The sequence below is a fragment of the Janthinobacterium sp. Bl 1 genome (assembly GCF_058215535.1).
Genome location: NZ_CM177086.1, coordinates 173,014 through 230,684 on the forward strand (window position 1 = coordinate 173,014; position 57,671 = coordinate 230,684).

Annotated in this window: 43 protein-coding genes, 4 tRNA genes and 6 rRNA genes (2 of these 53 only partly in view); 23 read left to right on the forward strand and 30 right to left on the reverse strand. The window is 58.8% G+C overall.

Annotated elements, in window-relative coordinates:
* The 5 genes from AC4BCN_RS00700 to AC4BCN_RS00720 form a co-directional block, all read left to right on the forward strand.
* On the forward strand, positions 1–165 hold the 3' end of the coding sequence (locus AC4BCN_RS00700) for a hypothetical protein (RefSeq protein ID WP_490492341.1). The gene continues 213 nt to the left of window position 1, outside the view; only the last 165 of its 378 coding nucleotides appear in the window; its start codon lies beyond the left edge, outside the window; its stop codon occupies positions 163–165.
* 94 nt (positions 166–259) lie between these two features.
* Complete coding sequence (locus AC4BCN_RS00705; RefSeq protein WP_046683175.1) at positions 260–2,608, forward strand: Tex family protein; 2,349 nt, start codon at positions 260–262, stop codon at positions 2,606–2,608.
* A gap of 4 nt (positions 2,609–2,612) precedes the next feature.
* Entirely contained in the window at positions 2,613–3,083 is a 471-nt protein-coding gene (locus AC4BCN_RS00710) for a GNAT family N-acetyltransferase (protein ID WP_490492342.1), read from the forward strand.
* A gap of 105 nt (positions 3,084–3,188) precedes the next feature.
* Entirely contained in the window at positions 3,189–3,500 is a 312-nt protein-coding gene (gene grxD / locus AC4BCN_RS00715) for a Grx4 family monothiol glutaredoxin (RefSeq protein ID WP_034753766.1), read from the forward strand.
* Positions 3,493–4,107, forward strand: coding sequence for a UbiX family flavin prenyltransferase (locus AC4BCN_RS00720; RefSeq protein WP_331778955.1), 615 nt, complete (start codon positions 3,493–3,495; stop codon positions 4,105–4,107). Before grxD ends, AC4BCN_RS00720 begins: the two co-directional genes overlap by 8 nt.
* Positions 4,108–4,262: 155 nt before the next feature.
* Here AC4BCN_RS00720 and AC4BCN_RS00725 read toward each other — a convergent pair whose 3' ends face one another.
* Both AC4BCN_RS00725 and AC4BCN_RS00730 read right to left on the reverse strand, forming a co-directional pair.
* A complete protein-coding gene (locus AC4BCN_RS00725; protein WP_139092041.1) occupies positions 4,263–4,589 on the reverse strand; it encodes a hypothetical protein in 327 nt (108 codons plus the stop codon).
* Positions 4,590–4,678: 89 nt separating this feature from the next.
* Positions 4,679–5,086, reverse strand: coding sequence for a hypothetical protein (locus AC4BCN_RS00730; protein WP_034753756.1), 408 nt, complete (start codon positions 5,084–5,086; stop codon positions 4,679–4,681).
* Between the two features lie 721 nt (positions 5,087–5,807).
* On the opposite strand from AC4BCN_RS00730, the gene AC4BCN_RS00735 reads away from it, so the two are divergent.
* The 6 genes from AC4BCN_RS00735 to AC4BCN_RS00760 all read left to right on the forward strand — a co-directional run bounded on the left by AC4BCN_RS00735 (position 5,808) and on the right by AC4BCN_RS00760 (position 12,496).
* Positions 5,808–6,212 carry a MerR family transcriptional regulator gene (locus AC4BCN_RS00735; RefSeq protein ID WP_034753754.1) on the forward strand — a complete coding sequence of 135 codons (405 nt, stop codon included), beginning with the start codon at positions 5,808–5,810 and terminating at the stop codon, positions 6,210–6,212.
* Between the two features lie 137 nt (positions 6,213–6,349).
* The gene (locus AC4BCN_RS00740) at positions 6,350–7,534 is read left to right on the forward strand and encodes an isovaleryl-CoA dehydrogenase (RefSeq protein ID WP_034753750.1); all 1,185 of its coding nucleotides are present in this window, start codon (positions 6,350–6,352) and stop codon (positions 7,532–7,534) included.
* A gap of 53 nt (positions 7,535–7,587) precedes the next feature.
* Positions 7,588–9,387, forward strand: coding sequence for a bifunctional isocitrate dehydrogenase kinase/phosphatase (gene aceK / locus AC4BCN_RS00745; protein ID WP_490492343.1), 1,800 nt, complete (start codon positions 7,588–7,590; stop codon positions 9,385–9,387).
* Positions 9,384–10,580 (forward strand): acetyl-CoA C-acyltransferase, encoded by a 1,197-nt coding sequence (locus AC4BCN_RS00750; RefSeq protein ID WP_331778953.1) that lies wholly within the window; start codon positions 9,384–9,386, stop codon positions 10,578–10,580. The genes aceK and AC4BCN_RS00750 overlap by 4 nt, the downstream gene beginning before the upstream one ends.
* A gap of 80 nt (positions 10,581–10,660) precedes the next feature.
* A complete protein-coding gene (locus AC4BCN_RS00755; protein ID WP_490492344.1) occupies positions 10,661–11,329 on the forward strand; it encodes an SDR family oxidoreductase in 669 nt (222 codons plus the stop codon).
* A 39-nt stretch (positions 11,330–11,368) separates the two neighbouring features.
* On the forward strand, positions 11,369–12,496 hold the full coding sequence (locus tag AC4BCN_RS00760; protein ID WP_490492345.1) for an acyl-CoA dehydrogenase family protein: 1,128 nt from the start codon (positions 11,369–11,371) through the stop codon (positions 12,494–12,496).
* A 373-nt stretch (positions 12,497–12,869) separates the two neighbouring features.
* Here AC4BCN_RS00760 and AC4BCN_RS00765 read toward each other — a convergent pair whose 3' ends face one another.
* The 4 genes from AC4BCN_RS00765 to AC4BCN_RS00780 form a co-directional block, all read right to left on the reverse strand.
* Positions 12,870–13,763, reverse strand: a complete 894-nt coding sequence (locus AC4BCN_RS00765) for a YihY/virulence factor BrkB family protein (protein WP_034753736.1) — start codon at positions 13,761–13,763, stop codon at positions 12,870–12,872.
* A gap of 87 nt (positions 13,764–13,850) precedes the next feature.
* A complete protein-coding gene (locus AC4BCN_RS00770; protein ID WP_490492346.1) occupies positions 13,851–14,927 on the reverse strand; it encodes a S66 peptidase family protein in 1,077 nt (358 codons plus the stop codon).
* 88 nt (positions 14,928–15,015) lie between these two features.
* Entirely contained in the window at positions 15,016–17,769 is a 2,754-nt protein-coding gene (locus AC4BCN_RS00775) for a TonB-dependent receptor (RefSeq protein WP_490492347.1), read from the reverse strand.
* Between the two features lie 217 nt (positions 17,770–17,986).
* Complete coding sequence (locus tag AC4BCN_RS00780; protein ID WP_490493644.1) at positions 17,987–19,789, reverse strand: ABC transporter substrate-binding protein; 1,803 nt, start codon at positions 19,787–19,789, stop codon at positions 17,987–17,989.
* A gap of 217 nt (positions 19,790–20,006) precedes the next feature.
* Here AC4BCN_RS00780 and AC4BCN_RS00785 point away from each other — a divergent pair, with 217 nt between their 5' ends.
* Positions 20,007–21,245: a nucleoside recognition domain-containing protein gene (locus tag AC4BCN_RS00785; protein ID WP_034753725.1), complete on the forward strand. Its 1,239-nt coding sequence runs from the start codon at positions 20,007–20,009 to the stop codon at positions 21,243–21,245.
* An 8-nt stretch (positions 21,246–21,253) separates the two neighbouring features.
* On the forward strand, positions 21,254–22,756 hold the full coding sequence (gene dacB, locus AC4BCN_RS00790) for a D-alanyl-D-alanine carboxypeptidase/D-alanyl-D-alanine endopeptidase (protein WP_490492348.1): 1,503 nt from the start codon (positions 21,254–21,256) through the stop codon (positions 22,754–22,756).
* Positions 22,757–22,996: 240 nt separating this feature from the next.
* On the opposite strand, the gene rrf (AC4BCN_RS00795) is transcribed toward dacB, so the two are convergent.
* The 16 genes from rrf (AC4BCN_RS00795) to AC4BCN_RS00870 form a co-directional block, all read right to left on the reverse strand.
* Positions 22,997–23,109: ribosomal RNA gene (rrf, locus tag AC4BCN_RS00795) — 5S ribosomal RNA — on the reverse strand.
* Positions 23,110–23,247: 138 nt separating this feature from the next.
* A 23S ribosomal RNA gene (locus tag AC4BCN_RS00800) occupies positions 23,248–26,123 on the reverse strand.
* Between the two features lie 262 nt (positions 26,124–26,385).
* Positions 26,386–26,461: transfer RNA gene (locus AC4BCN_RS00805), tRNA-Ala, on the reverse strand.
* 10 nt (positions 26,462–26,471) lie between these two features.
* Positions 26,472–26,548: transfer RNA gene (locus tag AC4BCN_RS00810), tRNA-Ile, on the reverse strand.
* Positions 26,549–26,648: 100 nt separating this feature from the next.
* A 16S ribosomal RNA gene (locus tag AC4BCN_RS00815) occupies positions 26,649–28,179 on the reverse strand.
* Together the 16S, 23S and 5S rRNA genes with 2 tRNA genes alongside form the textbook arrangement of a ribosomal RNA operon.
* 433 nt (positions 28,180–28,612) lie before the next feature.
* Positions 28,613–29,311 (reverse strand): GntR family transcriptional regulator, encoded by a 699-nt coding sequence (locus AC4BCN_RS00820; RefSeq protein WP_338680176.1) that lies wholly within the window; start codon positions 29,309–29,311, stop codon positions 28,613–28,615.
* A gap of 26 nt (positions 29,312–29,337) precedes the next feature.
* Complete coding sequence (locus AC4BCN_RS00825) at positions 29,338–30,066, reverse strand: amino acid ABC transporter ATP-binding protein (protein WP_034756885.1); 729 nt, start codon at positions 30,064–30,066, stop codon at positions 29,338–29,340.
* Positions 30,053–30,703 carry an amino acid ABC transporter permease gene (locus AC4BCN_RS00830; protein WP_034756882.1) on the reverse strand — a complete coding sequence of 217 codons (651 nt, stop codon included), beginning with the start codon at positions 30,701–30,703 and terminating at the stop codon, positions 30,053–30,055. Before AC4BCN_RS00830 ends, AC4BCN_RS00825 begins: the two co-directional genes overlap by 14 nt.
* Complete coding sequence (locus AC4BCN_RS00835) at positions 30,700–31,368, reverse strand: amino acid ABC transporter permease (protein ID WP_034756880.1); 669 nt, start codon at positions 31,366–31,368, stop codon at positions 30,700–30,702. The genes AC4BCN_RS00830 and AC4BCN_RS00835 overlap by 4 nt, the downstream gene beginning before the upstream one ends.
* Positions 31,369–31,383: 15 nt before the next feature.
* Positions 31,384–32,172 carry a transporter substrate-binding domain-containing protein gene (locus tag AC4BCN_RS00840; RefSeq protein WP_034756878.1) on the reverse strand — a complete coding sequence of 263 codons (789 nt, stop codon included), beginning with the start codon at positions 32,170–32,172 and terminating at the stop codon, positions 31,384–31,386.
* 30 nt (positions 32,173–32,202) lie between these two features.
* The gene (locus AC4BCN_RS00845) at positions 32,203–32,421 is read right to left on the reverse strand and encodes a hypothetical protein (protein WP_490492349.1); all 219 of its coding nucleotides are present in this window, start codon (positions 32,419–32,421) and stop codon (positions 32,203–32,205) included.
* Positions 32,422–32,534, reverse strand: a 5S ribosomal RNA gene (gene rrf / locus AC4BCN_RS00850). It abuts the gene before it with no gap.
* Between the two features lie 138 nt (positions 32,535–32,672).
* Positions 32,673–35,548, reverse strand: a 23S ribosomal RNA gene (locus AC4BCN_RS00855).
* Positions 35,549–35,797: 249 nt separating this feature from the next.
* Positions 35,798–35,873: transfer RNA gene (locus tag AC4BCN_RS00860), tRNA-Ala, on the reverse strand.
* 12 nt (positions 35,874–35,885) lie between these two features.
* Positions 35,886–35,962, reverse strand: a tRNA-Ile gene (locus AC4BCN_RS00865).
* 100 nt (positions 35,963–36,062) lie between these two features.
* Positions 36,063–37,593: ribosomal RNA gene (locus AC4BCN_RS00870) — 16S ribosomal RNA — on the reverse strand.
* 483 nt (positions 37,594–38,076) lie between these two features.
* Here AC4BCN_RS00870 and AC4BCN_RS00875 point away from each other — a divergent pair.
* Complete coding sequence (locus AC4BCN_RS00875; RefSeq protein ID WP_490492350.1) at positions 38,077–39,456, forward strand: sodium-dependent transporter; 1,380 nt, start codon at positions 38,077–38,079, stop codon at positions 39,454–39,456.
* Here the strand turns inward: AC4BCN_RS00875 and AC4BCN_RS00880 are convergent, their stop codons facing one another.
* The 7 genes from AC4BCN_RS00880 to AC4BCN_RS00910 form a co-directional block, all read right to left on the reverse strand.
* Positions 39,457–40,071, reverse strand: a complete 615-nt coding sequence (locus tag AC4BCN_RS00880) for a M15 family metallopeptidase (protein WP_490492351.1) — start codon at positions 40,069–40,071, stop codon at positions 39,457–39,459.
* On the reverse strand, positions 40,071–40,973 hold the full coding sequence (locus AC4BCN_RS00885; RefSeq protein WP_490492352.1) for a LysR family transcriptional regulator: 903 nt from the start codon (positions 40,971–40,973) through the stop codon (positions 40,071–40,073). The genes AC4BCN_RS00880 and AC4BCN_RS00885 overlap by 1 nt, the downstream gene beginning before the upstream one ends.
* Before the next feature lie 83 nt (positions 40,974–41,056).
* Entirely contained in the window at positions 41,057–41,857 is an 801-nt protein-coding gene (locus tag AC4BCN_RS00890; RefSeq protein ID WP_139092156.1) for an N-acetylmuramoyl-L-alanine amidase, read from the reverse strand.
* Positions 41,854–42,804, reverse strand: coding sequence for an N-acetylglucosamine kinase (locus tag AC4BCN_RS00895; RefSeq protein WP_490492353.1), 951 nt, complete (start codon positions 42,802–42,804; stop codon positions 41,854–41,856). Before AC4BCN_RS00895 ends, AC4BCN_RS00890 begins: the two co-directional genes overlap by 4 nt.
* A gap of 123 nt (positions 42,805–42,927) precedes the next feature.
* Positions 42,928–44,589 (reverse strand): glycoside hydrolase family 10-like protein, encoded by a 1,662-nt coding sequence (locus AC4BCN_RS00900; protein WP_490492354.1) that lies wholly within the window; start codon positions 44,587–44,589, stop codon positions 42,928–42,930.
* A 91-nt stretch (positions 44,590–44,680) separates the two neighbouring features.
* Positions 44,681–45,991 carry an MFS transporter gene (locus AC4BCN_RS00905; protein ID WP_128140631.1) on the reverse strand — a complete coding sequence of 437 codons (1,311 nt, stop codon included), beginning with the start codon at positions 45,989–45,991 and terminating at the stop codon, positions 44,681–44,683.
* Positions 45,992–46,036: 45 nt separating this feature from the next.
* Positions 46,037–46,918 carry an N-acetylmuramic acid 6-phosphate etherase gene (locus AC4BCN_RS00910; RefSeq protein ID WP_072456195.1) on the reverse strand — a complete coding sequence of 294 codons (882 nt, stop codon included), beginning with the start codon at positions 46,916–46,918 and terminating at the stop codon, positions 46,037–46,039.
* Between the two features lie 121 nt (positions 46,919–47,039).
* Here AC4BCN_RS00910 and AC4BCN_RS00915 point away from each other — a divergent pair, with 121 nt between their 5' ends.
* A complete protein-coding gene (locus AC4BCN_RS00915; RefSeq protein WP_490492355.1) occupies positions 47,040–48,164 on the forward strand; it encodes a helix-turn-helix transcriptional regulator in 1,125 nt (374 codons plus the stop codon).
* A 128-nt stretch (positions 48,165–48,292) separates the two neighbouring features.
* A complete protein-coding gene (locus AC4BCN_RS00920) occupies positions 48,293–49,438 on the forward strand; it encodes a nuclear transport factor 2 family protein (protein WP_490492356.1) in 1,146 nt (381 codons plus the stop codon).
* Between the two features lie 2 nt (positions 49,439–49,440).
* On the opposite strand, the gene AC4BCN_RS00925 is transcribed toward AC4BCN_RS00920, so the two are convergent.
* Positions 49,441–50,181, reverse strand: a complete 741-nt coding sequence (locus AC4BCN_RS00925; RefSeq protein ID WP_034752424.1) for a GntR family transcriptional regulator — start codon at positions 50,179–50,181, stop codon at positions 49,441–49,443.
* A gap of 226 nt (positions 50,182–50,407) precedes the next feature.
* Here AC4BCN_RS00925 and AC4BCN_RS00930 point away from each other — a divergent pair, with 226 nt between their 5' ends.
* From AC4BCN_RS00930 to bioF, 7 genes are all read left to right on the forward strand, one after another.
* A complete protein-coding gene (locus tag AC4BCN_RS00930; protein ID WP_490492357.1) occupies positions 50,408–51,736 on the forward strand; it encodes a serine hydrolase domain-containing protein in 1,329 nt (442 codons plus the stop codon).
* 81 nt (positions 51,737–51,817) lie between these two features.
* Positions 51,818–53,104: a D-amino acid dehydrogenase gene (locus AC4BCN_RS00935; RefSeq protein ID WP_490492358.1), complete on the forward strand. Its 1,287-nt coding sequence runs from the start codon at positions 51,818–51,820 to the stop codon at positions 53,102–53,104.
* A 69-nt stretch (positions 53,105–53,173) separates the two neighbouring features.
* On the forward strand, positions 53,174–53,638 hold the full coding sequence (locus AC4BCN_RS00940) for a YchJ family protein (protein ID WP_490493564.1): 465 nt from the start codon (positions 53,174–53,176) through the stop codon (positions 53,636–53,638).
* Between the two features lie 40 nt (positions 53,639–53,678).
* On the forward strand, positions 53,679–55,301 hold the full coding sequence (locus tag AC4BCN_RS00945; RefSeq protein WP_128140637.1) for a carboxyl transferase domain-containing protein: 1,623 nt from the start codon (positions 53,679–53,681) through the stop codon (positions 55,299–55,301).
* Between the two features lie 22 nt (positions 55,302–55,323).
* On the forward strand, positions 55,324–56,112 hold the full coding sequence (locus tag AC4BCN_RS00950) for an enoyl-CoA hydratase/isomerase family protein (RefSeq protein ID WP_034752440.1): 789 nt from the start codon (positions 55,324–55,326) through the stop codon (positions 56,110–56,112).
* Between the two features lie 44 nt (positions 56,113–56,156).
* Entirely contained in the window at positions 56,157–57,485 is a 1,329-nt protein-coding gene (bioA, locus tag AC4BCN_RS00955; protein WP_139092147.1) for an adenosylmethionine--8-amino-7-oxononanoate transaminase, read from the forward strand.
* 1 nt (position 57,486) lies between these two features.
* On the forward strand, positions 57,487–57,671 hold the 5' portion of the coding sequence (gene bioF, locus AC4BCN_RS00960; RefSeq protein WP_490492359.1) for an 8-amino-7-oxononanoate synthase. Its footprint extends 1,012 nt past the window's final position; the window shows 185 of its 1,197 coding nt (coding positions 1–185); its start codon is at positions 57,487–57,489; its stop codon lies beyond the right edge, outside the window.

Genomic DNA, 57,671 nt, shown 5'->3' on the forward strand with positions numbered 1-57,671 from the left:
ACCCTGTCCGGCGCGGAAGCGGTCATGCAGCGCCCGTCGAACCAGCTGGGCCTGTACAACCGCGCCGCCCTTGAACACCGCATGGGCAATGCCTTTGGCAAATCCGTCACGCCGCAGAGGCCGCCAGCTCCCGCGCCCGCCAGCCCGCTGCTGCCGGCGCGCTAGGCGGCTTGTCAACGCACAGTCCATTTGCGCTGTCAAGATTGCGCAATCGCGCCGATTGCGTATCATTCCAGGCTTGATCGCTCTGGAAACAACCATGCTGCCCACTATCGAACAACGCCTTGCCCTTGAACTTGCCGCCAAACCGGTGCAAGTTGCCGCCGCCATCGAACTGCTCGACGAAGGTGCCACCGTGCCCTTCATCGCCCGTTACCGCAAGGAAGCGACCGGCGGCCTCGACGATATCCAGCTGCGCCTGCTCGAAGAGCGCTTGCGCTATCTGCGCGAACTGGAAGAGCGGCGCGCCGCCATCGTGGCGTCGATCACGGAACAGAACAAAATGACGCCCGAGCTGCTCGACGCCGTCATGCACGCGGAAGACAAGACGCGCCTGGAAGATTTGTATTTGCCGTACAAACAGAAGCGCCGCACGAAGGCGCAGATCGCCATCGAAGCGGGCCTGATGCCGCTGGCCGACGGCTTGCTGGAGAACCCGGAACTGACGCCGGAAACGGAAGCGGGCAAGTTCCTGCGCGACGCGTTTACTAGTGCCGACGGCAACAACCCGGGCGTGCTTGATACCAAGGCGGCCCTCGACGGCGCGCGCCAGATCCTGATGGAACGTTTCGCCGAAGATGCGACCCTGCTGCAAACCTTGCGCGAATACGTGCAGGAACACGGCATCGTGGAATCGAAAGTGGTGGAAGGCAAGCAAGACGAAGGCGAAAAATTCGCCGATTACTTCGATTACTCGGAAACCATCTCGACCGTCCCTTCGCACCGCGCGCTGGCGCTGTTGCGCGGCCGCCGCGAAGGCATCCTCGACGTCACCCTGCGCCTGGATACGGAAGCGGAAAAACCGAAATGGGATGCGCCGCACAACCCGTGCGAAGGCCGCATCGCCGCCCGCTTCGGCATCAAGCAACAAGGCCGCCCGGCCGACAAATGGCTGGCGGACACGGCGCGCTGGACCTGGCGCGTGAAAAGCTTCATGCACCTGGAAACGGAACTGATGGGCGCGCTGCGCGAACGCTCGGAACTCGACGCGATCAACGTCTTTGCCACCAATCTGAAGGCGCTGCTGCTGGCCGCGCCGGCCGGCCAGCGCGCCACCATGGGTCTCGACCCTGGCCTGCGCACGGGCGTCAAGGTCGCTGTCGTCGATGCCACCGGTAAAGTCGTCGATACGGCCGTGATCTACCCGCACCAGCCAAAGAACGACTGGGACGGTTCGCTGCACACCCTGGGCCGCCTGGCCGCCAAGCACAATGTGTCCTTGATTTCGATTGGCAACGGCACGGCCTCGCGCGAGACCGATAAACTGGCGCAGGACCTGATCAAGCAGCATCCGGAAGCGAAGATGACGAAGATCGTCGTCTCGGAAGCGGGCGCGTCGGTGTATTCGGCGTCCGAGTTCGCCTCGAAAGAATTGCCGGACATGGATGTGTCGCTGCGCGGTGCCGTCTCGATCGCGCGCCGCCTGCAAGACCCGCTGGCCGAACTGGTGAAAATCGACCCGAAATCGATCGGCGTGGGCCAGTACCAGCACGACGTGAGCCAAAGCCAGCTGGCACGCTCGCTCGATGCTGTCGTGGAAGATTGCGTGAATGCCGTCGGCGTGGACGTCAATACGGCATCCGCTCCCCTGCTGGCGCGCGTGTCCGGCCTGTCGGCCAGCGTGGCGCAAAGCATCGTCACCTACCGCGACATGAAGGGCGCGTTCACTTCGCGCGCAGCCTTGAAAGCCGTGCCGCGCCTGGGCGATAAAACATACGAACAGGCAGCCGGCTTCCTGCGCGTGATGGGTGGCGAGAATCCGCTGGACGCCTCGGCCGTCCACCCGGAATCGTACCCGCTGGTGGAAAAAATCCTGGCGGACATCAAGAAGGATATCAAGGCCGTCATCGGCGAAACGGCCTTGCTGAAAACCTTGAGCCCGGCAAAGTACGCGGATGAAACGTTCGGCGTGCCGACCATTTCCGACATCCTGAAGGAACTGGAAAAGCCGGGCCGCGACCCGCGTCCGGAGTTCACCACCGCCACCTTCAAGGAAGGCGTGGAAGAAATCCGCGACTTGCGCCCGGACATGATACTCGAGGGCGTCGTCACCAACGTGGCCGCCTTTGGCGCCTTTGTCGATATCGGCGTGCACCAGGATGGCCTCGTGCACATCTCCGCCCTGTCGAACACGTTCGTGAAAGATCCGCACACGGTGGTCAAGGCTGGCCAGGTCGTGCGCGTGAAAGTGCTGGAAGTCGACGAGAAGCGCAAGCGCATCGCGCTGACCATGCGTTTGACGGACAGTGCGCCGCAAGCGGGCAGCAAGCCCGAGCAGCGTGGCGACCGCAACGACCGCCGCAGCATGGCGCAGCACCAGTCGCAATCGCGCAACGCGCCCGAGCCGGCCGGCAGCATGGCCGCCGCGTTCGCCAAGCTGCGCGGCTAAGTCCATGGCCGCCAGGCATGATTTCGTCATCCTGGCGGTGGACGCCGCCAGCGTGGAGGCGCAGCAGCTGCTCGACGCATTGTCGGACGCGCTGCTGCGCATCAATGGCGACAGTGGCCGTTCTTCCTTCGATGTCGAAACGGCAACGCCGCGCGGCGGCTTTTACCTGGCCCGCGATGCGGCTGGAGAACTGCTGGGCTGCGCCGCCCTGCGTCCGCTGGGCGAAGCGGACAGCGCCATAGGCGAGCTCAAGCGCATGTATGCGCGCCCGGGTTCCGCTGGCGTGGGCGCGGCCCTGCTGGCCCATGTCGAGGCGCAGGCGCGCCAGCACGGCTACCAGGCCCTGCACCTGTCCACCCGCGTGGCGAATACCCGCGCCGTGGCGTTTTATGCCAAACACGGCTATGCACCCGTCATTGCCTGGGGCAAATACGTAGGTGCGGCACAATCGACCTGCCTGGGCAAGACCTTATAAGCGTCAACGTGGCTGACTTGCCCAATTTATGACTTGAGCGCATACCCGTGCCGGCGTTTTCTTATAAAATGACGGCATCTATTTATTTACCCATCAGAGGCAGCTATGAGCGACGTACAAACCTGGATCAAAGAAACCGTGACGAACACGCCAGTCGTGCTGTTCATGAAGGGCACGGCCCAGTTCCCGCAATGCGGCTTTTCCGGCCGCGCCATCCAGATCCTGAAAGCGTGCGGCGTGGAAAACATCGCCACCGTCAACGTGCTGGATGACCCGGAAGTTCGCCAAGGCATCAAGGATTACTCGAACTGGCCAACCATTCCACAGCTGTATGTCAAAGGCGAGTTCATCGGTGGTTCCGATATCATGAATGAAATGTTTGAATCGGGCGAACTGAAGTCCCTGCTGGATGCCTGATAGCCAAACGCAGCGGCCGCGCCGTATCGTCGTGGCCATCACGGGCGCCACGGGCGCCGTGTATGGCTTGCGGCTGCTGCAATTGCTGGGCGCCACTCCCGGCGTCGAGACGCATCTGGTCTTGTCGGATGCGGCCGTATTGACCCTGCACCAGGAAACAGGCGTGGGGCGCAAGGAAATAGAAGCGCAGGCGCACGTGGTGCACAAGCTGCGCGACATCGGCGCCAGTATCGCCAGCGGCTCGTTTCAATCGGATGGCATGGTCGTCGCACCGTGCTCGATGAAGACCCTGGCGGCCGTGGCGCATGGCTTGTCGGATAATTTGATCACGCGGGCAGCCGATGTCGTGCTCAAGGAGCGCCGCCGCCTGATCCTGATGGTGCGCGAAACGCCGTTCAACCTGGCGCACCTGCGCAATATGACGGCCGTGACCGAAATGGGCGGCATCATCTTCCCGCCCTTACCGAGCTTTTATCACCACCCGCAGAGCATCGCGGAGATGGTCGACCATACGGTGGCGCGCGTCATCGACCTGCTCGGCATCGAGCACAGCCTGGCGCCGCGGTGGAATGGTCTTAAGTCCACTAGTGACACCCCTATTCTGTAGTTGGCGTCACGATGTAACTCTGGCGTCACGATGCCGGACAAAAGCGTAGCGAGCGGAAGGAAGAGGTGGTCGAGAAGCGCAACCGTACTCTAGTACGGTGAGCATCGCAGGCCGCCTATGCCGACGCGCAGTAGCTTTGGTCAGGCATCCTCCGTTCATCTCTTGTCGAATTGATGGGCACTTGCCTGCTTCAAATCCCTGGCTTCTTCAACCATCCTGCGGTGGGCGATCCGTTTGCGCATCACTTCCGCATGTTGCGCGGCAGTCATGGGGGGCACGGTCATCAAGTCCTTCAGCTGCGCGGTATTGCTGTAGTTACTTTTCATAAGACGGCTCAAATGCTCGGCTCCGTAGTGGATGAACTGGCTGCTTCTGATGTGATTATGCGCTGGTATTGGCCGCTGCGCCGCCGCACGCGGGATTATTGTCAAATAATTCCGCTGCAGCGCAACATGCGAGGTCTTATTGTGCGGCAAAATCATGTCTCCAGTATGACCTTGCGCAAATAAAAGGACAGGGGGAGCACCGCCAGCGAAAGGCGGACGGCGCCGGCCGGGGAGGGCCTGGATGCTTACTTTTGGTAGTTGACGCGGACCAGCATGCGAATAAATTCTCGCGCGATTTGACGATGATGTTCATCTAATCTTTGCAAATCGGCAATCAATTTCACATCGGCGGACTCAAATCGCGACAAAGCGCTGCCCGCTTCGCCATTCGGCGTGGCGCTTTCCGGGCCGCCAAAACGCAACCATTCCGCCGGAACGCCCAACCATTGGGCAATCATGCGCAATTTCTCTTGCGTCGGAATTGCTTCACCTACTAACCATTTCCTAGCTGCATGCACGGTAATCGGGCGCCCGTCGAAACGGATATTGAATTCCCGGGCCAGTCTGGTCGGGCTGTCTGGAGAATAATGGGCGTTTTTGAGAGCCAACTGAAGTCGCTGGCTGAAGCTTTCGCGTTCGTTAGAAGAATTCATAGGTGTACTATTTCATGTTGTAACATGAAAGTCAGTTTCTTGAATGACCATACAGATTGTTACATTTGAAAAGAGCATCAATTAACAATTAACACTCCGGCCGGGCTTTTCAAGTCAAAAAGTGGGCCGAATTTTCTCTTGCGATTCTGCGTGGCTTCGGGTCAAATTCGCGGCTAGCCTTGATTTTCGCACTGCAGCACGATTCAAAGCCTCGGTTTGGCATTACAACGTACGGTATTGGATAATGCCCTCCTCTACCGATACATGCAATGCCCATGTCATACAATTTCTTGTAGACAAAGTTTTCAGAAGGGCCATTTTGTTTCCAATATAGAAACGACATCAACAACGTGCTCATGGTGAAACGTTGTTTTTTGACCGTGCCTATTGGAAAGAATCTGCGCCTAAAAATTCTACTGCCATCGCAGCGAAAAGAATGTCGCCGTTATGCCAGGAAAGCTCTTTTTGGTGTCATCTTGGCCACCAACTCTCGATCTTAAGCGCGTTTGTGCGAGAAGAATCAATTTATTTTCAGTAATTGTTGCCTGAATCGCCAAATTCTCCCGTTCATGCCTTCTTTTTTCTTTGTTGCAGCACGGGCAGGGCACGCTACAATAGTATTGACGTTGACGTAAACGGCACTTTGCCCCCATTGCCTCGCAGCACCCATCCACACCCTTCCAGCGACCGACCACCCATGCAACCGACACCGCCCGCACCCATGACGACCTATACGATTACCGAACTGGCGCGGGAATTCGACATCACGGCGCGCGCCATCCGTTTCTATGAAGACCAGGGCTTGCTCAGCCCGAAACGCGAAGGCGCTGGCGGACGCAGCCGCGTCTACACGCCGCGCGACCGCACCCGCTTGAAACTGACCCTGCGCGGCAAGCGCCTGGGCCTGGCGTTGTCGGAGATCAAGAGCCTGGTCGATATGTACGAGTCGCCGAAGGACACGCGCGCGCAGATGGACCGCTTCCTCGGCGTGCTGGCGCAGCACCGGCAGACCCTGGAGCAGCAACGCATCGATATCGAAATGGCGCTGGCGGAAATCAGTGCGCATGAAGACGCGTGCGCACGCATGCTGGCGGACTTGAACCTTGATAAGGCGCAAACAAACTAAATCGATGCGGCGGCGCCTGCCACGCACAGCGCTTTACACGCCTCACTTTACGTTTACGTAAACGTCACAACTGAGTATCATAGCTTCACTGACCCGGCACCCATGACCGCCACACTTATAACGACGACGAGGACGACATGCTCCATCTCCCAGGCTTGACCTTTGACCACGGCGACGACATCGCCTCCCTGCGCGAAGCGATCCAACAATTTGCCGCCGCCGAAATCGCGCCGCGCGCGGCCGAAATCGACCGTACGGACCAGTTCCCCATGGACCTGTGGCGCAAGATGGGCGACATGGGCTTGCTCGGCATCACCGTCAGCGAAGAATACGGCGGCGCCGGCATGGGTTACCTGGCGCATATCATTGCCATGGAAGAGATCTCGCGCGCCTCGGCTTCCGTCGGCCTGTCCTACGGCGCCCACTCGAACCTGTGCGTGAACCAGATCAAGCGCAACGGCACGGCCGAGCAGAAAGCCAAGTACCTGCCGAAACTGATCACGGGCGAACACATCGGCGCACTGGCCATGTCGGAACCGAACGCGGGCTCGGACGTCGTCAGCATGAAGCTGCGCGCTGACTTCAAGGGCGACCGCTGGGTCTTGAACGGCACCAAGATGTGGATCACCAACGGCCCCGACGCGGACGTGCTGGTGGTGTATGCGAAAAACGACCTGGAAGCGGGTCCGCGCGGTATGACGGCTTTCCTGATCGAAAAGAATTTCAAGGGCTTTTCCATCGCGCAAAAGCTCGACAAGCTGGGCATGCGCGGCTCGCACACGGGCGAACTGGTGTTCCAGGACTGCGAAGTGCCGGCCGAAAACGTGCTGGGCGGCCTGGGCAAGGGCGTCAATGTGCTGATGTCGGGCCTCGATTTCGAGCGCACCGTGCTGTCCGGCGGCCCGCTGGGCATCATGCAGGCTTGCATGGACCTGGTCGTACCCTACGTACATGACCGCAAGCAATTCGGCCAGGCCATCGGTGAATTCCAGTTGATGCAAGGTAAGCTGGCCGATATGTATTCGACCATGATGGCGTGCAAGGCCTATGTCTACGCCGTGGGCCAGGCCTGCGACCGCGCCACCACGCCGGAAGCCGTGCGCCAGTTGCGCAAGGATGCGGCCGGCGCCATTCTGTATAGTGCGGAGAAGGCGACCTGGATGGCGGGTGAAGCGATCCAGGCCCTGGGCGGCAACGGCTACATCAACGAGTATCCGGCCGGCCGCCTGTGGCGCGATGCCAAGCTGTATGAAATCGGCGCCGGGACCAGCGAAATCCGCCGCATGCTGATAGGCCGCGAATTGTTTGCGGAAACCAAGTAAGCACGGGCACGCGACGATCGACTGGGTGATGAGCCATTCATGCGAGCACAGATATGACGCAAATTGCTTTCCCCAAATTGCTCTCTTCCCAGATTGCATTCGATATCGCGCGCACCATCCGCGACGGCTTCGACAAGCATTACCGTTTGTTCCGCGAAACGAGCCAGCAGGCCAAGCAGTATTTCGAGCAAGGCGCCTGGGCCGCGGCGCAGACGGCGGCCCGCGAACGCATCGATTATTATGACAAGCGCGTGCAGGAATGCGTGCAGATGCTCGAAGATGAGTACGAAGAGTCGGAGTTGAGCGACGAAGTGTGGCGCGAACTCAAGTTGCACTACATCGGCATGCTGACGGAACACAAGCAGCCGGAACTGGCCGAAACCTTCTTCAATTCCGTCTGCTGCAACATCCTGCACCGCACGTATTTCAATAACGACTATATTTTCGTGCGCCCTGTCGTTTCCACGGAATACATAGAAACGCAGGATCCCGTCCCCACCTACCGCGTGTATTACCCGGGCAAGGATGGCTTGCGCCATACCCTGACGCGCATGGTGAGCAACTTCCAGCTCGACTGCGCATTTGCCAACCTCGAGCGTGACGTGGCCCAGGTGGAAGCGCGGCTGCAGCAGCTGTTCGGCGGCGAGCGGCTCGAGCCGAACCACCAGATCCAGGTCTTGACCAGTTTGTTCTACCGCAACAAGGGCGCCTATCTGGTCGGCAAGGGCATCAACGGCAACCGCGAATATCCGTTCGTCGTACCGATCCTGCACAACCGGCACGGCAAGCTCGTGCTCGACACGGTGCTGTTCGAGCACCAGCAGATTGCCGTGCTGTTTTCATTTACGCGGGCCTATTTCCTGGTCGATATGGAAGTGCCGTCGGCCTATGTGCAATTCCTGCGCAGCTTGCTGCCGCGCAAACCGCGCAGCGAAATCTATACGATATTGGGTTTGCAAAAACAGGGCAAGACCTTGTTTTACCGCGACTACCTGCAGCACTTGAAACACTCGTCGGACCACTTCGAAAGCGCGCCCGGCATCCGCGGCCTCGTGATGCTGGTGTTTGCCCTGCCCTCGTTTCCGTATGTCTTCAAGGTGATCAAGGATTTTTTCCCGCCGCCCAAGGAAACCACGCGCGCGCAAGTCCAGCAAAAGTATTTGCTGGTGAAACACCACGACCGGGTAGGCCGCATGGCCGACACGCTCGAGTATTCCAACGTGGCCTTTCCCCGCGCCCGTTTTGCCGAGGAACTGCTGGCGGAACTCAAGCAGTTCGCCCCCTCGCTGATCGAAGAAGACCACGAGCAGATCATCATCCGCCACCTGTACATCGAGCGGCGCATGGTGCCGCTGAACATGTGGCTGAGCAATGCCGAAAAGGAAGGCCGCGATGACCTGGTCGAACACGCCATCGTCGAGTACGGCAACGCCATCAAGGAATTGGTGGCGGCGAATATTTTCCCGGGCGACATGCTGTATAAAAACTTTGGCGTGACCCGTCATCAGCGCGTCGTTTTTTACGATTACGATGAAATCGAGTACATCACCGATTGCCAGTTCCGCGTCATCCCCGAGGCGCGCACGGAGGAGGAAGAAATGTCGGCCGAACCGTGGTATCCCATCGGCAAGCACGATGTGTTTCCCGAACAATTCGGCACCTTCCTGCTGGGCAATCCCCGCATCCGCCGCTATTTCATGCAGCACCATGCCGACCTGCTGACGGCGCAATATTGGCAGGCGCGCAAGCAGCGCATCGAAGGCGGCCATATCGAGGACGTCTTCCCGTATCCGCAGCACCTGCGTTTTTGTATGCAGTCAACCTCCCCACCCTTAACCGGAGATCCAACATGAATGATCCAGTCGTAATCGTCGGTGCCGCGCGCACCCCCATGGGCGCCTTCCAGGGCGACTTCGCCAACGTCACCGCCAGCGATCTGGGCGCCGTGGCCATCCGCGCCGCCGTCGAACGGGCCGGCGTGGCGCCGGACGCTGTTGAACACGTGTATTTCGGCAATTGCCTGATGGCAGGCCAGGGCCAGGCGCCCGCGCGCCAAGCCTTGCGCAAGGCCGGCTTGCCCGATTCCACGGGCGCCGTGACCCTGTCGAAAATGTGCGGCTCGGCCATGCAGACGACCATGTTCGCGCATGACACCTTGCTGGCCGGCAGCGCCGACGTGGTGGTGGCGGGCGGCATGGAATCGATGACCAACGCCCCCTACCTGGTGCCGAAGGCGCGCGGCGGCTATCGTATCGGCCATGGCATGATCTATGATCACATGATGATGGATGGCCTGGAAGACGCCTACAGCCGCGATGAAAAGGGCAATGCCCGCTCGATGGGCACGTTTGCCGAAGAGTGCGCCAGCCAGTACCACTTCACGCGCGAAGCGCAGGATGCGTTCGCCATCGAATCCGTGAAGCGCGCGCAGGCGGCCACCAAGGATGGCAGTTTCGAATGGGAAATCGCACCCGTGACCGTTTCCGGCCGCGGCGGCGACACCATCGTCAGCATCGATGAAGGCCCGCAAAAAGCCCGCCTGGAAAAAATTCCGACCTTGAAGGCGGCGTTCAAGAAGGATGGCACGATCACGGCCGCCTCGTCTTCATCGATCAACGATGGCGCGGCAGCCCTGGTGCTGATGCGCGAATCGACGGCGAAAAAACTCGGCTGCACCGTCATCGCGAAAATCCACGGCCACGCCACGCATGCGCAGGCGCCGAACGAATTCACCACGGCCCCCATCGGCGCCGTGAAAAAGCTGTACGCCAAGACGGGCTGGAGCAGCAGCAATGTCGACTTGTTCGAGATCAATGAAGCGTTCGCGGCCGTACCGATGGCTGCCATGCATGACCTCGACATTCCGCACAGCAAGATCAACATCCACGGCGGCGCGTGCGCGCTGGGCCACCCGATCGGCGCCTCGGGCGCGCGCATCATCGTCACCCTGCTGGGTGCCTTGAAAAAAACCGGTGGCAAGCGCGGCGTGGCGGCCCTGTGCATCGGCGGCGGCGAAGCGACGGCGATGGCAATCGAACTGGTATAAGCTGCTCTGTTGACGACAGGCGCGCGCGGCGTGGTCACGTTCGCTGCGCGCCTTTTCATTGATTACTCAGGGAGAAAGACATGCCTACCGCATTGATCATCGGCGCCTCGCGCGGCATCGGCCACGAAATCGTCCGTCAATACCGTCACGACGGCTGGCGAGTGATTGCCACGGCGCGCACGCAAGACGCTTGCGACGCCCTCACGCAACTGGGCGTGGAAGCGCACCGGCTCGACGTGACGGACGTGGACGGCTGTGCCGGCCTGGGCTGGAAGCTCGACGATGAAAAACTCGACGTGGCCATCCTCAACGCGGGCGTGTATGGCCCGCGCCACGATGGTACCCCCACGCAAGAAGATTTCGATGCCGTCATGCACACAAACGTGCTGGCGGCCATGCGGCTGCTGCCGATCCTGGCGCCGCTGGTAGGCAATGCCAAAGGGAAACTGGCCGTGCTGTCCTCGCACATGGGCTCCTTGAGCGAGCGGGGCAACCCCAGCGGTTCGCTGTACCGCGCCAGCAAGGCCGCCTTGAATTCCGTGCTGATCGACACGTCCCTTGTGCATGGCCCGCAAGGCGTCAGTTGCGTCGCCTTCCACCCGGGTTGGGTGCGCACGGACATGGGCGGCGCCGGCGCCGACCTTTCCCCAGAGCAAAGCGCCGCCGGCATCCGCGCCACCCTGGCCAGCCTGCCGGCAACAGACAAGGCCGTGTTCCGCAACTACGATGGCAAGCCGATCGGCTGGTAATTCCACCACCCACCATAAAAACAAACGAGACGACGTCCCATGATACTCAATGAAGAACAATCGATGATCCAGGAAGCGCTGCGCAGTTTTTCGCGCGAGCGCCTGGCGCCCAATGCGGCCCGCTGGGACAAGGAACATCATTTCCCGAAAGAAGAATTGCAGGAACTGGCCGCGCTGGGCGCCTTTGGCGTGGCCGTGCCGGAAGCGCTCGGTGGCGCCGGCCTCGACTACGTGTCGCTGGCCCTGGTGCTGGAAGAAATCGCCGCCGGCGATGGCGGCACCTCGACCATCATTTCCGTCAACAATTGCCCCGTCTGCAGCATCGCCATGATGTACGCCAACGACGCGCAAAAGGAACAATGGCTGCGCCCGCTGGCGCAAGGCACGATGCTCGGCGCGTTTTGCCTGACGGAACCGCACACGGGCAGCGATGCCTCGGCCCTGCGCACGACGGCCACGCGCGACGGCAATGAGTATGTAATCAACGGCACCAAGCAGTTCATTACCAGTGGCAAATATGCGGACGTGGCCATCGTCATGGCCGTCACCGACAAGGCGGCCGGCAAGCGCGGCATCAGCGCCTTCTGGGTGCCGACGAACACGCCTGGCTACATCGTTGCAGGACTGGAACAGAAGATGGGCCAGCACTCGTCGGACACGGCGCAAATCCTGTTCGACAATTGCCGCATCCCTGCGGAAAATCTGATAGGCGAAGAAGGACAAGGCTACAAGATCGCGCTGTCCGGCCTGGAAGGCGGACGCATCGGCATCGCCTCGCAAGCCGTGGGCATGGCGCGCGCCGCGTATGAGGCGGCCCTGAGCTATGCGCGCGAGCGCGAAAGTTTCGGCAAGCCCATCTATGAACACCAGGCCGTGCAGTTCCGCCTGGCCGACATGGCGACGCAGATCGAAGCGGCGCGCCAGCTGATACGCCACGCGGCGGCCATGAAGGATGCGGGCTTGCCGTGCCTGAAGGAAGCGGCCATGGCCAAGCTGTTTGCGTCGGAAATGGCGGAAAAAGTGTGCTCGGACGCCATCCAGGTACACGGCGGCTATGGCTATGTATCCGACTTCCCCGTCGAGCGCATCTACCGCGACGTGCGCGTGTGCCAGATTTATGAGGGGACCAGCGATATTCAGAAGATTTTGATAGCGCGGGCTTTGTAAACCCCACGGCAAAGACCGGGGTCGTACCCGACGCGTCTGTCACCATACGCCAACTATGGACGAAAAAAAAGCCCGCTAACGCGGGCTTCGTTCCAATGTATTACCAATGCTTTAATCGTGTCATGGACGCCAGTGCTATCTGCAAAGTGCCTCCTGATTTTCGGACTCCCATGCTATCTGCATGGTGACTCCAAGTGTAAATCGACCATCGTATCCGGAATTACAAAATCCATTTCTTCGCACTGTCACGCCATCGACATTACACCTGTCGGTCGCCGCGCTGAAACTGGATGGTGAGATAATTTGCTGCCAAATCTCAATCACTGAACGGAGTATAGCACAGCTTTTTGTGCGGTGCAATAATCTTTTTAAATCAAGTCCTTAGCGCCAGCGGCTTGTCCTCTTCGCCGCCACGGGCCACTCTTTCGTATTCGGAAATCACTTGCGCGCCCAGCAGCAGCAAGGTGGCGCCGATTTCCAGGCTGAACATGACGACGATGGCCGTCGTCATCGAGCCATACACGATATTGACCTGCGACAAGGTGGAGAAATACCAGACCAGCACGTGTCGCGCGATTTCCCACAGCAGGGCCGCCGTCACGCCGCCGATCAGCGCATGCGTGATCGATAATCGCCCCACCGGCATGACCAGGTAGATCGAACTGAGCACCAGGATTTCGCCAGCCAGCCCCAGCAAATACAGCAGCACGCCCGATACCCCTTCCAGGCCCCAGTCGTGGCGCAGGAAGCGCACGCTTTCCTCCCCCATCACTTGCAAACTGCCCGCCACCAGGGTGATCAGCAAGATACCGATACCCAGGCACAGGATGTAGCAGTACGGCAGCACGGCGGAAATAAGGAAATGGCGGCGGCGGATGGCCACGCGGTGGATGAAGATCACGCTCATGGCGTTTTCCAGCACGGTAAACGCCAAGGAACTGAAAAACAGCATGGTCAGCAGCAGCAGCCAGCCGATCACGCCGCGGTTGTTGAGGAAATGCGCGACCTCGGCCACGATGGCTTTCGATTGCCCGGGTACCAGCCATTCCAGGTAATGGCCTATGGTTTGCAGCAATTCGTCCTGCGCGATCACGTGCGACAGGGCCACCACCACCAGCATCAGCAGGGGCACGATGGACAGCAGCGAGTAGTACGCGACGGCGCCCGCCAGCAGCAAGCCCTGGTTGGCGCGGAAACCCTTCAGCACCTGCAGCACGAAGGCCAGCGGGTGGCTGAGGATGTAGGTACTGGCGTGGCGGTTGATCATGTCGGGTACGGTGAAGAAGGCGGCGCGGCCTCGTGCCACGCCTGCATTCACACTAGCATACTGACAATCGCCCCGCTGCACCGTACGCTAACAGACGGCCGGCTCCAATAAGGTCAAGGTTTGCCGGTCCGCATCCAGGGTGGCGAGGATGCCCATCGGTATCGTGAACTGGTGGCGGATATGGCCAAACGAGTAGCCGCTGACGGCCGGCACGCGCAAGGGCTGCAAATGCTGGTCCACAGTGGCGTCGAGGGGCAGCGCGGTATCGCCCTCGGCCGCCTCGCAATGCTCGAAGATGCCCAGCATCAAGGCCGCCGCCTTGTTGAACCCCACGGACAGGTCGAGCTGGCACAGCATCCTGTCGATGCGGTAGGGCACTTCATTGATTTCTTCGAGGAACAAAATATGCTTGCGGAAATCGGCCGCATACGGCGTGCCGGCCAGCGCGCTGACCATGCACAGGTTGCCACCCGTCAAGCGCCCCGTCGCCTGGCCGCCGTGCACGGTGCGGATGGCGAAGTTCGGCTGCGTCTGCGCGCGGCGGTGGTTGTCGAGCGCCATCGGGATCGTGTACTGCTCTTGCGGCGTCATCAGCACGTTTTGCAGCTGCGTCACCGTGTACTCGGAAAACGTGGACGAGGCCACGGGGCCGTGGAAGGTCACCAGGCCCGTCTGGCGGGCGATGGCCAGGTGCAGGGCCGTGATGTCGGAATAACCGATCAGTACTTTCGGGTTGGCGCGGATCAAGGCGTAATCGAGCAGCGCCAGCAGCGAAATGCAGCCGGAGCCGCCGCGTATCGCCCACACGGCCTTGACGTCCGGGTCGCGGAACGCGGCGTGCAAATCGTCCAGGCGTTGCTGCACCGTGCCCGCATAATTGCCGTGCACGGCGCGGATATTGGCGCCCAGGCTGGCGCGCAATCCCAGCGATTCGATATTGCGCACGGCCTTGGCGATGGCGTCTTCATCCGTAAAACCGCCCGGTGCGATGATGGCGACCAGGTCGCCCTGGCGCAAACGCGCCGGCTTGATCAATGCGTGTTGCTGTTGCATGCGTTTGCCCTTCCCTTGCGCCGCCGCCCACGCCGGTGTGCCTGCCGCCCCCAGAGTGGCGGCCAGCAAGCCGCCGAAGCGGCGCCGGCTGAGATTGGTCTGACTGGACATGCGGCCCTTTCCTGGAATAAAAACGGCGACGCCAGGCGCCGCCGCACGAGGTTAGCACGCCAGCGGGATCGCCGCCGGCATGGTTGCCTTACATGAACTTGTACTTCAGCTGGAACGACAGCGAACGGCCGCGAGGATCGGCCACGCGCGGGTCCCAGCCGGCGCCCACCACTTCATCCACGTTGTGCGCGGTGAATGGCGGATCGCGGTCGAACAAGTTCTGGATGCCCACGGTAATCGTCGTATTTTTGAAGCCCGTGTACGTGCCCGACAAGTTATACGTGGTGTAGCTGGACACGTCCGGCTTGAAGCCCGGTGGCGGCGCCCCCTTGCCGCCGTTCGGCAACTGGTCCTTGTAGCCCGACGAAAAACTCTGGATCAGCAAACCGCTCCAGTCGCCGCGCGACACGCCGAAGCTGGCATTGTGTTTCCAGCGCAGGTACAGATCGCGCGTATAGAACTTGCCGACCAGTTCCTGGTATTCCTGGCCCTGGTATTCCGCAAACTTGAAGCTGTCCATATACGTACCGTCCAGGGTCGCCGTCCATTTTGCGTCCTGGATCTTGCCTTCGCCACGCAAGCCCACGTCGAGGCCGCGCACGCGGCTGCCTGCCGCATTGATCCAGCCCGCCTGCACGTACTCGATGGTGCCATCCGGATTGCGGTGGATGTACTGGTTCAGCGCCTGGTAATTGGCAAGCACGATTTGCGGCGTGCGGTTCAGGATGCGGTCCTTGGTATTGATGGCCCAGTAGTCGAACGAGGCCGAATAGCCCTTGAATGGCTCGATGACAAAACCGACGCTGCCCTGCTTCGACGTTTCCGGCTTCAGGTTCGTGTTGCCGCCCGTCTTGTAGTCGAGGCGGTCGATGGCGCAGTACTCGGGCACGCCCGGATGCTTGGCGCAGCCTTCCTGGTCGATCACGCCGTTCGGCAACTCCTGGCTCAGCGAACCGGAATACAGCTGCTGGAAGCTTGGTGCGAGGAAACCCTTGCTGGCCGAACCACGGAACAGCAGGAAGTCGGTCGGCTGGTAACGGAAGGCCACTTTCGGATTCGTCGTCGCGCCCACCAGGCTGTAATCGTCGCGGCGAATGGCCAGCTGCATTTCCAGGTCCTTCGTGACCGGCACCAGCAGCTCGGCATACACGGCCTTGACGGTACGGCTGGCATCTTTTAGTGCGGCATTGCCTGGCGACAGCAAAATCTGCGTGGCATCGACGTCTTGCGCAAAGCTGTAACCTTCGCGGCGCAAGTCAAAACCGGCCGCCATGGCCAAGGCACCGGCCGGCAGCTGGAACAGCTCGCCCGAAACGGAACCGTCGATCTGCGTCAGGGTCGTCTTGCCGTGCTGGAAGTCGCCACGGAACTTGGTCGATTCGATCAATTGCTTGGCCGCTTCCGTCTGGCTCTGGCCGGCGCCCACCCATGGATTGATGATGCCGCTGGCCAATGCCGCGTACAGCTTGTCCGTGTAGGAATAGCCATCCGTCAGCTTGGTCTTGGTGCTGCTTTCGGCGCGCGAAATGCCGGCCTTGTAATCCCACTTGCCAAAGTTACCTTCAAAGCCCACCAGCACGCGGGCATTGTCGGTGGTGTTTTCCTGCGTGCGGTTGCCCACGTCATTGGCGCGCCATTTGTAGGAAATCGGCTTGGTCTTGTCGAACGAGGGGATGTAGGCCGACAGGTCCTGGTAATACGCGCCACCCACAGGGTACAGATTCTTGTTGGCAACCGTCGCCTGTACCTGCATCGGCGTCAAAATGGCCGTGGCCTTGGTGCGCGAACCGAGCACTTCGACAAACATGCGGTGGTCGGGCGCCAGCTGGAACGTACCGCGCGACAACAGATTGGCCCGTTCGACAGGGAACTGCAGCACATAGTCGGCGCCATAGTCATACGCGCAGGAATACGTGGTGCGCAGCGGCGAGGTCACGTCTTTCCACAATGCTGTCTGGTACTGCGACATGCCGGCGATGGTGTCGCACTTGCCCTGGAAGCTCAGCGGATTGGCTTGCAGGTATTTATTCGCATCGCCTGGCAGCTGGAACGAGGTGCCCAGCGCCGTTCCGGTACCCGCCATCTGATTGGCAAACGGCGTGCCCGTGGTATCGGGCGACAGGCCGCGGCCCGGCTGGTAGCCGTTGACGAAAGAGCGGTCGCGGCCATTGAGCTGCTGCGCTTTGTCGACGGTCAGGCTGGCCATGATGTTGTAGCGGTCGCTTTCAAGCGAGCCCGTGCCGGCCAGCAGCGAGGCGCGGCGTGTGGCGCCGCCGCCTGCCTGCGTGTCGTTGGTGGAGACGGACGCCTCCACGCCGCTGTAATTGGTCTTCAGAATGAAATTGATCACGCCGCCGATGGCGTCCGTGCCGTAGATGGCCGAGGCGCCGTCCTTGAGGATTTCCACGCGCGAAATCGCGCCCAACGGGATCGAGTTCAGGTCGACCGACTTGCCGCTGGCGCCATGCGTGGCGATGCGGCGGCCGTTCAACAGCACCAGCGTGCTCGACGGTCCCAGGCCGCGCAGTGAGGCGAACGAAGCGCCACCGCTGACCCTGTCCGCATCGGCGCCAAACACGTTATTGCCCGAAGTCATGTTATCGGCGCCCGTGCCATTCGCTGACAGGGTACGCACCAGTTGCTCGGTCGTCGTAATGCCCTGTTTTTCGATCTGGTCAAAGGTGATGACTTGCACGGGCAGCGCGCCTTCCTTGGCCACCCGCTTGATGCTGCTGCCCGTCACTTCGACCCGTTGCATTGCTGGTGCCGCCGCTTCCTGTGCGACGACCGGCCCCACCACCCCCATCAATGCCACCAACTGCGCTAGCTTTTTCAATTTCACAGGTCTTCTCCTTGTTGGGCAATCGAAACTTGAGTCATCAAGTCAGGCTGTATAGATATGTCGCAACGTCTGTCTCGCAGTACATTTTTTTATGACAATTGCGCATGACTTTATTTGTTTTCATTTTCAGAGTAGCGCGATGCATCCGCGGCCAGCCAATGAAAAATGCTTTCCTAACCATAACTTTTTGGAATGAATGCCCTTTTCAGCGACATGGTCACTTGCCTGTGGGGCTACCCTTGGCTTTATCCACGTCCAGATAGCGCCAGGACGTGAATTCCACGGGGTGGCGCCTGTAGTTTTTTAGCCACGGTTGCTGCAGGTCGGCAGAGATGGGATGCGTCAGCAGCACCCACGGCGTGTAAGCGTGGATCAGCTGAAACAGGTCGAAGTACAGACTGCGTCGGCGCGGCGTATCGGATAGCAGGCGCGCCTCCTCATAGCGTTTATTGTAATCGGGCAAGTTGAAGCGGGCATAGTTGGCGCGGCCACTGTTGGGACCGTACAACAATTGCATAAAGTTATCACCATCGGGGAAGTCGGCGATCCAGTTGGTCTCGAACATCTGCACCTTGCCCAGGCGCGAGGCCTTGATGATTTCCGTCTTCTTGTCGCTTTTAAATTCCACGCGCACGCCGATGGCATTCAAATTGCGGCGCCACAATTCATCACGCAAGCGGCCCACCGTGCTCGGCTCCGTATGCATGGTCAGAATCAAGGGCGTGCCATCGGGCTGGGTGCGGAAACCGTCTGGACCCGCCTTGTAGCCGAAGCGGTCGAGCAGGGCGCGCGCCAGGGCCGGATCGTAGCCGACGGGGCTGCGGTAGTTCTTGTCGTAGCCGAGCACATTGGGCGGCAGCGGCGACTGGGCCGGCAAGGCCAACCCTTTTTTCAATAGCGCGATATCTTCGCGGCTGTTGTAGCTGAGAGCGATGGCGCGCCGCAGGGCCAGCTTGTCCTTGCTCGTGCCGCCCAGCACGGGGTCGTCCATGTTCATCCACATGTAATACGTCTGCAGCACGGGAAAGCGCGTCAGTTGCATGCCCTTGGCGGCCAGTGCCGGTTTCAGCGCACCGTTTTCCAGCACCATGTCCGTCATCGATTCGGGCACTTGCTCCAGGTAATCGAACTCGCCTTTCAGGAAACCCAGCATGCGCGATTGATATTCCTCGACGATGCGCACCTCGATGCGCTCGACCAGTGGTAGTTGCTTGCCTTCCAGCGCTGTGGCAATAGCGCGCGCGTCGACGGGCAAGGCGGCCAGCGCCTTGGTTTCCGTATGGAACACGGTGGGGCGGAAAGTCGGATTGGCTTGCAGCACGATCTTGTCGCTGCGTTTCCACTCCTTCACCAGGAACGGCCCCGTGCCCACGGGATGGTTGCCGATCTGCCCTGCCGCCGGATACGCTTCAGCCACGTCGCGCGCCACCACAGCGGTCGCCGGCATGGCCAGGTAAAACAGGAAGTTCGGGTCGACGCCGTTCAGGCGGATGCGCAAGGTGTATTTGTCCAGCGCCTGCAAGCCGGCGATCGGCGTGTCGTAGCTGAATTTTGTTTTCAGGGCCGCATCGCCCACCAGCTTGTCTTCCAGCAAGAACAGCCACGGCGACTTCAGGCTGGGGTCATACAGCCGCGTCAGGCTGTAGACATAATCCTGCGCCGTCACTTCGCGCGGCTTGCCCTTGAAGGCAGGATCGGGCGTAAAGAAAATGCCGGGCTGCAAGTGAAAGGTATAGGTGCGCCCGCCATCTTCCACGGTCGGCATGGCGCGCGCCGTATTGCCCTGCAGCTGCACGGGGCGCGCCAGGTAGTCATAGCGCAAGAGCGGATCGAAGATGTTTTCCATCAAATTCAGGCTGGCCAGGTCCGATGCCACGGCCGGATCCAGGCCCGTCTCGCTGGTGCTGAGGAACAGGTGCAAGGTCTTGTTCGTGCGGCCATCGGCGGCGGCATGCGCGGGCGCGGTGAAAAGCGTCAACAGGGCCAGGCCGGCGGCGCAGGCGGTTTTGCGTAAAAACATCATCAGTAATCCAGTGCAGACAAGGGTAAGGAACAGCGGTAAGCGACAGGCATCCCCCACACTACGCGGGCACGCTGCGGGGCGCCAATGAAAACAGGCTGCCAGCTTATAACTTTTTGGCATGCGATTGCTGCATTCTTTCATCAACTCGTATCGGGCTGCCCCTATACTTTGTTTGCAGACATTTTTCACTCCCGACACACAGAACTGATCGCATATGGCACTTAATTACATCTGGTCCGGCTTTTTCCTCGTTGGCTTCCTGGCCGCAGTGCTGCAGTGGCTGTTCCTCGGCGATACCGATATCTTCAAGCGCATCATCGACGGCACGTTCGAGACGGCGCGCATGGGCGTGATGGATATCGCCCTGCCGCTGGCGGGCGTGATGACCTTGTGGCTCGGCATCATGAACATCGGCGAAAAGGCGGGCATCGTCGGCTGGCTGGCGAAAGTGATCGCACCGTTCTTTTCGCGCATCTTCCCGGAAATTCCGAAAGACCATCCGGCCACGGGCCACATGGTGATGAATTTCTCGGCCAACCTGCTGGGCCTGGACAATGCCGCCACGCCGTTCGGCTTGAAGGCCATGGAAAGCCTGCAAACCTTGAACCCGAACAAGGAAGAGGCGACGAATGCGCAAATCATGTTTCTGGTGCTGCATACCTCGGGCCTGACCCTGATTCCGCTGGCCATCATGGCGCAGCGCTCCATCCTCGGCGCGGCCGACCCGTCCGACATCTTTATCCCGTGCATGATCGCCACCTATGTGGCCACCATGGTCGGCATCATCACGGTGTCCATCAAGCAGCGCATCAACTTGCTCAACAGAGTCGTGCTGGGCTGGATGGGCGGCATGACGAGCGCCATCGTCGCCATGATCTGGTACTTCACGCAATACCTGACGAAACAGGAAATCGAGCTGGTCTCGAAAGTGGTCAGCAACCTGGTGCTGATCAGCGTGATCGCCATATTTATTATTGGCGCGCTGCGCAAGAAAGTGAACGTGTACGACGCCTTCATCGAGGGCGCGAAAGGCGGCATCCAGACGTCGATTACCGTGATTCCCTACCTGGTCGGCATGCTGGTGGCCATCAGCGTGATCCGCAACGCGGGCGTGTTCAATTTCCTGATGAGCGGCATGAACTGGTTCTTTGCCAACCTGGGTATCAATACGGACTTCGTGCCCGCCCTGCCAACGGCGATGATGAAGCCGCTCAGCGGCTCCGGCTCGAAAGCCATGATGATCGATGCCATGAATACCTACGGCGTCGACTCCTTCGTCGGCCGCCTGGCCTGTGTCTTCCAGGGCTCGGCCGACACTACCTTCTATATCGTGGCCCTGTATTTCGGCTCGGTGGGCATCCGCAAGACGCGCTATGCCATCACGGCCGGCCTGATCGCGGATCTGGCTGGCGTGATCACCGCCGTCTTCGTTGCCTACGTCTTTTTCCACTAAGGAGCACCATGTTACGTCCTGTTCTGATGGCGGCACTGTTGGCGGGTCTTGGCCTGTCGACTGCCCAGGCGCAATTGCCCGAATCCGTCAGCCTGCTGTTGCGCAGCGCAAATATTCCCGAAGACGCCATGGGCGCCATCGTCTTGCGCGGCAACACCACCGTGCTGTCGCATGGGGCCGAACGCAGCATGCAGCCGGCGTCCACCATGAAGCTGGTGACGACGGCCGTGGGCCTGGAGCAGCTGGGCCCCATCTTCCGCGGCCGCACGGAGTTGCGCACCAGCGCCGACGTCATCAATGGCGTACTGAAGGGCGATTTGATCCTGCGCGGCGGCGCCGACACGGATTTCAATGCGGACGTGCTGGAGCACATGCTGCAAACCTTGCGCAACCAGGGGATCGTGAAAATCAAGGGCGACCTGATCCTCGACCGCCAGCTGTTCCAGCCGGCCCGGCCCGACATCGGTGCGCCGCCCTTCGACGAGTCGGCCGAATTCCGCTACAACGTCATCCCCGATGCCTTGCTGCTGAATACAAATCTGCTCGATATCAATATGCACTCGACGGAGCGGCAATTGAGCATCCTGATGCAGCCGGCGCTCGAGAACGTCAGCATCACGAGCGACATGAAACTCATCAAGGGCAGTTGCGCCAGATGGGAAGACGGCTGGCGCCCGCCCGAATACCGGCGCGATGCGAGCGGCAAGCTGCAGGTAATCCTGCACGGCACCTTCCCGCAAAATTGCAGCAAGGCCACCAGCATCAATGTGCTTGATCGCAACGATTACGCAGACCGCTTGTTCCGTGCGACCTGGAAACGCCTGGGCGGCACGATCACGGGCACGGTGCGCGAAGCGCCGGCAACCGGCTTGCCGCCAACGGCCGAACCGGTCGGCACACGCATGCTGGCCGACCATGTCGCGCGCGCCTTGCCCGAGGTCTTGCGCGATATCAATAAGACCTCCGACAACACTCTGGCCCGCACCCTGTTCCTGAGCCTGGGCAGCTTGCAAAGCGATGGCTGGCTGGGCAGCCGCCCCGTCGCCATGGCGGCGCCGGAAGACACAGCCACGCGTGCGCGGCAAGTGATCCAGGAATGGTTCCAGCGGCACCAGATCGACACCCTGGGCATGCTGGTCGACAACGGTTCCGGCCTGTCGCGCACGGGACGCATTGCGCCTGCGCAAATGGCCGGCGTCTTGCAGGCCATGCAGCAAAGTCCGTGGGCACCCGAGTTCCAGTCCAGCCTGCCCATCGTTGCGCTGGACGGTACCATGCGCAAGCGCCTGTTGAACAGCCCGGCCGCCGCGCGGGCCCGCATCAAGACGGGAACGTTAAAGAATGTGGTGGCCATCGCCGGCTATGTCCCCGACGCCAACAACCAGCTGTGCGTGGTGGTCGCCATGATCAATAGCGACCTGGTCGGTAACGGCAACGGCCGCGCGGCTGTCGATGCGCTGATCGAATGGGTCGCCAGGAGCGGCGCCACGCAGGCGGTGGCCGGTCAATAAAGGGAAGCAAAGGTAGAAAGGCAGCGCGTAGCGCTGCTTCTTTTCGTTTGTCACCTGTTTGTCACTTGGCTGCTGAGTTGTCGGATTACGCTACGCTAATCCGACCCACCCGCCATCCAATAAACGTAGGTCGGCTTAGCGCGCAGCGCGTAAGCCGACACCACCTGCGGCGCCCAACAAAAACCCCAGACGTAAAAAAACCCCAACCGGATCACCGGAAGGGGTTTTTTCGAATAACAAGCCTGACGATAACCTACTTTCACACTGGTTGCAGCACTATCATCGGCGCAAAGTTGTTTCACGGTCCTGTTCGGGATGGGAAGGGGTGGGACCAACTTGCTATGGTCMTYAGGCATAACTTGTACTGGCATTTGTCCTCGATGGAGCGACAAAGCCTGAATCTGGAAGAAGCAAAGATTGGGGTAATGACTGGTAGTATCAACACACACGCAACGTTGTACCGTCTTATCCTCTGTACCTGCTAAGGTTATAGGGACAAGCCGTACGGGCAATTAGTACTGGTTAGCTTAATGCATTACTGCACTTCCACACCCAGCCTATCAACGTCCTGGTCTCGAACGACCCTTCAAAGAGCTCAAGGCTCTGGGAAATCTCATCTCAAGGCAAGTTTCCCGCTTAGATGCTTTCAGCGGTTATCTCTTCCGAACTTAGCTACCCGGCAATGCCACTGGCGTGACAACCGGTACACCAGAGGTTCGTCCACTCCGGTCCTCTCGTACTAGGAGCAGCCCCCTTCAAATTTCCAACGCCCACGGCAGATAGGGACCAAACTGTCTCACGACGTTTTAAACCCAGCTCACGTACCACTTTAAATGGCGAACAGCCATACCCTTGGGACCGGCTACAGCCCCAGGATGTGATGAGCCGACATCGAGGTGCCAAACTCCCCCGTCGATATGAACTCTTGGGAGGAATCAGCCTGTTATCCCCAGAGTACCTTTTATCCGTTGAGCGATGGCCCTTCCATACAGAACCACCGGATCACTATGTCCTACTTTCGTACCTGCTCGACTTGTCAGTCTCGCAGTTAAGCACGCTTATGCCATTGCACTATCAACACGATGTCCGACCGTATCTAGCGTACCTTCGAACTCCTCCGTTACACTTTAGGAGGAGACCGCCCCAGTCAAACTGCCTACCATGCACTGTCCCCGATCCGGATAACGGACCAAGGTTAGAACCTCAAACAAACCAGGGTGGTATTTCAAGGTTGGCTCCACGAGAACTAGCGTCCCCGCTTCAAAGCCTCCCACCTATCCTACACAGATTGGTTCAAAGTCCAATGCAAAGCTACAGTAAAGGTTCATGGGGTCTTTCCGTCTAGCCGCGGGTAGATTGCATCATCACAAACATTTCAACTTCGCTGAGTCTCGGGAGGAGACAGTGTGGCCATCGTTACGCCATTCGTGCAGGTCGGAACTTACCCGACAAGGAATTTCGCTACCTTAGGACCGTTATAGTTACGGCCGCCGTTTACTGGGACTTCAATCAAGAGCTTGCACCCCATCATTTAATCTTCCAGCACCGGGCAGGCGTCACACCCTATACGTCCACTTTCGTGTTTGCAGAGTGCTGTGTTTTTATTAAACAGTCGCAGCCACCAGTTTATTGCAACCCTTTCACCCTCATGGAGTAAACCAATCAAGCTACCGGGGCGTACCTTTTCCCGAAGTTACGGTACCAATTTGCCGAGTTCCTTCTCCCGAGTTCTCTCAAGCGCCTTAGAATACTCATCTCGCCCACCTGTGTCGGTTTGCGGTACGGTCTCGTATGACTGAAGCTTAGAGGCTTTTCTTGGAACCACTTCCGATTGCTTCGTGCACAAGTGCACTCGTCCCACTCCCTTGAATTCCGCACCCGGATTTGCCTAAGTGCCTTCTATGAAGCAGAAACTGACTATTCCAACAGTCAGACAACCTTCCGCGATCCGTCCCCCCATCGCATCATACGACGGTGCAGGAATATTAACCTGCTTCCCATCAGCTACGCATCTCTGCCTCGCCTTAGGGGCCGACTCACCCTGCTCCGATGAACGTTGAACAGGAAACCTTGGGCTTACGGCGTGGAGGCTTTTCACCCCCATTATCGCTACTCATGTCAGCATTCGCACTTCTGATACCTCCAGCATCCTTTACAAGACACCTTCGCAGGCTTACAGAACGCTCTCCTACCATATCTATTGCTAGATATCCGCAGCTTCGGTGACTGGCTTAGCCCCGTTACATCTTCCGCGCAGGACGACTCGATCAGTGAGCTATTACGCTTTCTTTAAATGATGGCTGCTTCTAAGCCAACATCCTGACTGTTTTAGCCTTCCCACTTCGTTTTCCACTTAGCCAATCTTTGGGACCTTAGCTGGCGGTCTGGGTTGTTTCCCTCTTGACGCCGGACGTTAGCACCCGACGTCTGTCTCCCAAGCTCGCACTCATCGGTATTCGGAGTTTGCAATGGTTTGGTAAGTCGCAATGACCCCCTAGCCATAACAGTGCTCTACCCCCGATGGTGATACTTGAGGCACTACCTAAATAGTTTTCGGAGAGAACCAGCTATTTCCAAGTTTGTTTAGCCTTTCACCCCTACCCACAGCTCATCCCCTAATTTTTCAACATTAGTGGGTTCGGACCTCCAGGGCGTGTTACCGCACCTTCATCCTGGCCATGAGTAGATCACTTGGTTTCGGGTCTACACCCAGCGACTGATCGCCCTATTCGGACTCGATTTCTCTACGGCTTCCCTATGCGGTTAACCTTGCCACTGAATGTAAGTCGCTGACCCATTATACAAAAGGTACGCAGTCACGGAACAAGTCCGCTCCTACTGTTTGTATGCACACGGTTTCAGGATCTATTTCACTCCCCTTCCGGGGTTCTTTTCGCCTTTCCCTCACGGTACTGGTTCACTATCGGTCGATTACGAGTATTTAGCCTTGGAGGATGGTCCCCCCATATTCAGACAGGATGTCACGTGTCCCGCCCTACTTGTCGTACGCTTAGTACCACCGGTCCGATTTCACATACGGGGCTATCACCCACTATGGCTCCTATTTCCAGAGGATTCTGTTATCGGTCCGACTATCACGTACAGGCTCTTCCCATTTCGCTCGCCGCTACTTTGGGAATCTCGGTTGATTTCTTTTCCTGCAGCTACTTAGATGTTTCAGTTCGCCGCGTTCGCCTTGCATACCTATGTATTCAGTATGCAATACCCTAAAAGGGTGGGTTGCCCCATTCGGAAATCTGCGGATCAAAGTGTGTTTGCTCACTCCCCGCAGCTTATCGCAAGCTACTACGTCCTTCATCGCCTGTAATCGCCAAGGCATCCACCATGTGCACTTATTCGCTTGTCCCTATAACGTTAGCCTCTGAAAACCGAAGTCATCAAAGAGCGCTACAGGGATAAGAAAGTACAACGTTGTTGCTTGTTTGTTGATACATACAATCATTACCCATCAAGTCGCCTCATGCATTGCTGCACGCATAGACTTGATCAATAAATAATCTTTACTTCTTCCAGATTGTTAAAGAACGAAACAGCTTTGATCGCTAAAAGATCAAACCTAAACCACAGTCTTGTTGACCGGCTTACGTTTGCACTTTCGAGTAAAACTTTGGTGGAGGATGACGGGATCGAACCGACGACCCCCTGCTTGCAAAGCAGGTGCTCTCCCAGCTGAGCTAATCCCCCTAGGTATGACTGGTAGGGCTGGTTGGACTCGAACCAACGACCCCCGCGTTATCAACACGGTGCTCTAACCAGCTGAGCTACAGCCCCAACGCGGAACTACTACGACTACTGTTTCTTCTTAATTAAACAGCCGATAAGTGTGAACATTTGATGCGTGAATCATTTACATGATTCGTGCAAACTCTAGAAAGGAGGTGATCCAGCCGCACCTTCCGATACGGCTACCTTGTTACGACTTCACCCCAGTCACGAATCCTACCGTGGTAAGCGCCCTCCTTACGGTTAAGCTACCTACTTCTGGTAAAACCCGCTCCCATGGTGTGACGGGCGGTGTGTACAAGACCCGGGAACGTATTCACCGCGACATGCTGATCCGCGATTACTAGCGATTCCAACTTCATGCAGTCGAGTTGCAGACTACAATCCGGACTACGATACACTTTCTGCGATTAGCTCCCCCTCGCGGGTTGGCGGCGCTCTGTATGTACCATTGTATGACGTGTGAAGCCCTACCCATAAGGGCCATGAGGACTTGACGTCATCCCCACCTTCCTCCGGTTTGTCACCGGCAGTCTCATTAGAGTGCCCTTTCGTAGCAACTAATGACAAGGGTTGCGCTCGTTGCGGGACTTAACCCAACATCTCACGACACGAGCTGACGACAGCCATGCAGCACCTGTGTACTGGTTCTCTTTCGAGCACTCCTCAATCTCTCGAGGATTCCAGCCATGTCAAGGGTAGGTAAGGTTTTTCGCGTTGCATCGAATTAATCCACATCATCCACCGCTTGTGCGGGTCCCCGTCAATTCCTTTGAGTTTTAATCTTGCGACCGTACTCCCCAGGCGGTCTACTTCACGCGTTAGCTGCGTTACCAAGTCAATTAAGACCCGACAACTAGTAGACATCGTTTAGGGCGTGGACTACCAGGGTATCTAATCCTGTTTGCTCCCCACGCTTTCGTGCATGAGCGTCAATCTTGACCCAGGGGGCTGCCTTCGCCATCGGTGTTCCTCCACATATCTACGCATTTCACTGCTACACGTGGAATTCTACCCCCCTCTGCCAGATTCTAGCCTTGCAGTCTCCAATGCAATTCCCAGGTTGAGCCCGGGGATTTCACATCAGACTTACAAAACCGCCTGCGCACGCTTTACGCCCAGTAATTCCGATTAACGCTTGCACCCTACGTATTACCGCGGCTGCTGGCACGTAGTTAGCCGGTGCTTATTCTTCAGGTACCGTCATTAGCAAGAGATATTAGCTCTCACCGTTTCTTCCCTGACAAAAGAGCTTTACAACCCGAAGGCCTTCTTCACTCACGCGGCATTGCTGGATCAGGCTTTCGCCCATTGTCCAAAATTCCCCACTGCTGCCTCCCGTAGGAGTCTGGACCGTGTCTCAGTTCCAGTGTGGCTGGTCGTCCTCTCAGACCAGCTACTGATCGATGCCTTGGTAGGCTTTTACCCTACCAACTAGCTAATCAGATATCGGCCGCTCCACGAGCATGAGGTCTTGCGATCCCCCACTTTCATCCTTAGATCGTATGCGGTATTAGCGTAACTTTCGCTACGTTATCCCCCACTCCAGGGTACGTTCCGATATATTACTCACCCGTTCGCCACTCGCCACCAGAGCAAGCTCCGTGCTGCCGTTCGACTTGCATGTGTAAGGCATGCCGCCAGCGTTCAATCTGAGCCAGGATCAAACTCTTCAGTTTAATCTCTGTTACTTTGCCGTTTTACCGGCACCGTCATTGCTGACGGGTCGCTCACTCAAAAAACTGACAGGCTACTTCCGAAGAAGTATCCTATTTCATTATTTCTTGTGAACATTTGATATTTTAAGTTAGACGCCAATCCGAAGATTGACGCTGCACTTACATCAAATGCCCACACTTATCGACTGTTAATTGTTAAAGAACTGTATTCGGTACTGCTTTCGCGCTATCGACAAAGCGTTGTGTTTGTCAGCTGCGAAGAAGGAAGAGTATGAAGCATTTCGCTACGTCCGTCAACTCCTTCTTTTTACTACCCAGCCTTTTCAGACTGTCCCTTTTATCTCGCATTTGACTGCGTCTCATTGGGGAGGCGAACTATAGCAAAGCCCCGCCAGTCTTGGCAAGGGCTTTCAATCGCTATCCGTGTTTTTGTTCAGGCGGCCAGCAGGGCTTTGACCAGGTTTTTCTTGTCGACAGACTCCGGGGCATCAACATGCAGCGCCTTGAGCACCTGGTCGAGATGATGCAACATGATGCCGACTGCAGCGTCGGCATTGCCAGCCTTGGCCGCCTCGATGAACAGCGCATGCTCATCCGATGAGCAACTGGCGTCTTCGCTGGACTGCTGGTGCATGGCGATCAGCGAGGTCCGCGCCGTCAGTTTGCGCAAGATTTCCTTCAACACCAGATTACCAACGATATCGGCCAGCAGGATGTGAAAGTCACCCAGCAACCTGGCGCGCAGCGGCAGATCGTTTTGTGCCAGGGCCTGGCGTTCCAGCGCAAGGTGCGCATCGATGCGGCGATAATCGTCGGCCTTGGCGATGGTCACGAAATCACGCGCCAGACAGGCCTCGAGCGTGCGGCGCACGGCAAAGATTTCGCGCGCCTCGCGTTCACTGAGCTTGCACACACAAGCGCCCTTTTCCGGAATGATCTCGATGAGCTCATCCTTCGACAGCATCAGCAAGGCCGCACAGATCTTGGTACGACTGACCGAATACACGCGGGCCAGGGCCTCTTCCTTGAGCTTGGTGCCAGAGGGCAAGCGGCGTTCGATAATCGCCGCCGCAATATCCGCAGCGATCTCCTCGCACGAGTTGGTAACAGCTGGTGTAGTGGGGTCAAGCATGCGGGATCTGGCTTTGGCAAAAACGATCAGGAAACCGAACTGATGAAACTGGCCAGCTCCGGCGTTGACGGCGCGGCAAACAGCGTCTTCGGATCACCCTGCTCATGGATTTTTCCCTGGTGCATGAACACCAATTGATCGCCCACCTCACGTGCGAAGCGCATTTCATGCGTGACCATGATCAAGGTCATGCCATCTTCGGCCAGCTTGCGCACCACGGCCAGCACTTCGTTCACCAGTTCCGGGTCGAGCGCCGAGGTGATTTCATCGCACAACAGTATTTTCGGCTGCATCGCCAGCGCCCGGGCGATTGCCACACGCTGCTGCTGGCCGCCCGACAGCTGGTCTGGAAACGACTGAAAGCGATCGGCAAGGCCGACTTTTGCCAGCGCATCGCGCGCAAGCGCCTCTGCTTGCTGCTTGCCGATTTTTTTGACCACCGTCGGCGCCAGCATCACATTCTGTCCGGCCGTCAGATGCGGATACAGATTGAACTGCTGAAACACCATGCCGACTTTCAGGCGCAACTGGCGCAAATCGGTCTGGCCGACGGCGACCCTCACGCCATCGACGTCGAGCGAGCCTTCGTCGAAACTTTCGAGTCCATTGATCGAGCGCAGCAAGGTACTCTTGCCCGAACCACTGCGTCCGATCACTGCCGTCACTTGGCCTTCCTTGACGCGCAAGTCGATGCCCTTGAGGACATGATGCGTACCAAAGCGCTTGTGCAATCCATTGATGCTAACGAGAGACATTGATTTTCCTTTCCAGGCGGCGGGCATACAGCGAAAGCGGGAAACACAGGCAAAAATACATCAGGGCGATCAGGCCATACACGGTGAAGGGCGCAAACGTGGCGTTGCTGATCATCGAGCCGGCCTTGGTCAGCTCGACAAAACCAATAATGGACGTGACCGCCGTCGCTTTCACGACCTGCACGGAAAATCCGACCGTCGGTGCAACGGCGATGCGCAACGCCTGCGGCAAGATCACGTGGCGCATCTGTTCTATATATGTCATTGCCGTGCTGGCAGACGCTTCCCACTGACCGCGCGGAATCGCCTCGACGCAACCGCGCCAGATTTCCGCCAGGTAGGCGCTGGTAAACAAGGTCAGGGCCACGCTGGCGGCCAGCCAGGGCGACACTTGCATGCCGGTCAGCGACAGGCCAAAGAACAGCAGGAACAATTGCATCAGCAGCGGCGTGCCCTGGAACAGCTCGATGTACATGACAGCAAACTTGCGCAGCAGCCGCGCGCTCGAGGTGCGCATCATCAGGATGGCGATACCGACCAGGCCACCGCAAACAAAGGCGATCAAGGACAGCAAGACCGTCCAGCGCCCCGCCAGCAGCAAGTTGCGAATGATGTCCCACAGGGAAAAATCGCTCATGTGGCTCTGCTTGCCAGCACGTAGCGGCCAAACAGGCCCAACGCGCGGCGCACGCCGACCGCCAGCAAAAAGTACATGATGGTGACGACGAAATACACTTCGAAGGAGCGGAAGTTACGCGAGGTAATGAAGCCGGCGCCAAAAGTCAGCTCTTCGGCCGAAATTTGCGAACACACGGACGATCCCAGCATCACGATCACGATCTGGCTCGACAAGGCTGGCCACATCTTGAGCAAGGCCTGGCGCAGGATCACGCAGCGAAAAATCTGGAAGCGCGACATCGCCAGCGCCGAAGCGGCCTCGATATGGCCTTTCGGCACAGACTCTACGCCGGCGCGGATGATCTCGGTGCTATAGGCGCCCAGGTTGAGCACCATCGCAATCGTTGCCGCCTGCCACTCGCTCAAATGAATGCCGAGGCTGGGCAAGCCAAAGAAAACAAAAAATAGCTGCACGATGAACGGCGTGTTGCGGATCAGCTCCACATACACGGTGTAGACCGGGAACAGCACGGGCAGTTTCCAGGCACGCGAGATGGCGCCAAGAATACCGATGGCGACACCGAGCACGGTGCCAACGAGTGTCAAACGCAAGGTGCCGATCACGCCGTTGTACAGGTACTCGCGGTATTCCCAGATACTGCTGAAATCAAAAGTGTATGCCATGGTGCGCTTGACCCGTTACAGCAGGGCGGTGACAGGACGCGTTGTTTTCAGCCATTTCTGGGCGATGGTATTGAGGCTGCCGTCTTCTTTCGACTTGGCCAGGATGGTATTGATTTGCGCCAGTAACTTCGGTTCGCTTTTATTGATGCCGACGTAGCATGGAGAATTTTTGATAAAGAATTTGAATTCGAGTTTTTTGGCAGGCTGTTTTTCGACAATTGCGCCAGCCACCACGTTGCCAGTGGCAATCAAGGGCACCTGGCCGGACAGGAAAGCAGAAATGGTCGCGTTATTATCTTCAAAACGCTTGATGGTGGTATTGGCCGGCGCAATCTTGCTCAGTTCAAGATCTTCCACGGCGCCGCGGGTGACGCCCACGGTTTTACCTGCCAGTTGCTCGGCCTTGCTGATCGTCTGATCCGCACCACCGAATACGCCGCTGAAGAACGGCGCATACGCTGCGCTGAAATCGATGACTTTTTCACGCTCCGGGTTTTTACCGAGACTGGAAATAACCAGGTCGACTTTTTTGGTATTGAGGTAAGGAATGCGATTGGCGCTGGTCACAGGCACCAATTCCAGCTTGACGCCAAGGCCTTTGGCCAGCATTGCGGCCACGTCAATGTCGTAGCCAACGGGTTTCATGTCAGGGCCGACCGATCCGAAAGGCGGGAAATCCTGGGGCACGGCCACGCGCAAGACCTTGGCCTTGAGAATATCGTCGAGCGCCTCGGCATGGGTCAGCGGTGCGGCAAGTACGGTGGCGGACAAGATCAGCGACAACAGGATCGAACGACGGTTCATGGACAACTCCTCAAGGTGGGATGGAGCGTGCTATCCCGTGATGAACAGCGCGCCATAATCCTTGAGCAGTTTCCGTGCCTGCATACAAAGCCTGCATACGATCTGCAAAGCTCCCATTTCTGCATAGTTTTTGAGCAGTGCCTGACTTTCTGCACCACACCATGCACGAATCGGGTGCGCCCAACAAACCACCAGACGAAAAAAACCCGCCAATTGCTTGACGGGTTTTTCTCTTACGGCGAATAACAAGCCTGACGATAACCTACTTTCACACTGGTTGCAGCACTATCATCGGCGCAAAGTTGTTTCACGGTCCTGTTCGGGATGGGAAGGGGTGGGACCAACTTGCTATGGTCATCAGGCATAACTTGTACTGGCATTTGTCCYCTGTGGAGCGACAAAGCCTGAATCTGGAAGAAGCAAAGATTGGGGTAATGACTGGTAGTATCAACACACACGCAACGTTGTACCGTCTTATCCTCTGTACCTGCTAAGGTTATAGGGACAAGCCGTACGGGCAATTAGTACTGGTTAGCTTAATGCATTACTGCACTTCCACACCCAGCCTATCAACGTCCTGGTCTCGAACGACCCTTCAAAGAGCTCAAGGCTCTGGGAAATCTCATCTCAAGGCAAGTTTCCCGCTTAGATGCTTTCAGCGGTTATCTCTTCCGAACTTAGCTACCCGGCAATGCCACTGGCGTGACAACCGGTACACCAGAGGTTCGTCCACTCCGGTCCTCTCGTACTAGGAGCAGCCCCCTTCAAATTTCCAACGCCCACGGCAGATAGGGACCAAACTGTCTCACGACGTTTTAAACCCAGCTCACGTACCACTTTAAATGGCGAACAGCCATACCCTTGGGACCGGCTACAGCCCCAGGATGTGATGAGCCGACATCGAGGTGCCAAACTCCCCCGTCGATATGAACTCTTGGGAGGAATCAGCCTGTTATCCCCAGAGTACCTTTTATCCGTTGAGCGATGGCCCTTCCATACAGAACCACCGGATCACTATGTCCTACTTTCGTACCTGCTCGACTTGTCAGTCTCGCAGTTAAGCACGCTTATGCCATTGCACTATCAACACGATGTCCGACCGTATCTAGCGTACCTTCGAACTCCTCCGTTACACTTTAGGAGGAGACCGCCCCAGTCAAACTGCCTACCATGCACTGTCCCCGATCCGGATAACGGACCAAGGTTAGAACCTCAAACAAACCAGGGTGGTATTTCAAGGTTGGCTCCACGAGAACTAGCGTCCCCGCTTCAAAGCCTCCCACCTATCCTACACAGATTGGTTCAAAGTCCAATGCAAAGCTACAGTAAAGGTTCATGGGGTCTTTCCGTCTAGCCGCGGGTAGATTGCATCATCACAAACATTTCAACTTCGCTGAGTCTCGGGAGGAGACAGTGTGGCCATCGTTACGCCATTCGTGCAGGTCGGAACTTACCCGACAAGGAATTTCGCTACCTTAGGACCGTTATAGTTACGGCCGCCGTTTACTGGGACTTCAATCAAGAGCTTGCACCCCATCATTTAATCTTCCAGCACCGGGCAGGCGTCACACCCTATACGTCCACTTTCGTGTTTGCAGAGTGCTGTGTTTTTATTAAACAGTCGCAGCCACCAGTTTATTGCAACCCTTTCACCCTCATGGAGTAAACCAATCAAGCTACCGGGGCGTACCTTTTCCCGAAGTTACGGTACCAATTTGCCGAGTTCCTTCTCCCGAGTTCTCTCAAGCGCCTTAGAATACTCATCTCGCCCACCTGTGTCGGTTTGCGGTACGGTCTCGTATGACTGAAGCTTAGAGGCTTTTCTTGGAACCACTTCCGATTGCTTCGTGAACAAGTTCACTCGTCCCATCCCCTTGAATCCTGCGCCCGGATTTGCCTAAGCGCCTTCTATGAGACAGAAACTGACTATTCCAACAGTTGGBCSKCCATACGCGAWCCGTCCCCCCATCGCATCATACGACGGTGCAGGAATATTAACCTGCTTCCCATCAGCTACGCATCTCTGCCTCGCCTTAGGGGCCGACTCACCCTGCTCCGATGAACGTTGAACAGGAAACCTTGGGCTTACGGCGTGGAGGCTTTTCACCCCCATTATCGCTACTCATGTCAGCATTCGCACTTCTGATACCTCCAGCATCCTTTACAAGACACCTTCGCAGGCTTACAGAACGCTCTCCTACCATATCTATTGCTAGATATCCGCAGCTTCGGTGACTGGCTTAGCCCCGTTACATCTTCCGCGCAGGACGACTCGATCAGTGAGCTATTACGCTTTCTTTAAATGATGGCTGCTTCTAAGCCAACATCCTGACTGTTTTAGCCTTCCCACTTCGTTTTCCACTTAGCCAATCTTTGGGACCTTAGCTGGCGGTCTGGGTTGTTTCCCTCTTGACGCCGGACGTTAGCACCCGACGTCTGTCTCCCAAGCTCGCACTCATCGGTATTCGGAGTTTGCAATGGTTTGGTAAGTCGCAATGACCCCCTAGCCATAACAGTGCTCTACCCCCGATGGTGATACTTGAGGCACTACCTAAATAGTTTTCGGAGAGAACCAGCTATTTCCAAGTTTGTTTAGCCTTTCACCCCTACCCACAGCTCATCCCCTAATTTTTCAACATTAGTGGGTTCGGACCTCCAGGGCGTGTTACCGCACCTTCATCCTGGCCATGAGTAGATCACTTGGTTTCGGGTCTACACCCAGCGACTGATCGCCCTATTCGGACTCGATTTCTCTACGGCTTCCCTATCTGGTTAACCTTGCCACTGAATGTAAGTCGCTGACCCATTATACAAAAGGTACGCAGTCACGGAACAAGTCCGCTCCTACTGTTTGTATGCACACGGTTTCAGGATCTATTTCACTCCCCTTCCGGGGTTCTTTTCGCCTTTCCCTCACGGTACTGGTTCACTATCGGTCGATTACGAGTATTTAGCCTTGGAGGATGGTCCCCCCATATTCAGACAGGATGTCACGTGTCCCGCCCTACTTGTCGTACGCTTAGTACCACCGGTCCGATTTCACATACGGGGCTATCACCCACTATGGCTCCTATTTCCAGAGGATTCTGTTATCGGTCCGACTATCACGTACAGGCTCTTCCCATTTCGCTCGCCGCTACTTTGGGAATCTCGGTTGATTTCTTTTCCTGCAGCTACTTAGATGTTTCAGTTCGCCGCGTTCGCCTTGCATACCTATGTATTCAGTATGCAATACCCTAAAAGGGTGGGTTGCCCCATTCGGAAATCTGCGGATCAAAGTGTGTTTGCTCACTCCCCGCAGCTTATCGCAAGCTACTACGTCCTTCATCGCCTGTAATCGCCAAGGCATCCACCATGTGCACTTATTCGCTTGTCCCTATAACGTTAGCCTCTGAAGACCGAAGTCATCAAAGAGCGCTACAGGGATAAGAAAGTACAACGTTGTTGCTTGTTTGTTGATACATACAATCATTACCCATCGATTTGCTTTTTACGGCAAACCGATCAATAAATAATCTTTACTTCTTCCAGATTGTTAAAGAACGAAACAGCTTTGATCGCTAAAAGATCAAACCTAAACCCAGTCTTGTTGACCGGCTTACGTTTGCACTTTCGAGTAAAACTTTGGTGGAGGATGACGGGATCGAACCGACGACCCCCTGCTTGCAAAGCAGGTGCTCTCCCAGCTGAGCTAATCCCCCTGAGATTTGTACTGGTAGGGCTGGTTGGACTCGAACCAACGACCCCCGCGTTATCAACACGGTGCTCTAACCAGCTGAGCTACAGCCCCAACGCGGAACTACTACGACTACTGTTTCTTCTTCTTATAACAGCCGATAAGTGTGAACATTTGATGCGTGAATCATTTACATGATTCGTGCAAACTCTAGAAAGGAGGTGATCCAGCCGCACCTTCCGATACGGCTACCTTGTTACGACTTCACCCCAGTCACGAATCCTACCGTGGTAAGCGCCCTCCTTGCGGTTAAGCTACCTACTTCTGGTAAAACCCGCTCCCATGGTGTGACGGGCGGTGTGTACAAGACCCGGGAACGTATTCACCGCGACATGCTGATCCGCGATTACTAGCGATTCCAACTTCATGCAGTCGAGTTGCAGACTACAATCCGGACTACGATACACTTTCTGCGATTAGCTCCCCCTCGCGGGTTGGCGGCGCTCTGTATGTACCATTGTATGACGTGTGAAGCCCTACCCATAAGGGCCATGAGGACTTGACGTCATCCCCACCTTCCTCCGGTTTGTCACCGGCAGTCTCATTAGAGTGCCCTTTCGTAGCAACTAATGACAAGGGTTGCGCTCGTTGCGGGACTTAACCCAACATCTCACGACACGAGCTGACGACAGCCATGCAGCACCTGTGTACTGGTTCTCTTTCGAGCACTCCCCAATCTCTCGGGGATTCCAGCCATGTCAAGGGTAGGTAAGGTTTTTCGCGTTGCATCGAATTAATCCACATCATCCACCGCTTGTGCGGGTCCCCGTCAATTCCTTTGAGTTTTAATCTTGCGACCGTACTCCCCAGGCGGTCTACTTCACGCGTTAGCTGCGTTACCAAGTCAATTAAGACCCGACAACTAGTAGACATCGTTTAGGGCGTGGACTACCAGGGTATCTAATCCTGTTTGCTCCCCACGCTTTCGTGCATGAGCGTCAATCTTGACCCAGGGGGCTGCCTTCGCCATCGGTGTTCCTCCACATATCTACGCATTTCACTGCTACACGTGGAATTCTACCCCCCTCTGCCAGATTCTAGCCTTGCAGTCTCCAATGCAATTCCCAGGTTGAGCCCGGGGATTTCACATCAGACTTACAAAACCGCCTGCGCACGCTTTACGCCCAGTAATTCCGATTAACGCTTGCACCCTACGTATTACCGCGGCTGCTGGCACGTAGTTAGCCGGTGCTTATTCTTCAGGTACCGTCATTAGCAAGAGATATTAGCTCTCACCGTTTCTTCCCTGACAAAAGAGCTTTACAACCCGAAGGCCTTCTTCACTCACGCGGCATTGCTGGATCAGGCTTTCGCCCATTGTCCAAAATTCCCCACTGCTGCCTCCCGTAGGAGTCTGGACCGTGTCTCAGTTCCAGTGTGGCTGGTCGTCCTCTCAGACCAGCTACTGATCGATGCCTTGGTAGGCTTTTACCCTACCAACTAGCTAATCAGATATCGGCCGCTCCACGAGCATGAGGTCTTGCGATCCCCCACTTTCATCCTTAGATCGTATGCGGTATTAGCGTAACTTTCGCTACGTTATCCCCCACTCCAGGGTACGTTCCGATATATTACTCACCCGTTCGCCACTCGCCACCAGAGCAAGCTCCGTGCTGCCGTTCGACTTGCATGTGTAAGGCATGCCGCCAGCGTTCAATCTGAGCCAGGATCAAACTCTTCAGTTTAATCTCTGTTACTTTGCCGTTTTACCGGCACCGTCATTGCTGACGGGTCGCTCACTCAAAAAACTGACAGGCTACTTTCGTAGACGTATCCTATTTCATTATTTCTTGTGAACATTTGATATTTTAAGTTAGACGCCAATCCGAAGATTGACGCTGCACTTACATCAAATGCCCACACTTATCGACTGTTAATTGTTAAAGAACTGTATTCGGTACTGCTTTCGCGCTATCGACAAAGCGTTGTGTTTGTCAGCTGCGAAGAAGGAAGAGTATGAAGCATTTCGCTAAATCCGTCAACTCCTTCTTTCCTGCTCATCGCCGTTTCCGGTGATCCTCAACTACCGCAGTGACTGCGTCTCATTGGGGAGGCGAACTATAGCAAAGCGCCCCGGGAGTAGCAAGGCTTTTCCCGGGTATTTGCGGTCAACTGCTACAATTTCGCCCCCTCAGCGCAAATTCGCGTCCCACCATAGAAGATTCACCATGAAACAACAAGCTCAAGGATCAGGCCTGACCCTGAAACGGGCTGGCTTTACCACTGGCTTTGGCGTGCTCGCCGCCACCCTCGGTTCCGCAGTCGGTCTCGGCAACATCTGGAAGTTCCCCTATCTGACAGGCGCCAATGGCGGCGCCGGCTTCCTGCTCATTTATTTACTCGCTACCTTATTAGTGGGACTGCCCGTGATGATCGCGGAAATCACCCTGGGACGCCGGGCCAAGGTCAATCCCATCTCGACCATGGAGCAGCTGGCACCGAAGGGCAAACCCTGGTGGCTGGTCGGCTTCATCGGCATGATCGCCGCCTTCCTGATCGTCGCGTTCTATTCGGAAGTGGTGGGCTGGGTATTTGCCTATATTGCCAAGGCCATCGATGGCTCCATCCTCAGCAGCGACAAGCTGGTGACGGAAGCGGCCTTCGCCTCCCTGATCAGCAATCCCCTCCAATCGCTGTTGTGGCAATGGGGCGTGCTGCTGTTTATCGGCGGCATATTGATGCTGGGCGTAACCAAGGGTATCGAGGCGATCGCCAAAAAACTCATGCCGCTGCTGTTCCTGTTACTCCTGCTGCTCTGTGCGGTCAGCCTGTCGCTCGATAAGGCGGGCGAAGGCCTGGCCTTCCTGTTCCGTCCTGACTTTTCCAAGCTGACGGCCTCCGTCGTGCTGACAGCCATGGGCCTGGCTTTCTTTAAATTGTCTGTCGGCATGGGCACGATGATGACCTACGGCAGCTATTTCCGCGACGACCAGAATATCCCCGTCACGACCTTGCGCGTGATGGCGGCCGACCTCGGTGTATCGATGCTGGCCGGCATCGCCATCTTCCCCGCCGTGTTCACATTTGGCTTCGCACCCAGTGCGGGACCGTCGCTGGTGTTCATCACCATTCCGGCCGTGTTTTCGCAAATCCCCATGGGGCAAGTCCTGATGGTGGTGTTCTTTATCCTCGCCGCCGTCGCCGCCACGGGGGCGATGCTGTCGCTGATGGAAGTGCCCGTGGTGATTTTCCATGAACGCTTTGGCTGGACACGCACCAAGGCAACGGTCGTGACCATGCTGCTGCTGGCCGTGCTCGGTTCCGTATGCGCGCTCAGTAACAGCACCCTGGCGGACTTCAAGCTGTTTGATTTGAATATGTTTGATCTGTTCGACTTTGTCTCGTCGAATATCTTCCTGCCCGTGGGCGGCATAGCGATTGCCTTGTTTACAGGCTGGGCCTGGGGCAAGCAGCATTTCATCGATGCGATCAGCAATCACGGCCAGTTGCAGAACAGGCAACTGGCACATGTGCTGCTGTTCCTGCTGCGCTTTATCTCGCCCGTGCTGATCCTGATCGTGATGCTGAAGGGTTTGAAAGTCTTTTAATCAGAGTACCCGGGTGTAGGTCTGGCGCACCAGCACCCGGTCGCCGCAATCGAAATGCCACCATTCGCTGTTGATGCCAAAGAAGCCCGCCTGGAACATGGCCTCGCGCAACAATCGGCGATTGTCCACTTGCTGCTCCGTAATTTCTCCCCTTTCCAGCATCACCAGTTCCAGTGCCGGATGCGAGCGCTCACTTAGGTCATCAAAACCCGTGCCCATGTCCAGTTCCTGCCCGTCCGGCCCGACGATGGTGATGTCGAGCGCCATGCCAAACGAGTGGATCGAGCCGCGCGACGGTTCCGCGATATAGCCGAGCAACTCTGTTCCCTGCAGCGCATCCCACAGTTGCTGCTGCACCCGCTGCGGGCGCAGGGCGTCGAGCACCAGCAGATGATGATCGGGCCGCCGTTCGCCCAGCCACGCCACGGCTTTCTCCAGCGCCACTGCCGCATCACGGTGCAGCCAGGCGCAATCGATGGGGCTGTATAAGTCGCGGCCGACGAAATTGTCGGGCGTGGCATAGCGCAAGTCGACGGCGATGCCGGCGATGCTGCTCAGGTGGCGAAATTGTGGATCGCTGCCGACCGCTTCCAATTGCAAACTTGCAACAGACATCAGACTCCTCTTTCCAGGCAATTACGCGCCGCCACACCGATGCTGTCGGCCAGGCGCCGCGCGCCATGCGACAGCGGCGAGTGGCTCGCCGTCAATAAATACAGTTGGATCGGTATCGTCGGCGCCCAGGGACGGCGCTGCAAGCGTTCGGGCGAACCGGACGCAGCCGTAAACGGATCGACCACGGCCATGCCGGCGCCCGCTTCCACAAGGGAACGGGCGATTTGATAAGTCTGCACCACGGTAGAAAACACGGGGTGGATATCCTGCGCCTCGCAAGCGGCGATCACCAATTCGCCTAGCGGATCGTTGTCCGTATAGCCGATCAGCTCGCCGTTCAGGCCATGCGCCGTCAACGGGGTGCCGCAATCGGCCGCGCGCCAGGTGCCGGCCGGCGCGATCACCGTCATGACGCCCTGCGCGATCGGTTCGGCCACGATGCCCGGATGGCGCGGGTCTTGCAGCGATACGGCCAGGTCCGCTTCACCGAGGCGCAAGGTATTGACGATCTCCCCCGTGTGATGGGTGGCCAGCTGGCAACGCGTGTGGGGAAAGTCGCGCCGCCACTCCGTCATGGCAAACGGCAAGACGCTGATGGCGATCGTCGGCGTGGAGACCAGGCGGATGGTTTCCACCGCATGGCCCTTCAGGCTGGCCGCCAAGCGGCGGATGCCCAACAAATCGCGGTTGAGCTTTTCCGTCTCGACAAACAAACGGTGCGCCTCGGGTTTCGGGTACAGCTTGCCCCGCACGCGCTCGAACAGCGGCATGCCCAGTTGCAACTCGCAATGCTGCAAGACCTTGGTTACGGCCGGTTGCGAGATATGCAGCACCTGGGCGGCGCCGCTGATGGTGCCAACTTGCATGATGGCGTGAAACACTTCGATATGACGCAGCCGCATGAGCTATTCCTTTACCTTGCCGTGGCCGCCTGGGCCGTCAACGTTCAGCATATAAGAAAAAGTCATGGGCTGGAACGGCTATGCTACTTTGCAACAACAGCTGGCGCCGGCGTCGTCAGCACTTCCAGCAGGGCCGCCGTTTCTCCGTCGGGCGTGCCGTCGAATAAGGTGTTGCGGTATTTCATCTGGAAGGCGATCAGTACATTGCGCGTCGCTTCATCGAAAACGCCCGTATTCGGCGTCGCATAGCCGTGCTGGGCCAGCTTTTTCTGAAACCAGACGGCGTCCGGTACTTGCTGCTCAAAAATAAGGCGCTGCGCGGCAACACGGTTCGCATCGGGCCAGACGATCAGGCCGGCATCGGCCAGCTGGCGCCATGGAAACAACGGACCCGGGTCCTGCTTGCGCTGCGGCGCAATCTCGTTATGGCCGAGGATATTTTCCGGCGCGATGTTGTAGCGGGCCTGGATATCTTTCAACAGTGGAATCAGCTCATCGATCTGTGCCTGGGGAAACGGATACCAGAGCCGGCCTTCCGGCGTGTCCTTGTAGCCGGGGTTGACGATCTCGATGCCGATCGAGCTGACATTCAACTGTGTATAAGTCTTCCAGTTACTCACACCCGCGTGATTGGCCTGGCGCGATTCGTCGACCAGCACGTAAAACTTCGGCTTGTCCGTGTCCGTCAGCAAATAATGGCTGCTGACCACTTGTTCCGTCAGGATCTTGATCGAGCGGGGCAGGTCGCTGACCGTGTAATGGATGACGATGAATTTGACGCGCGGGCTCTGGCTGCGCGCGCTCAAGCTGTGGTCGAGGTGCGGTGCGGGCGTGGTACAGGCGGAGAGCAGGGCCACCAGCAGGGCGAGGGCGATTTTTTTCATGAAATATCCATGTTGGGGTTAATAAAATGTTCAGTATTGGCCTGTGTCTTGACCGCCGCCTTGACGGCTATCCTGGCTGCTGCGTCATGTGGACGGGCAACTTTCTGTTCCATCGTCAACGATACAGGCAAAGCGGCGCGCATGGCTGATGCGATGGCAGGGTGCAATTGCGCCGCGCGGCCGGCCAGCACCACGGGACGCGGACCATGGCGCGAGACCAGTGCCAGGGCCAATCGCGCCAGCTCCTGTCCCGCACGCTGCAAGATGTCCAGCGCCAGCGGGTCGGCGTCGGCACTGGCGGCCACGGCCAGCGCCAGCCGGCCGATGGCGCCCCGGTCCTGGCCATACATGAAGGCGCGCGACAGCGACCAGTCGCTGCCGCCCAGTTGCGCAAACACGGCTTCGGCCATGGGCGACGCTTGCCAGCTGCCGGGCGCCTCGTCTTCGCGGCGCCAGATGTGGCGCAAGGCTTCGCGCGCGATCCAGTAACCGCCGCCGCCATCGTCGAGCAGCACGCCGCGCCCGCCTGCGCGGTGAAACACGCCATCCGCATCGATCCAGGCGGCAATCGACCCTGTGCCAGCGTAGACCAGATAACCTTCGCCTGGTTCAAAACTGTCGCGATAGGCGATGTCGATATCGTTACCCAAGCGGACGTCGCCGGCATCCAGCGCCAGCAACTCCGCCAGCATGTGCGCCAGCGCCACATCGTCGCCGCCAAAACCCGTCAAGCCCGCCACCACGGCGCGCGGCTGGCCAACGGCCAGCACAGCCTGAGACAATTTCGCAAACGTGGCGTGCACGGCTGTGCGGCCCGCATCACTGCTCATTTGCAAGGCAGACAAGCCTTCCACGGCGCCGTCCGCCATGATGGCGCCATCCGCGCCGGCCAAAGCCCAGCGCGTCTGCGTGCCGCCTGCGTCGATGCCCAGCCCAAGCACGGCCATGTCAGTATTGATTGCAGAGAAGGAAATCATGGCATGAGTGTAAAGCCAAGCGGAGCTTGCAGGCATGAAAGCTTGCGCATGTTTCATGCCTGCAGGTTATGGACTAGCGAGAAAGCGTCAAAATTACTTGGCGGCGACCGTAAACGGTGCGCGCACGGTGACGCGGGGGCTTTCATTGCCGAGGCGGTCCACGGCGCTGACCACCACAGCATTGACTTTACCAATGGCATCGTCGACCAGGGTGAGCTCGCCTTGCACACCCGTGACCACGGTAAAACGCCAGTCTTCGCCGTAGCGGGCCCAGACGGCGTACTGCGCCACGGGTTTGCCGCCGCCCGCCGTCAATTTGATGTTCAGGCTGGTGGAATCGCGACGCAAGGCCAGCACGGGCGTACCCGGTGCTTCCTTGCCCAGCCATGGCGTGGCGGGAATCAGGGCAGGGCTTTGATACACGGTCGCCTTGAGTTGCTCGCTGACACCCTTGCGGTTCTGCATCAGGGGCACCATGCTGAAATGCACTTGTCCATTCGCGCCGGGGCGCGTGCGCGTCACTTCGATCTGCTTGATGATCTCTTGCGGCGTGAAGGACTTGGCGGAATTGTCGATGCGGCTCGTGTACAGGCCAGGCCACACATGGCGGCCATACGGGTTTTGCGCCAGCCAGTAGTCGAGCAGCACGCCAAACGCTTGCGGCGCCTGCGCCACGGGCCAGTACAGCTGCGGCGACAGATAATCGAGCCAGCCCTTGGCCAGCCACAATTCCGCGTCCGCATACAATTTATCGTACTGGCTGAAGCCGACGATGCCGGCAGGGCGGCGGTCCGGACGGCCGATGCCGAACGGGCTGATGCCAAAGCGCACCCAGCTCTTTTCGCGGTGGATGCCTGTATACAAAGCCTCGATCAGCTGGTTGACGTTCTGGCGACGCCAGGAAGCGCGGTCCAGCTGGCCGCCGGCCAGCAGATATTGCTGCCAGGAAGGCTCATCGGGAAACGGCAGTTCGCGCTTGGCACCGCCATTGCCCGCGTCCAGCGCGGCTGTTTCAGCGCCAGCGCCGGCGCCAGGCGCGTCGATCGGGTATGGATAAAAGTAATCGTCGATGTGCACGCCGTCGATATCGTAGCGGCGCACCACGTCGAGCACCACGTCCGTCGTGTGCTTGGAGGCGGCGGCGTCGCCCGGGTCCATCCACAGGTAGCGACCGTATTGCTTGACGGACGCCGGGTTGGTGGACGCGAAGCTGTCGCGTGCCAGCGGCGACTTGGCCGTCGCGTGACGGGCACGGTAGGGATTGAACCAGGCATGCAATTCCAGGCCGCGCGCATGCGCCTGGGCTACCCAGAAGGCCAGCGGGTCATACAGGGGCAATGGCGGCTGGCCTTGCTTGCCGGTCAGGTATTCCGACCACGGCTCCAGCTGCGACGGGTAAATCGTGTCGGCGCTAGGGCGCACTTGCAGCACAATCGCGTTCAGATTCAGGGACTTGGCACGGTCGAGGATGGCCAGCGCTTCCGCTTGCTGCTTGGCGACAGGCAAATTGCTGCGGCTGGGCCAGTCGATATTGGCCACTGTCGAGACCCAGGCGGCGCGGAATTCGCGCGGCGCCGGTGGCGGCACTTCGCCCGTGATGTGCTGCACGGGCGGCACGGCTGGCAAGCCCGCTGCGCCCGGCGTCACTGCGGAGGGGATCCTGGTGCTGGTACAGCTGCTGAGCAATGTGGCGGTGGCCAGCGCGGCCAATACGCCGGCGCTGGCGCTCAGGCGTTTTTTAAAAGTAGACAACAAAACAATTCCTTGCAGTGGTGAAGCGCAGGTCTATCGGTGCGGGCATTTTACTGTGCGCCCGCCATCCATGCGGGCGCACGGTTCAAAAGAATCAGGCCTCGGCCTTCTTGCCGAATTCGGGATCGATCTTGACCAGCGCGGCCATGATGAAAGCAGGAATGGTGGCGATGCAGACCCAGATGAAGAAGTGCTGGTAGCCGAGCATTTGCTGGATCCAGCCGCTGGCCATGCCCGGCAACATCATGCCCAGGGCCATGAAACCCGTGCAAATCGCGTAATGGGCCGTTTTATGCGCGCCATCGGAGACCATGATCATGTACAACATATAGGACGCGAAACCGAAACCATAGCCAAATTGCTCCAACGCAATGCCACCGGCGATCACATAAATGCTGCTGGGCAAGGCGGTGGCCAGGTAGACAAAGACCAGGTCGGGCAGGTGAACGGACAGCACCATGATCCACAAACAGCGTTTCAAGCCGAAGCGGGAAATGATGAATCCTCCCAGCAAGCCGCCCAGGGTCAGGGCGATCACGCCGATGGTGCCATAGACGAGTCCCACCTGTTCCGTGCTGAGGCCCAGGCCGCCCTTGGCGACGGGGTCGAGCAGGAAAGGCGCGGCCAATTTGAGCAGTTGCGCTTCGCCGAGGCGGAACAGCAGCAAAAAGCCCAGGATGACGACAATATCCTTCTTCTTGAAGAAGGAGGCAAAAGTGGCGATGAATTCCTGCAAGGGAGAAACACCGGCGCCCTGGATGCTGGGGCGGTCGTCCTTCGGTTTCGGCAAGACAAAATAGTGGTACAGGAAGAGGGCGATGAACAGGCCCGCCAAAATCGCAAACACGACGGACCAGGCCAGTTGCACATTGCCCGTCGCATGCGTCAAATAGCCGGCCAGATACACGAGGCCGCCCTGGCCAGCGATCATCGCCAGGCGATAGAAAGTGCTGCGCACGCCGACGAAGGCCGCCTGCTGATGCTCTTCCAGGCCCAGCATATAAAAGCCATCGGCGGCAATGTCATGCGTGGCGGAACTGAAAGCCATCAGCCAGAAGATGGCCAGGCTGATCTGGAAAAAGTGCGGCAAGGAGGTCGTCAGGGCCACCAGCGCCAGCGCGGCGCCGATCACCAGCTGCAAGCCGACGATCCAGAAACGCTTGGTGCGGTACATATCGATGAAGGGCGACCACAGCGGCTTGATGACCCATGGCAAGTACAACCAGCTCGTGTACAGCGCGATATCGGTATTACTGAAACCATAGTTCTTGTACATGATCACGGACAAGGTCATGACCACTACATAGGGGATACCCTGGCCGAAATACAGGGAAGGGATCCACAGCCACGGCTTATTTGACGGCTTATTTGCGCGCGCCGGGGCGGTTTGTTTCACTAGCTCCATACATCCTTCTTTGTCTCCCAGACAGAAGAATGCCGCGCCATCGGATCACGCCGCCAGTGCCGCCCGCACACTGCCGTTCGCGCCGGCCAACAATGCCTGTGCCTGGTTTGTGTTGATTTTTTTGATCAAGGCAACAATCGCCACCTTGACGTGATAGTGGCACTGCTCCAGCACGGTTCTGGCCTGCACTTCGCTGGCGCCAGTGGCGTGCATGGTCAGACGCACCGCCCGCCAGATCAGCTTGGCGTTGGTCGGCTTCAAGTCTACCATCAAGTTTCCGTAAGTTTTGTGCAAACCGACCATCAGCGCGCTGGAAATCGTGTTCAAGGTGATTTTTTGCGCCGTACCCGCTTTCAGGCGCGTGCTGCCGGATATGACTTCCGTACCCGTGTCGAGCACGATGCCGCATTGCGCCTCGTGCGCCACGGGGGCATCCACATTGTTCGCGATGCCTATCGTCAAGGCGCCCGCCTGGCGCGCGGCCAGCAAGGCGCCCAGCACATACGGCGTGGCGCCGGAGGCGGCCAGCAGGATCACGACATCATTTGCTTGCGGTTGCAAGGCCAGTAAATCCGCCTCGCCTTGCTGCAAATCGTCTTCCGCGCCTTCGACGGCCGTAAACATGGCGCCCGCGCCGCCGGCCAGGATGGCGACGGCCCGCTCGGGCGGCCAGGAAAACGTGGGATTGAGTTCAACGCTGTCGAGCACACCCAGCCGGCCGGACGTGCCCGCACCCACGTACAGCAGCCGTCCACCGGCCGCGATGCGGGGCAGGGCGGCCGTGATGGCGGCAGCGATGTCGGGCGACGCCAGCCGCACGGCCTCGACAGCCCAGAACTGGTCATCGACCAGCGCCGCCACCAGTTGCTCCACCGGATACAGGTCCAGATCCGGATGCCGCCGGCTCGGGGTTTCAGTTTTCAACATGATTTCAGAACATGGTTGAAGGTGAAACCAGTTTAATACCAACGAGCAATATCAGCCATGAAAGGTTGGCGGGCGGGCATAACGGGAGTTTATGGCTGGTGCAGGCACGTGGGCGTATTACTTGTACTTCGATACGCTCCCGTTTGTGTCTATACTTGGCTTCGACGCCAACATCAACGACATCCCCATGATCGCTCGCCAATTGCTGTTCCTGTTTAGCGCCCTTGGCGCCATCAACGGCATTTTTCTGGCCGTCTATTTTTTCAGCCGCCGGCCTCGCTGCCTCGCCGACTGCATGCTCGGCGCATTGCTGCTGGCCGTCGGGGTGCGCACCGCCAAATCCGCCTTCCTCTTCTTCAACCCGGCGATCGCACTCGAATTCCGCCAGCTGGGCCTTTCGGCCTGCCTGCTGATCGGTCCCTTGACCTATCTCTATGTGCGCTCTTTTCTGGCCGGGCTCGGACAATTGCCTGCTGGACAACAATGGCGTTGGCATCTCGGCCTGTCCTTCCTGTTGATAGGCATTGGCGTTGCCTTTCCATATGCCGCGTATCGTTCTGTGTGGAACCTGTCGAGTCATGCCATTCATGTGTTCTGGCTATGCTACCTGCTGGCGGCCGCCAGGCTGCTCTGGCAAAGCCGCCGTGCATGGTTGAACGACGGACAGCGGATGGCGACCAGCAACGTGCTCCTGCTGAGCGTCTTTGCAGGCAGCTGTGTCATGCTGGCGGCGTACGCGAGCACGCCGTTCACGTCCTATATCGTCGGTGCCTTGTCGTTCACCTTCTCGCTGCATGTCGCGGTCATGGTTTTTCTGCTGAGAAAAGAAACCTCGACGCCTGCCGAGCCAAAACAGAAGTACCAGCATAGCCGCCTGACGCACGACGATGCGCTTGCCGTGCTCGCTGCGCTGGAACAACAGATGACCGGACAACAATCCTATCTGAATCCGAATCTGACCCTGGCCCAACTGGCCAAGCGGGCGGGATGCACGCAGGCGCAGGTATCGCAGGTACTCAATGACAAGCTGGGCAAGAGTTTCAACACCTACGTCAACGAATACCGCATCGCCGAGGCGAAACAGGTGTTGACGGGTGAGCCACAACTGAACATGGATACCGTTGCCGAACGCTGCGGGTTCAATTCCAGTTCCACCTTCTACTCGACCTTCAAGAAAGTGGCTGGACAGACTCCCGCCAGCTTCCGGGCCCAATCCGGCCAGGCCGTCAGGGCCGTTTCCGCGTAAAACCCCTCCGGAATCGCCATTCCGGAGTCTGACATCCTGTTTGGCGACATCAAATCCCCCTGCACTTCGCTAAATTATCGACCACCAGCGATCTGAAATAGTCGTTGCTCCGATAAACGAAATTCTTCATGCAGGGTAAAACCATGATCCAGTTTTTAGTGCGAACCGTACTCGCCTGTTGCTTGCTTGGCATCACCGCCGTCAGCACCGCCGCCACCGCGGAGCAGGACGAACATGCCATCCAGGAAACCGTACGCTTGTATCTGCATGGCACCAGCTTCAACGTGCAGAGCGACATCAAGCAAGCCTTCCATGCCAGCGCCCGCCTTTACCTGGACGGCAAAGACGATGCGGAATGGGAGTTGAGCGGTCCCGAATACGCCAAACTTTTTGCCGATGAGAAAAAAGGGCAATTCAATGGACGCCACGGGCGGCTGATCAAGGTGGATATGAACGGCAAGGTGGCCACCGCCAAGGCCGAGATCCACATTCCCGCACAAGGAGTCCGCTATGTGGATGTCTTCCTTTTGAAAAAGATCGCCGGCAACTGGAAGATCGTCAGCAAGTCGGCCCATCGCGAGCAAGCGGCGCGCCACGCACGCAAGGTGCTGCTGGTCGTGTCGAATGTGCATCAATATCCCGGCACAAAAGTTAACGCAGGCAATAATTTTCCCGAGCTTGCCTATACCTATGATGCATTTCGCAAAGCAGGGTACGCGGTCGACTTCGTCAGTCCCGAGGGTGGCGCCGTTCCCCTGGAAATGATCGTCACCTCGGACGAGTTGCTCAAGAAGTATCTGTACGACAGTGATTTCATGTGGGCACTGGCCCATACCAAACCCGTCGCCGAAGTCAGGGCAGACGAGTATGCGGGCATGGCTTTCGTCGGCGGCGGCGCGGCCATCGTCGGCATCCCGGACAACAAGCCGCTGCAGGACATCGCCTTGCGTATCTACGAACAGCAGGGCGGGGTGATCGCGGCCATCTGCCATGGCACCGAGGGCATCAAGAACCTGAAGCTCAGCGACGGTACTTTCCTCATCCAGGGCAAGGTGCTCACCTCGTTCCCCGATGCGTTTCTCAACAAGGAATCGCCGGTATACAAAGCCTATCCCTTTTCGGCGGAAGGCAGCATCAAGCGCCAGGGCGGCATATTCAGGCACGGCGCCAGCGGACAGAGCCACGTCGAGGTCGATGGCCGGCTGGTGACCGGCATGAGCTGGGAGTCGTCCGTCGGCGTGGCGGAATCCATGATCCGCCTGATCGAGCAGTAAGCTTATGGCGCGCGGCGCATTTCCGCCACAAAGTCGTAATGGTCGCTGCGGCAATACGAATGCGTGAGTTCCACCGCTTCGCCCGTCTCCAGGTAGGCGATGCGCGTGATGAACAGCACGGCCTGGCCATCGGGGATACCCAGTTGCTTGGCCAGCACGTCCGTCGCATTCATGGCGCGGATGTGCTGCAAGGCGCGCACGGGGGCCTTCTTGATGCTGCTCAAGTATTCATACAGCGAATCGCCCATGGCGTCCGGGTCCGGCACCACGCTGAAGGGCAGCACGCTCACTTCATACGCCATCACCACGTCGTCGGCCAGGCGCAAGCGCTCGAGGCGCGCCACTTTCGTGTTCTGCGCCAGGCCCAGGCTCAGCTGTTCATCGCTGCTGGCGATGACGACTTCACGCTTGAGCCAGCGCGAGCCGGGGCGGTAGCCGCGCTGCTGCAGCTGCTCGGAAAAGCTCGACAGGTTCGACAGCGGCTGCTCGATGCGCGGGGCAATATAGTTGCCCGAACCGCGGCGGCGCACGACGAGACCTTGCTCGACAAGCTGGTCGATGGCCTTGCGGGCAGTCACGCGCGATACGTCAAGCAGTTCGGACAGGGTACGTTCGGATGGCAGGGCCTGGTCTACCTGGTAGCGGCCGTTGCGTACGTCATCGCTCAGCTTGCGGGCGATCTGCATATATAAAGGCGAATTGTCATTTAAATCGACCTTGAGTTCTACGCTGGTCTGGCTCATACAGTTCTCCTTATCCTCCTAGTGTAATAGCGATGGCGCTTGTGCGTAGCCCGTCCACCCATGAATAAATGGAAAATGGCCATAAATAACGGTTATACACTTAAAAAAACAATGTTTTACCGTACGTATAGCTTTGCATTATAGATAAATAAGCAATTTTCATTGGCGTCGTGAAGCATCCCGCCCTATGCTGGCGATGCCTCCACTACGCCGTGAACAGGGAAACATGCACAATAAAATGACGGGTTTGCTGGGCTTACTGCTGCTGGGCACGACCTGGAGCGCACTGGCCGCCCCGCCCGGTGGCGGCAAGGACCAGCAGCGCGCGCTCGATGCCACGCTATCGGCCATCGTCGATGATGCGGCCCACCCGCTGGCCAGCCTGTCCGTGCTGGCCATACGCCACGGCAAAGTGTCGTATGAGCAACAATTTGGCTACCGGCACATCGGGGCCACGCCGGCGAACAGCTTGCCCGTGACGCCGGCCACCCTGTTCCGCATCGCCTCGGTTTCGAAGATGATGACCACCCTGGGCCTGATGCGGCTGGTCGAGCAGGGCAAGCTGAGCCTGGACCAGGACGTCAGCATCTATCTGGGCTTTTCCCTGCGCAACCCGCATTTCCCCCAACAACCGTTGACCTTGCGCAGCCTGCTCAGCCATACCTCCTCGCTGCGCGACGCGGGCGGCTATTCCTGGGGGCCGGAACGCAGCCTGCGCGACGTGTTTACGGCCGGCGGCGACAGCATGTGGGAAGCAAACGCCGCGCCGGGCCGCTATTTTACGTACGCCAACCTGAACTGGGGCGTGATCGGCACGGTGATGGAAAAAGTCACGGGCGAGCGCTTCGACTTGCTGATGCGGCGCTTGCTGCTCGATCCCCTCGACGTGCGCGGCGGCTACAACCCGGCCGCATTTTCTACGGAAGACGTGGCGAACACGGCCACCCTGTACCGCAAGCGCACGCTCGAGACGGAAGTGTGGCAGCCGCAAGGGCCATGGATCGCGCAAGCCGACGATTTTCAGCAGCGCCCGCCGTCTGGCCTGGCCAATTATGTGATCGGCAGCAACGCCACTGTCTTCAGTCCCACGGGCGGCTTGCGCATTTCCGCGGCGGGACTGGGCAAGGTCATGCAGATGCTGCTCGACGGCGGCCGCTATCAACATCAGCAACTGTTACAGCCGGCCAGCATCGCCCTGATGTTTGGCCGCCAATGGCAGCTGGCGCCCGACGCCAGCAATGGCGACAGCGAGCGGGGCCTGTACCGCGCCTGGGGCCTGGGCAACCAGCAGTTCGATGCGGTGGCGGGGCAGGGCAACGGCCTCGTCGAAGGCGCCAGCTTCACGGCCGTGGGCCATTTGGGCGACGCGTATGGCCTCGTCTCCGCCTTCGTGCTCGATTTCCAGAACAAAAACGGCATGGTGATGCTGGTGGGCGGCACGGGCAGCGATCCCGAGCAGTATCCGGGCACGTATTCCGCCATGGGGCGCAGCGAGGAACGGATACTCACCGCGCTATACCATGGTGCGATGGATAACAATCAGTCCTTGCATTGAAATGGTGCATTCCTGAAAGTTATGGCTGCACCATGATGTTTCATTGGCTGCGTTGGCGGCCAGCCTCTAAGCTCTTCCCGAATGCTCCCGCACCATGGGAGCGCAACGCAGCGAGGCAACATGCAGCAACAAGTCATCATCATCGGCGGCGGCGTCGTCGGTCTGACATCGGCCTGGTGGCTGGCCGAGGCCGGCTACAAGGTCACTTTACTGGAACGCAATGAACAGGTGGCGATCGCCGCCAGCTACCGCAACGGCGGCCAGCTCAGCTATCGCTATGTGGCACCGCTGGCGGACGCGGGCGTGCCTTTCAAGGCCCTGCAATGGCTGCTGCAGAAAGACGGTCCGCTGCGCTTCCGCCCCGAGGCCGACTGGCGCCAATGGCGCTGGATGGCCAGTTTCCTGCGCAATTGCAACAGCGCCAGCAATGCCCGCACGACGGCCAAGCTGCTGCAACTGGGAGAATGGAGCCGCGCCGGCATGGCGCAACTGGAATTGACGGTGCCGCCGGAAGCGTATGCCCGGCGCGATGCGGGCAAGCTCATCGTCTACCGCTCGCCCGCCATCTTCCAGCGTGCCGTGGCGCGGCCCGAATCGGAAGAGGCGCGTGTCGTCTTGTCTCCGCTGGAAGCCGTGCAGCGCGAACCGGCGCTGGCGGCCTTGCAGGGTTCCCTGGCGGGCGGCATCTTTACGCAGGGCGAAGCGGTGGCCGATTGCCACGCCTTTTGCCTGGCGCTGGAAGCGCGCCTGCTGCAGCACCCGAATTGTTCGCTCTTGTTAAAAGGCGAGGCGCGCCGCCTCGTCATGCACAAGGGCAGGATCACGGGCGTCGACACCAGCCTGGGCCTGTTGCAAGCGGATCACTACGTGCTGGCGGCCGGCATCCAGAGCCGCGACCTGGCCGCCACGGCAGGCATTTACCTGCCCCTGTATCCATTGAAGGGCTACAGCCTGACGGCGCCCATCCGCGCCCAGCACCGTGCGCCCGAGATCAGCATCACGGATTTCGAACGCAAGGTGCTGTATGCGCGCATCGGTGGCGACCTGCGCGTCGCCGCCATGGTTGACATGGTGGGCGCCGACAACAGCATCGACTGGGGCCGCATCGCCGGCCTGACGCGGCTGGCGCGCGAAGCCATGCCGCACGGCGCCGACTACGACCAGGCCACGGCCTGGGCCGGCCTGCGCCCCGCCACGCCGAACAGCGCGCCGCTGGTGGGCGCCAGCAAAGTGGCGAACTTGTGGCTGAACGTGGGCCATGGCCCGCTGGGCTTTACCTTTGCGGCCGGCACGGCGCGCATCCTGGCCGACCTGATGGCCGGCAAGGCGCCGCCGTTCGCGCTGGACTTCCTCGCGCCTCAAAAATAGGCGGACCGGCGGCAGCGGCGACCGGCGCCGCCGTTATGGCGGATAATTGCGGAACTTTTCAGTTCCCCTATTTGCCAGCGCATGCTCACACCCTCGACATCTGCCGCCTGCCCCTGTGGCGGCGCCTCCTACGCCAGCTGCTGCGGCCCGTATATCGCGGGCGACGCCTTGCCGCCCACGGCCGAAACGCTGATGCGTTCGCGCTACACGGCGTTTACCTTGCGCGACGAACCGTATCTGCTTGCCACCTGGCATGCCAGCACCCGTCCCACCGACGCTTTATTTGCCGAAGAAGAAAAAGTCCACTGGCTGGGACTTGAGGTAAAATCTGCTTTACGTTTACGTCAACGTAAAGAAGAATCAGACGATCAAGCCGAAGAGATACATCGCGACAGCGTCGAATTCGTGGCCCGCTACAAGGTCAACGGCCGCGCGCACCGCCTGCATGAAGTGAGCCGCTTTGTGCGTGAAGCTGGCATGAGCGGTGATGGCGCCATGCGCTGGTTTTATCTCGACGGCAGTTTTCCCGAATAGCGCGACCCGAGAGACCGGGCGATAATAAAAAGGAACCGCAATGCCGCACATCGAAAGCAAACTCAATCCGCGCAGTGAAGATTTCAAGGCCAATGCCGCGGCCATGCAAGCCATCGTCGACGATTTGCGCGACAAGGTGGAAAAGATCGCGGCCGGTGGCGGCGAAGCGGCTGCCGCCAAGCACCTGGCGCGCGGCAAACTGCTGCCGCGCGACAGAGTGCAGATGCTGCTCGATCCCGGCACGCCCTTCCTCGAGTTTTCCCAGATGGCGGCTTACGCCATGTACCAGGACGCCAAGGGCGTCGATGCGGCGCCCGCCGCCGGCATCATCACCGGCATCGGCCGGGTCTCGGGCCAGGAATGCGTCATCGTCTGTAACGACGCCACCGTCAAGGGCGGCACGTATTATCCGATGACGGTGAAAAAGCACTTGCGCGCCCAGGAAATCGCCGACCAGAACAACCTGCCGTGCATTTACCTGGTCGATTCGGGCGGCGCCAACCTGCCGAACCAGGACGACGTCTTCCCCGACCGCGACCATTTCGGCCGCATCTTCTACAACCAGGCGAATCTGTCGGCCAAGGGCATCCCGCAGATCGCCGTCGTGATGGGTTCTTGCACGGCCGGCGGCGCCTACGTGCCGGCCATGAGCGATGAATCGATCATCGTCAAGGAGCAGGGCACGATTTTCCTCGGCGGCCCGCCGCTGGTGAAAGCGGCCACCGGTGAAGTCGTGACGGCCGAAGACCTGGGCGGCGGCGACGTGCACACGCGCTTGTCCGGCGTGGTCGACCACCTGGCGCAGAACGATCTGCATGCGCTGTCGCTGGCGCGCACCATCGTCTCGAACCTAAACCGCACCAAGCCGCAGCAGATGGCGCTGCGCGAGTCCGTCGAGCCGACATACCCGACGCAGGAACTGTATGGCGTGATCCCCGTCGATACGCGCAAGCCGTTCGACGTGCGCGAAGTCATTGCGCGCATCGTCGACGGCAGCGATTTCGATGAGTTCAAGGCCCGCTACGGCACCACCCTGATCTGCGGCTTTGCGCATATCTATGGAGTCAAAGTCGGCATCATCGCCAACAACGGCATCTTGTTCTCGGAATCGGCGCTGAAAGGCACGCATTTCATCGAATTGTGCTGCCAGCGCAAGATCCCGCTGGTGTTTTTGCAAAATATCACGGGCTTCATGGTGGGCCGCAAATACGAAAACGAGGGCATCGCCCGCAACGGCGCCAAGATGGTGACCGCTGTCGCGACGGCCGCCGTACCGAAATTCACGGTCATCATCGGCGGCAGCTTCGGCGCCGGCAACTACGGCATGTGCGGCCGCGCGTTTTCCCCGCGTTTCATGTGGATGTGGCCCAATGCGCGCATTTCCGTCATGGGCGGCGACCAGGCCGCTTCCGTGCTGGCGACCGTCAAGCGCGACGGCATTGAGGGCAAGGGCGGGCAATGGAGCGCGGACGAGGAAGCGGCCTTCAAGCAGCCGATCAAGGATCAATACGAACACCAGGGCCACCCCTACTATGCCACCGCGCGCCTGTGGGACGATGGCGTGATCGACCCGGCCGACACCCGCATGGTGCTGGGCCTGGGCCTGTCGGCCGCGCTCAACGCCGAGATCCCGGACACGAAGTTCGGCGTATTCCGCATGTAACGGGCAATAAGGGGAGAAGACCATGGAATTTGAAACCTTAAAGCTGGTCATCGAGGGCAATGTCGCCACCGTGACCCTGAACCGTCCCGACGTGCGCAACGCCTTCAACGAGACGACGATCGCCGAACTGGCGCGCGCCTTCGAGGGCCTGGGACGCAGCGACATGGTGCGCGCCATCGTGCTGGCCGCGAATGGCGCGGCCTTTTGCGCCGGTGCGGACTTGAACTGGATGAAGAAAATGGCAGGCTACACGCATGCCGAAAACCAGGCCGACGCGCTGCAGCTGGCGCAGATGCTGCGCACGATTTACCTGTGCCCCAAGCCCGTCGTGGCGAAGATCCAGGGCGACTGTTATGCGGGCGGCATGGGCCTCGTCGCCGCATGCGATATCATTCTGGCTGCGGAAGACGTGCATTTCTGCCTGAGCGAGGTGCGCCTGGGACTGATCCCGGCCACTATTTCACCGTATGTCATCAAGGCCATGGGCGAAAACGCGGCACGCCGCTATTTCCTGACCGCGGAGCGATTCTCCGCTCAGGAAGCGCTACGCATCGGCTTTGCCCACGAGGTAGTCGAGGCAAGCGCGCTGGACGCGAAAACCGCCGAGGTGCTCAAAGCGCTGACGGGCAACAGCCCGCACGCCGTGGCGCAAGCGAAAATGCTGGTGCGCGAGATCGTTGGCCAGCCGGTCGATGACGCGCTGCTGGCCGACACGGCCGAGCGCATCGCGCAGATCCGCGCCTCGGAGCAGGGCCGCGAAGGCGTGCAATCGTTCCTCGACAAGCGCAAGCCGAGTTGGCTCATGGGCTAGTTAATAGTCCAAAGCCCATGGACTAAGAAATCATTGGAGCAGTTTTGAAAGCAGAAAAACAATCGGGCTGGGTCGAACGCAGTCTGCGCAGCGTGTGGCATCCGTGCACGCAAATGCAGCACCACGAGACTGTACCGCTCATCCCCGTCAGCCATGGCCGCGGCGCCTGGCTGTATGACCACGACGGCCGACGCTACCTGGACGCCATCAGCTCCTGGTGGGTGAACCTGTTCGGCCATGCGAATCCGCGCATCAATGCGGAACTCAAGGACCAGCTGGACCGCCTGGAACACGCGATGCTGGCCGGTTTCACGCATGAACCGGTGATCGAGCTGTCGGAAAAACTCTCCGCATTAACCGGCGGCGTGCTTGGCCACAGCTTTTACGCTTCCGACGGAGCGTCGGCCGTGGAAATCGCCCTGAAAATGAGTTTTCACGCATGGCGCAACAGCGGCAAGAGCGAGAAACAGGAATTCGTCTGCCTGAAAGGCAGCTACCACGGCGAGACCATCGGCGCGCTGGCCGTCACCGATGTCGCCCTGTTCAAGGATGCCTACGGCCCCCTGCTGCGCGCCACGCAGACGGTGATGTCGCCCGACTTCCGCCAGGCAGCCGAGGGCGAGTCCGCCGAGGACGTGGCGCGCCGCGCGGCCGCCGAAGTCGAGCAACTGTTCCAGCAAAAAGCGGACAAGATCGCCGCCATCATCATCGAGCCGCTGGTGCAATGCGCGACCGGCATGGCCATGCACGACCCGCTGTATTTGTCCCTGGTGCGCGCCCTGTGCGACCATTATCAAGTCCATTTGATCCTCGATGAAATCGCCGTCGGCTGCGGCCGCACGGGCACCTTCTTTGCGTGCGAGCAGGCCGGCATCTGGCCCGATTTCGTCTGTCTCTCCAAGGGCATCAGCGGCGGCTATCTGCCCCTGTCCCTCGTGATGACGCGCGAAGACATCTACCAGGCGTTCTACAGCACCGACGTGCGCCGCGGCTTCCTGCACTCGCATTCGTACACGGGCAACCCGCTGGCCTGCCGCGCGGCGCTGGCGACCCTGTCGATTTTCGAGGAAGACGATGTGCTGGCGGCCAACCGCGTGCGCGCCGAAAAAATCACGCAAGCCCTGGCGCCGCTGGCGCAGCACGAGCGCGTAAAACACTTCCGCCAGCAGGGCATGATCTGGGCCTTCGATGCGGTGGACGCGGCGCCCGATTTTTCGCGCCGTTTCTTCAGCACGGGGCTGGAACATGAACTGTTGATGCGCCCCATCGGCTCCACCGTCTACCTGATGCCGCCGTACATCCTCGACGACGAGGAAATCGCCGGCCTGGGCCAGCAAACGCTGGCCGTCTTCAATCATGTGATCGGGGCCTGAGATGGAACTGATCGCGCGATTACAACAGCAGCTGCAAGGGCTGGAAGAGCGTAGCCTGATCCGCCGCCGCCGCACCGTCGACACGCCGTGCGCGCCGCGCCTGACGGTCGATGGCCGCGACATGCTGGCCTTTTGCAGCAATGACTACCTGGGCCTGGCCGCGCATCCGCGCATCGTGGAAGCGTT

What these genes read in the sequence shown, in the direction of transcription:
- AC4BCN_RS00705 (WP_046683175.1), top strand. Translation starts at nt 260, where the DNA reads ATGCTGCCCACTATCGAACAACGCCTTGCCCTTGAACTTGCCGCCAAA.
- AC4BCN_RS00710 (WP_490492342.1), top strand. Translation starts at nt 2,613, where the DNA reads ATGGCCGCCAGGCATGATTTCGTCATCCTGGCGGTGGACGCCGCCAGC.
- grxD (WP_034753766.1), top strand. Translation starts at nt 3,189, where the DNA reads ATGAGCGACGTACAAACCTGGATCAAAGAAACCGTGACGAACACGCCA.
- AC4BCN_RS00720 (WP_331778955.1), top strand. Translation starts at nt 3,493, where the DNA reads ATGCCTGATAGCCAAACGCAGCGGCCGCGCCGTATCGTCGTGGCCATC.
- AC4BCN_RS00725 (WP_139092041.1), bottom strand. Translation starts at nt 4,589, where the DNA reads ATGATTTTGCCGCACAATAAGACCTCGCATGTTGCGCTGCAGCGGAAT.
- AC4BCN_RS00730 (WP_034753756.1), bottom strand. Translation starts at nt 5,086, where the DNA reads ATGAATTCTTCTAACGAACGCGAAAGCTTCAGCCAGCGACTTCAGTTG.
- AC4BCN_RS00735 (WP_034753754.1), top strand. Translation starts at nt 5,808, where the DNA reads ATGACGACCTATACGATTACCGAACTGGCGCGGGAATTCGACATCACG.
- AC4BCN_RS00740 (WP_034753750.1), top strand. Translation starts at nt 6,350, where the DNA reads ATGCTCCATCTCCCAGGCTTGACCTTTGACCACGGCGACGACATCGCC.
- aceK (WP_490492343.1), top strand. Translation starts at nt 7,588, where the DNA reads ATGACGCAAATTGCTTTCCCCAAATTGCTCTCTTCCCAGATTGCATTC.
- AC4BCN_RS00750 (WP_331778953.1), top strand. Translation starts at nt 9,384, where the DNA reads ATGAATGATCCAGTCGTAATCGTCGGTGCCGCGCGCACCCCCATGGGC.
- AC4BCN_RS00755 (WP_490492344.1), top strand. Translation starts at nt 10,661, where the DNA reads ATGCCTACCGCATTGATCATCGGCGCCTCGCGCGGCATCGGCCACGAA.
- AC4BCN_RS00760 (WP_490492345.1), top strand. Translation starts at nt 11,369, where the DNA reads ATGATACTCAATGAAGAACAATCGATGATCCAGGAAGCGCTGCGCAGT.
- AC4BCN_RS00765 (WP_034753736.1), bottom strand. Translation starts at nt 13,763, where the DNA reads ATGATCAACCGCCACGCCAGTACCTACATCCTCAGCCACCCGCTGGCC.
- AC4BCN_RS00770 (WP_490492346.1), bottom strand. Translation starts at nt 14,927, where the DNA reads ATGTCCAGTCAGACCAATCTCAGCCGGCGCCGCTTCGGCGGCTTGCTG.
- AC4BCN_RS00780 (WP_490493644.1), bottom strand. Translation starts at nt 19,789, where the DNA reads ATGTTTTTACGCAAAACCGCCTGCGCCGCCGGCCTGGCCCTGTTGACG.
- AC4BCN_RS00785 (WP_034753725.1), top strand. Translation starts at nt 20,007, where the DNA reads ATGGCACTTAATTACATCTGGTCCGGCTTTTTCCTCGTTGGCTTCCTG.
- dacB (WP_490492348.1), top strand. Translation starts at nt 21,254, where the DNA reads ATGTTACGTCCTGTTCTGATGGCGGCACTGTTGGCGGGTCTTGGCCTG.
- AC4BCN_RS00820 (WP_338680176.1), bottom strand. Translation starts at nt 29,311, where the DNA reads ATGCTTGACCCCACTACACCAGCTGTTACCAACTCGTGCGAGGAGATC.
- AC4BCN_RS00825 (WP_034756885.1), bottom strand. Translation starts at nt 30,066, where the DNA reads ATGTCTCTCGTTAGCATCAATGGATTGCACAAGCGCTTTGGTACGCAT.
- AC4BCN_RS00830 (WP_034756882.1), bottom strand. Translation starts at nt 30,703, where the DNA reads ATGAGCGATTTTTCCCTGTGGGACATCATTCGCAACTTGCTGCTGGCG.
- AC4BCN_RS00835 (WP_034756880.1), bottom strand. Translation starts at nt 31,368, where the DNA reads ATGGCATACACTTTTGATTTCAGCAGTATCTGGGAATACCGCGAGTAC.
- AC4BCN_RS00840 (WP_034756878.1), bottom strand. Translation starts at nt 32,172, where the DNA reads ATGAACCGTCGTTCGATCCTGTTGTCGCTGATCTTGTCCGCCACCGTA.
- AC4BCN_RS00875 (WP_490492350.1), top strand. Translation starts at nt 38,077, where the DNA reads ATGAAACAACAAGCTCAAGGATCAGGCCTGACCCTGAAACGGGCTGGC.
- AC4BCN_RS00880 (WP_490492351.1), bottom strand. Translation starts at nt 40,071, where the DNA reads ATGTCTGTTGCAAGTTTGCAATTGGAAGCGGTCGGCAGCGATCCACAA.
- AC4BCN_RS00885 (WP_490492352.1), bottom strand. Translation starts at nt 40,973, where the DNA reads ATGCGGCTGCGTCATATCGAAGTGTTTCACGCCATCATGCAAGTTGGC.
- AC4BCN_RS00890 (WP_139092156.1), bottom strand. Translation starts at nt 41,857, where the DNA reads ATGAAAAAAATCGCCCTCGCCCTGCTGGTGGCCCTGCTCTCCGCCTGT.
- AC4BCN_RS00895 (WP_490492353.1), bottom strand. Translation starts at nt 42,804, where the DNA reads ATGGCCGTGCTTGGGCTGGGCATCGACGCAGGCGGCACGCAGACGCGC.
- AC4BCN_RS00905 (WP_128140631.1), bottom strand. Translation starts at nt 45,991, where the DNA reads ATGGAGCTAGTGAAACAAACCGCCCCGGCGCGCGCAAATAAGCCGTCA.
- AC4BCN_RS00910 (WP_072456195.1), bottom strand. Translation starts at nt 46,918, where the DNA reads ATGTTGAAAACTGAAACCCCGAGCCGGCGGCATCCGGATCTGGACCTG.
- AC4BCN_RS00920 (WP_490492356.1), top strand. Translation starts at nt 48,293, where the DNA reads ATGCAGGGTAAAACCATGATCCAGTTTTTAGTGCGAACCGTACTCGCC.
- AC4BCN_RS00925 (WP_034752424.1), bottom strand. Translation starts at nt 50,181, where the DNA reads ATGAGCCAGACCAGCGTAGAACTCAAGGTCGATTTAAATGACAATTCG.
- AC4BCN_RS00930 (WP_490492357.1), top strand. Translation starts at nt 50,408, where the DNA reads ATGCACAATAAAATGACGGGTTTGCTGGGCTTACTGCTGCTGGGCACG.
- AC4BCN_RS00935 (WP_490492358.1), top strand. Translation starts at nt 51,818, where the DNA reads ATGCTCCCGCACCATGGGAGCGCAACGCAGCGAGGCAACATGCAGCAA.
- AC4BCN_RS00945 (WP_128140637.1), top strand. Translation starts at nt 53,679, where the DNA reads ATGCCGCACATCGAAAGCAAACTCAATCCGCGCAGTGAAGATTTCAAG.
- AC4BCN_RS00950 (WP_034752440.1), top strand. Translation starts at nt 55,324, where the DNA reads ATGGAATTTGAAACCTTAAAGCTGGTCATCGAGGGCAATGTCGCCACC.